This is a genomic window from Algoriphagus sp. UBA3586 (genome assembly GCF_002376385.1).
Taxonomy (GTDB): Bacteria; Bacteroidota; Bacteroidia; order Cytophagales; family Cyclobacteriaceae; genus Algoriphagus; species Algoriphagus ornithinivorans.
The window spans coordinates 51,235-108,905 of record NZ_DFMT01000031.1 but is presented as its reverse complement, the minus strand read 5'-3'; the positions used below and the strand labels follow the sequence as shown (position 1 = coordinate 108,905).

Genomic DNA, 57,671 nt, shown 5'->3' with positions numbered 1-57,671 from the left:
GTTAACTTAAAGAGTCAATTTTTAAACCCATAAGCCATGTCTCATTCATCCAATCAATCCAGAAGAGATTTCATTGCCATGTCCGGAAGCTTCCTGGCCGGTAGTTTTTTTATTCATCCTGTTGCCCAAGCTTTAGACTTAGTTGGGCCAAAGGATGGTAAAATGAAACTTGCTCTAGTTGGTACTGGAATCAGGGGCACGACCATGTTTGGCAGGGATGTGCTAAGATCTTATGGGGAATTGGTTGAATTTGTAGGGCTCAGCGATATCAATCCAGGAAGATTGGCTTATGCAAAGAAGTTTATTGGAGCTAACTGCCCTGTATTCACAGATTTTGACCAGATGCTGAAAGAAGCCAAGCCTGATGTCTTGATCGTCACTACCATGGACAGCACACATCATGAGTTTATTATCAAAGGGCTGGATGCTGGTATTCATGTGATTTCGGAAAAACCGATGACCACGGATGAATTTAAATGTCAGGATATTCTGGATGCAGAGCGGAAGTCCGGCAAAAAGTTAATTGTGACTTTCAATTACCGTTATTCTCCTCATCGCCAAAAACTCTATGAGCTATTACGTATAGGTGAAATCGGAGAACTGACTTCGGTAGATTTCCACTGGTATCTGGATGTGTACCATGGAGCTGATTACTTTAGAAGATGGCATAGAAGAAAGGAGTTTGGAGGCACTTTGCTCGTGCATAAGTCCACGCACCATTTCGACCTATTAAACTGGTGGATTAATTCGGATCCAGAGGAGGTTTTTGCTTATGGTTCATTGGAGTTTTATGGAAAAAAAGGCCCTTTCCGCCATACTACCTGCCGGGGATGTCCTCATTCCAATCAATGTGATTTTTATTGGGATATCACCAAAAATGAACATCTGGTGAATCTCTATCCCGAGAATGAGCAATATGACGGATATCACAGGGATGGCTGTGTGTTTCGGGAAGATGTGGATATCTATGATAAGATGGCCGTTCAGATCAAATATAAAAATCAGGTTCAAGTCAGTTATTCCCTGACCACATATTCACCCTATGAAGGTTACCGAATTGCCTTCAATGGCACGAAGGGTCGTTTGGAAGCTTGGATCAAGGAGCGACAGCCATGGGAGGAGGCCGATGCAGATGAAATTCATCTGACCACAAACTTTGGGGAGCGGCAGATTATTACTATTCCGCATGGAGGTGGAGGACATGGTGGGGGAGATACCCGATTGAAGGATAAACTCTTCAAGGATCCAGCCATGGCTGATCCTTGGAGACAATCAGCTGGAAGTAGAGATGGTGCGATGTCCATCTTGGTAGGAATAGCTGCCAGAAACAGTATCGAGAGTGGAAAGCCAGTGAAAATAGCAGACCTGACGGATATAGAATTAAAGGAAAGTGGGAGAGGGGGTTAATATAAAGCTCTTCATAAGCTTGACTTGACACTTCTTTCAAGTAGTCAAAATACTGTACAAAGGAACAACTCCGTCTTGATTGGTGGTTTGCTAAAAAAGACTCGAAAAATTCGGAATAACTTTTTCTGCCATTTACCAACCTTGCAGGATACTGTCTTCTGATATTAGTCTTTTATCCTCCAGGGTGGGTTTAGTCGGTTTTTTCCGGCGCAAAATAAAACCAGTTGATTTCCATCTAGATCTTTTAATCTCGCTTCCCTCCATAATCACATCTGGTCGGATGGATCTTGCTCGAATTCAATTCCTTTACTTTGTATTTTTTCAACATGTTCGTCAAGATTCTCACATTCAAAGTAAACATGTATTCCATCTCCATTGGTAATTTGTCTGTAAGATGAATTGAAAAAGTAGAGTTACCATTCGGACATTCAAATCGCGCATAATGTGGTAGCGATTTTACAATTAATTTCAGTCCTAGTTTTTCGTAAAAAGGGATTGCTTTTGTTAAATCTAATGAAGGAACTGTAATTTGGTTTAGATTCATATTGTCTCAGTCGGTTTACTTTTCGCAAACGTAGGTAGAGACGCTGTGGCGATATTTAGGAGCCATTGTTGTTCTCCACGGTGTCGGCGGTAGTTTCTATTTCTTAATTCTAAATTTGTCAACTACTCTCTTTATAAATTTTGAAATTATATTAAGATCATTCTTAATGGAATTTTTTTCAAACTCACTAATTGAAGACTTAATGAATTTTATATCATTTTTTATAGAATCTTTTTCCAATTGACTAACCTTGCTTTTTAATTCAAGAATTAGATTAGATAACTGAATATTTATTTTTTCCGATTCTGGCTGATTGTTCCAAACTCCTTTTAAATCTTGCCAAACTTCATTTTGTTCTTTACTCCACATATTATTATAATTTATTGGTTAGACAATTCAACAATACTTTTTTTATTCTTTTCATTTTTACGGCTATATGATTCTCCGTTAAGCCAGTAATAACAGCAATATCTTTATATGGTAATTCTTCTAAATAAAGAATAATGATGGCCCTACTCTTTTCCTCTAATGAAGATATGCAGGAAGTAAGAGCGTTATACTTTTCTTGCTGATTTTTATCCTGATGAACATCCACAGGAGTAAATTCAATTGATTCTAATCGAACTAATTTGATATTTTCATTTACTGATTTCCGTTTTGAACGTAGACAGACATTTAGTGTTATTTTATAAATCCAGGTGTTGATGCTTGATTTTTCTTTAAAAGTTGAGAACGATTTCCATATTTCGAAAACAACATCTTGAAAAAGGTCTTGTGGTTCTAACGGATGTACTGAATATATTTTACAAATTCGGTAAATTTTATCTTTATTGATCTCGAGTATTTGTTCAAATGTGTTGGTGGATTGGTTTTGCATCTAATTTATTTTAAGCTCTCTATTCATATTAGTTACAAGAGTTCTTAAAATATGACAGAAAATCTGATTTAATTTCGAGATTTCTAATTACTACCAATATTTGTTTTATGCATATTTCAACCGGCAATGGTGTCGATATTCGATATGTTGGCAATTTTCCTCGCTTTGGTTCACCCAAATTAAGAATTCCGGAAGCTCCATCTATTGAAATCGGTACGATTTTCTTTGCAGTAGCCAAAGTATGGCTGAAACCTCTGGAATATTCAAAATGCTGTTACCTAGAGAGTTTTGGATTGATAAAAATTGAGTTTTTATAATCTGCTGAAATTCACTTGGCGAGTTTGAGGATGCGGGATGCTCCCTGTAGAACCAGCGCAAATACTACGCTTCCAATGATCAGATCTGGCAGCTTGGAGTTAAACCAATAAACTAATAATCCTGCCAGGATTACCCCGGAATTGATGATAACATCATTCGACGTGAATATCATACTTGCCTGCATATGAGCTTCTTTACTTTTAGATTTTTGAAGTAGATACAGGCAGGTAATATTGGCAGCTAATGCCAAAATGGAAACGATTATCATGGTTTTGAAATTGGGCATTTGCTCAACCCCAATAAAGCGACGGACTACTTCCACCAAACCGATAAGTGCCAAAGACATTTGAAAGTAGCCAGCGATTTGGGCTACTTTTTTCTTTTTCGCTAAGCTTCCACCGATTGCCAATAAACTCAATCCATAGACAAATGCATCAGCTAACATATCCAGACTATCAGCAACCAATCCCATGGATTTGGAAATAAGACCAGTGCTCATCTCTATTAAAAAGAAAGAGAAATTGATACCTAAGACGGTCCAGAGTAGCCTTTTTTGTTGATTGTTTTGGGAAGAAAAAGTAGCTTCAATCTGCTCGGTTCGGACTTTTTCAGCACCCAGCTTCAGTTCTTTTAGGGCTTTTTCAATTTGCTCCAAATTCCCACTATGGAATACATGCAAATTCCTTTTTGGTATATCGAATTCAAGATGCTCAATGGATCGAATAGTCTGAAGCTTCATCTGAATCAGATTTTCTTCAGAAGGGCAGTCCATCTGTGGTATTTTAAAAGTTGTTTTTTGCATGCCTTTCCTAACTGCAGGGTTAGAAATACTATCTGTTTTTGATCTTAGGTCGGTTCAAGAAAATGAATTGAAAATGAAAAAAGTCTATTCATTTTGCACTCCTACAATAGATTTAAATTTTAAAATAAGTACTCTTTTCACGCAGCATTCAAAAATATTCCGGTAGCTTAATCGAAAGCTACCGGATTAGTATTAATTAAAGCCAAAAGATTGCTTGAATTAGTATTTCAAAACTTCGTCCTTATCCCAAATTCCCCAGAAAGCTCCTACATCTCCCTCTGCACCTACTTTCCAAGATTCATCGAATGAAGAGAAGTAGAATAATTCAATATTCTCTTCTTTAGACCATTGCTGGGCATTGATGAAATATTTGATAGCATTTTCGGTCGATGGAACAGCCCCTCTCAGGTTGGTGCCTTGATCTGGCCATCCAGTCTCTGTAATAATCACTCGCTTTCCTTTGCCTGCATTCTTGGCTATGCGATACATTTCTTTCATATAAAGCAAGGAATGCTCCAAGGGACATCCTTCCCAAAATGGATAGCAATTCGCCAAAATGAGATCACATGCTTCCGATACCTCCGGATGATCTTCGAATTCATAATAGGCATCCACATATCCGACTGGTACTTTTTTCTGGATTTTACTTTTGACCTCTTGAATATGGCCCAGTAACTCATCCACCGCCAAATCTCCTCGGTATAATACCTCATTGCCCACAGCCGCGATATCCACCAAACCTTCATTCACCAATTCAATCAAATTGGCAACCTCTTTGGCGTTGGTCTCAGGATTATCGCCCAGCCAGGCTCCAACCATCGTTTTGATCCCCATCTCCCGGGCCACTTTTGGGATGAGCTCATTTCCTTCGGTGGTGGAGAAAGATCTGATCCATTTGGTATGAGGCTTCAGGACCTCCAATCTTTTTCTGATTTGCTCTTCTGTAAGTTGATCTCCAGGTTTTTGACCTTCCACATAGGGACTAGCACAAAATCCATGAACTCCGTCTTTCAGTTGATTTCTTAAGGTTTGCTTGAGTTCTTCTAAAGATTTGTCAGATAAATCAGAGGAGGCGAGGGAAAGAAATTTTTCTTGTCTAAATGATGGCATGGAAAGGGTAAATTAATTGTTCGATAATTTGAATCAGTTTAAGTGGTTTTTGTTTGGTCGGGGCCAATAATAATGGTTTGAATGGCAGCCGGACTGATAGAAAAAGTGGATTTGTAGTCAGCTATTTCCAGATTGATGGCAATCTTAAATTGGTTTTGGTTTAATACAACTAAGACCAGAGAACCATCCTCGTTTTTCGCAGCGGTCGCTTGAACTTTATCATCTGAAACTTTCACCTCAATGATTTTGGAACCTGGTCGGATAAATTTACTAAAGTGGGCTAAAATATAATAAAGCGGGGTGTAGTATACCTCATCATTCGATGGATCTACGATTACCGGAGCAACACACCAGTTTTCAAACCAGTTGGGACCGCCTCTTCGATCAAGCACCATATTCCAGTCTATCCATCCATCTACCCAATTATTAAAGCAGCCTATGATGTCGACGGCATACCGATACACAGGCACATATTGGGGGTGTAAGTATTTCTGATTTTCCGGAGCCCAAAGCCAACCCCAGTCTTTTGCTTCCTTGCTCCAATACCAGTCATCATCCTGCCATCTTGGAACTTCAGCATCGATACAGGCTTCAGTTTGAATAAGGAATTTTTCAGGAGCCTTGTGATGGGCATATTGTAAGGCCTCCGGAAAGACCTCATAGGTACTTTCGTACCAATGAACCGCCGTGCCTGAGAAGTACTTAGAAGACTCGGCATTTGCAAACATGACATCTACCCATTCCTTCAGTCCTTCTCGGTTTTGGTCATAACCTAGAATTTTTACCTCTTTCCAACCCTTATTTTCCAGCTTTGGGCCGAGGTGAAGACGAACAAAATCAGTCATTTCTTCAGGGCTAAAATGCATGCTTTCCCAATTATTGCCATTGCCATGAGGTTCATTTTCCACCGTTAGTCCCCAAATAGCTATTCCCTCATCCTGGAAGGCTTGGAGATATTTTTCAAAAAAATCTGCCCAGACCGGATAGTACTCAGGAAGTAGTTTTCCTCCTACCCAACTCTGATTATCCTTCATCCAAGGAGGTGCAGTCCAGGGAGAAGCGATGATTTTGAAACCTTGCTTGGAATAGGTTTTTGCCTCTTTAATCATAGGAATCAAGGCTTTCCTATCTCTTTCAATGGAAAAATTCTGGAGACTTACATCCCCGGCATTGGAATCGTAGGAGTAATGGCTTAGTGAAAAGTCACAGGAATTAATATGTGTTCGAGTCAAGGAATAGCGAGAGCCCTCCTCGCTGAAATATGCCTTGAGGATCTCACGCCTTTTTCCTTCGCTCATCAGAGTAAGAAGATGAGCGGAAGCTTCAGTGAAGGAACCTCCAATTCCTGTGATAGTCTGAAATTTTTTCTCCGGATTGAGTGTGATCTGAATCGTGATCTCTGCCTCCTCGAACTGGTCAACTTTCTCCAGCTTTCTACCTTGAGCGGAAGTTTCAAATACCTGAATTGATTTATTTTGAAGCATGGAGTATTGCAAATTGAGAATCAGAATAGACTTGGGTTACAAGTGCTCGTTTGGGGGAGGGATCATGGCAGCTTTGAGAGCTAATTCAATATTCCCTTTTTTGGTCTGTTTGAGTGGTTTCCCATCACGGGTTAAACTCTGGAAAACTCCAGCTTCAAACTGTTCCCAAAGCGCAGCTTTGACTTTGCCGTCCACGGTAATCAAACCAAAATGATTTTCTGAGCCCTGCGCATTTCCTGAGTCTTTCCAAGGTTCATCAAAGGCTTCAAAATAGAAACAGGAAATTCCTTGGCTATTGGTCCAGTTTCTCATTTCCTGGTAGTAAAGCATTTCCTTGTACTCATCGCAGGCTCTGGATCCTTCCAGACCATAAAATCCATCCGAACTGCTGGCCCAACCGGTTTCTCCTATATGTACGGGTTTGCCTGGGGCAATTTTTTCTACATAAGCCTTCACTTGCTGATATTGTCCTATAGCAAAGTCTCGGGCTCTTTGCATGGCTTTTTCCAGCTTTTCCTTTTTAGGGAGCTTTTTCTCCGAGGGACTGACTCCCCAAAATATCGGATGATAGTGGGTATTGTGCATGGGGTAAGTGTGCATGGAAACAAAATCCACTTCCCGAATCAACTGATTGAGCGCGGGGGTATGGTAAAGGGGATCTCCACCACCCCAAGAAGAAAAATCATCCGAGGAGGTGATCCAAAGTTCCGATGAGATTTGCTGCTCTTTCTTTAGATTTTGTAGGTACTTGACCCATTTCAAGATTACCTCTGGCTGTACATAATAAGATTCGGCCCATTTGACCATGGCTTCATTTCCTACAGCGATGATTTTAACGATTTCAGGATATTGATTTGCCAGCTCCACGCTTTTTGCAATTTCGACCTGATTTCGTTCGCTTTCCTGAAAATGATCAGGTTGCTTATCCGTCCAGGCATTTTTGCAATCGATCCATGCTCCCAGCATGACATACATTTCAAAGCCTTGTTTCTCCTGATTCAGCTCTGAAATGGCTTTGAGCACATTTGAAGCATGAGGTAAGTGTACATTGTAAGTTCTCAGAAGGCGTATGCCCATAGCATGAAGAATGAGTAAATCTTCTTTCAGCTGATTTACGGTAGGCTGAATGCTTCTGGAGTTCTTTCTATATCCTCCATAGGATATTGCGAGGTAATCCGGGTTTCCTAGTATATCTTTTGCAGTCATTCAATGACGATGATTTCGTTTTTGGATAGTGGAAAAAGCAAATAAAATAAATCTGAGAGGTTTATATGCGATATCCGGAAAAATCTAATGCAGGAGTTTTAATATTTGGGGGCAAATTAATTGTCATAAGATTAAATAGATAAACACTTTCCCTTAGCGTAAATCTTTAGTATAAAGAGGAGATGAGTTTAGGAATCTATCTTTTTTGATTGTTTTTTCATCAGCTTAAATTACTGAATATAGAGTTTAATTGAGCCTTTTGAATCCAATCAAAAGATGCCTAAATAGCTTGTCATAGACATTTTTTGATGCAGATTTGGTTTTTCAAAAAAAGTTAAGCCATAGCCCTAACTTGAATTATCAATAATAATATCAAGATTTTTGATCAATTCTGGATGGTATTGAAAAACAGAAAGTGCTTCCTTCTCCAGATTTAGAATTTACCCAAATTTTACCTTTATGTAGATCTATAATTTTCTTGCAATGAGCGAGGCCAATCCCTGTTCCCTCATATTCACTTTTGGAATGTAAGCGTTCAAATACCCCAAATATTTTACTCTGATATTCCTTGGCAATGCCAATTCCATCATCTTGAATAAGAAAGGTCCATCCATCTTGTTTTTTGGCACTTATTTTTATTCGAGGAGGTAAATTGGGCTTGCTAAATTTGATGGCATTGCTTATTAAATTTTGAAAAAGCATTCGAAGCTCTGTCTCGTAGCCAAAGATCTTTGGTAATTCTCCAACTTCAATAATAGAATTGGTTTCTTTTATTTTTGAAGCTAGATCTTGTTGAATAATCTCGACTAACTTTTGGCAATCTATTTCAGTTAATTCTTTTCCCTGCCCAATACCACTATAATCCAATAAACCTGTTATCAGGCTCCTCATCCGGTTAGTTGAGCTAGAAATAAAGCCTAGCATTTGGGCTGTTTCTGTATCAAATTTCCCTGAATTTTGTTTTTCAAATAATTGAACTAATGAGGTAATAGTGTTTAATGGTTCCTTCAAATCATGAGAGACCATATAAGCGAATTGAGATAGTTCTTTATTTTTTAGCAATAACTCATTCTTTGTTTGTTCCAATTCCGTTACGTTTCTCAACATTACGTAGACATAGTTGTCTATAATATGGTGAACAGAGCACTCGTAAGTTCCTGCTACCATATGGTTGGAATATTCAACCAATCCCAAATTAATACTTCCTCCTTCTGCTGCGACTTTTCTGTATGTCTCCATGACAAGGAGCCCTCCATCATGATTAAATGCCTCGGGAGCTACCTCTATAATTTTTTTTCCAATAACCTCATCACGTTCTTTTCTCATTTCATATAAAAGAACCTTATTCATAAAAACATATTGAATGCTTTTTAGGTCATTCAAATCTTGAACTTGAAAAATTCCTATACCAACTGATAAATCCTCAAAAGTTTTACTTAGTATTTCTAAATCAGATATCTTTCTCATATTTAAATGATTTTTGTACAGGATTGACAAATATTTTCATTCAAATTCAACTTAATATGCTTGAAAAGCTGATTTAACGTACAAAAATATAGTTTTTAGATTGTGGTAAGTGAAAAAGTAGTTTTATAAAATCACTATCTAATATAGATAAAAATTGTAAAAAAATGTGTTCGATATGTTTATTCTAAGATATTTATCTTAACAAAACCAACTGCCAAGAAACCCCATATTTATCCTCGCACCAGCCGAATTTTTCTCCAAAGCCATAATCCCCATCTCCTGCATAGTTGTCGAGCGGAACCATCACTTGATCTCCTTCGGCGGATAGTTTCTCGTATAAGATTTCAATTTGATCTTCCGATTCGGAATTAATAAATAAGGATACTCCGGGAGTAAATGACCAATTGTGTTTGTAATTACTTTCGGAGACTTGGTATTCCGTGCCGTTTAAGATGAAAAATCCAAACTTGATCAAGTCTGGTGTTCCGCCAGGCTCACCTTCCGCATAATTTACGATCCTTTTTACTTCCGAATTCGGAAAAATAGAGGTGTAGAAATTGATTGCTTCTGTGGCCTTACCGCAGTTATCTCCAACGAATGTGAGAAAAGTGCTGATTTTCATAGGTGACAAGGGGAAGTTTTTAACCTTTTTTGGAATGCTTTGAAATAGGCTTTGGACATTATTTCACATCCACTTGAAGTAAAATACCCATAAAAAGGCAAAACGGCTCAAGTATCAACCCAAACCGTCTTGGTCATGAAGAGAGGAAGTTGTTAATTGTTTTTCTTTTCAAGCTGTGCTATTCTTTTTTCCTTGGCTTCAGAGATCTTGCCAGTTTCAGCATAAATCTTCAAATCCTCGATCACCTCATCCAGGATTTTGTGAATATTTTTTTTAAACATCCCGCCCATTAGAAATCCCATCAATGGCTTCAAATGCATGGTAACTGTCATTTCTGTTTTACATTGGTTTGGCCCTACTTCAATTACCCTCCAATTATTGGCCATGTAAGTGACAAAGCCGGGTATCCCTGCATCTACTGAATATCCTAAAGTCCTTTGATTTGCATCGTATTCGATAACGGTTTCAGAAATTTTGCTAAACCCAGAGGCGTTCAAATCGCAAGAACGGTTCCTACAGGAGGCCCCTTCAAATTCAGGTTGGCCACTGGTACTCGCATGGTCAACTGCTCTACTCCAAACTGATACATTTTTAAATCCCGGACCAATGATTTTCCAAACAGCATCCGCACTTACATTGAATACTGGACTGATTTTAGTTTCTTGGATTAACTTGACTTTGCTCTTGCTGGCTGTAAGGGCGGTAGCCCCGATTACTACTGTTGACATATTCTTTGTTGGTTAAATGTTGAATGAATTGTAACTGCAACAAAGATGAGGCGCTTGGCAAAGAATGAGTTTCTGTATTAGTCCATTGATTTTAAGATTTGGTTCAAAGCGAAAAAGGAGGCAATCTTTTTATGAAAAATAGGAAAACTGCAGATTGGTTTTTGAATAGTACTATTTCAGTCCATGAGTTTATTTAGGTTGAAATCTGCCAAACTCACTGTTTTTACAAAAATCAAAGCATCATACATTTCTGCATAGTTTGCATCAATTATCGAACTGATTTCGCTCACTACCCGAAATAAGATTTTTATTCCCATAAATCTAACAACCGACATTCATACCAAACAGAAAAAAATTAACAGTATTTCGTTAATTTCTTTTTTAGTTGTGTTGCTGAATTCGGCTAGTTGATTAATGCCATTACCGCTCGAATACCCTATCAAACCACTGGTGCTTATATTCCTTTTTAATAGCGTATTTTGTTTATACGTTTGGACTATTCCAAGAACATACTCTCACCCAAAGTTTGTATGCCTTTCACATCCTTTTACTAGTTTGATTGCATGAAAAAGGATGAAAAATATCCGATTAAAGAAAAGGATATTATCAACTCCTTCGGGAAAAAAGATTACTCCTTTTCAAGCATAATTAGAAAAACAGGGAGCGATGATGATTGGAATTAATTAATGACCGAAACCACACGGTCAACATGAACTAAACCAGATTAAATGAACAAAGTACTACTGTTATTGACCCTGAGCTTCTTCTCTTTGACTTCGGCTTCAATTAGTCAAACGCTCGTTGATAATAATAAAATCCCCAATAGACTTAGAGTATTTATCGATGGCTGTGAACGCTGGGATGGTGGTTGTGATATGGATTTTATCAGAACGGAAATTACAGCGGTTGACTTTTATAGGGATAATCAAACTGCTGATGTCTTTCTCCTGATTAACAATAACAGATCCGGAGGCGGTGGAAGGCAATATCAACTTTTGTTTATAGGCCAACAAAACATCCATGCGGGAAGAAGAGATACCCTCTATGTCAATACCAAACAGACGGATACAGATTTTGAAGTCAGGGAAAAACTCACCCGCTTTATCAAATTAGGTTTAGCTCCCTATGTTGCGAAAACCAAAGCCGGGGAAGGAATCGAAATAAATATGAAGACTGACCCTGCTAATTTTTCAGAAGAAGAGGAGGAAACTGTAGATCCTTGGAATTATTGGGTTTTTAATGTGGGTAGTAATGCAAATATTGAGCTGGAGGAATTGAGCAGGCAAATCAACATTGGTGGAGATGTCAATATTAATCGGATTACAGATAAATGGAAAATTTCCCTATCCGGTCGTATAGATGAAAGGCTGAGAAGAACGATTCAAAAAGTACCTAGGGTTGATGCCAATGGCAATCCGGTTCTCGACGAAAGTGGTAACCAGATTATCGATCAAGTTCAGAATAATTTTGATGTATCAGAATTTGGTTTTAGTCATCAGCTTGTAAAAGCTATTTCACCCCAATGGTCCTATGGCTATGATATTGCGGGACGTCAGAATACTCGCTTCAATTATCAGTTCCAGACCAGCTTTAGACCAGCCGTGGAGTACAATTTTTTCCCGGAAGCAGTACAGAATTCCAGATTTCTAAGAGTGAACTATGGGGTCGAAGTCAGGAGAAATAGCTATGTCGAAGAAACGATTTCCGGTGTTCTTGAGGAAACCAGGGTTCTCCATAGCTTGAGAGCCAGTCTGGGGCTCAATCAACGTTGGGGTAACCTGGAAATAGGATATCGACTGAGAAATTATCTGGATGATTTCAGCTCTTGGTCTACCGGAATGAATATCAGCGCAGAAGTCCGTGTTACAGGGAATTTTTCTTTCTTTATGAGGGTAGAAGGCAACTACGTAAAGGATCAGATTTACCTGGCATCGGGAGATTTTACTGAGCAGGATATATTGAGTGGGAGGGTAACCCTGCCTTCAGCATACACCGTGGATTCCAGATTTGGCTTTAATTACCGCTTTGGTTCTAATCTCAACAACTTCGTGAATCGAAGATTCTTTGGTAGAGCCAATTTCGTTGGGAATGATTAATGAGTTAATCTAGGGGTATACACTGTGGTTTTTATAACTACGTCTTTCAATTGGCTACAACGGTCCGCAGCTAAGAAACGTGGGGCATTTCGAAGCGATTACCCTGCTGTTAGAACAAAGGTTTACTCGAAGAACAAACCCATGCACTGCCACCAGCCGCCCCACGTTTTCTTAGGTGCTGTTGCCAGTAGTGCTTTTGTTTCACGCTACTTTAAATTCCGATTCATTCATTTCCACACTGAACTTAACCTTAGCTTTTAATGCTTGAAAAACTTTCAAAATTGTTTCGATGGTAACATTTTTTGTGCTCCGTTCCAATTTTGAGATTTGGGATTTTTGAACACCGATAAGTTCTCCAAGTTGTTCTTGTGTCAAGTTTCGTTCTTTCCGAACGGATTTTATCATTTCTCCGAGCAGTTCCATTCGTAGGTCAAATTCGTATTTGTCCCTTTCTGGAGTTCCTATTTTTCCAATGTCCCTGTCCTTAAGCTGCTCAAGGGTCATCATTTTCATTTTTTTATTTTTTGCTTCCATTGTTCTATTGTTCAAAATATTCTTTTCTAATCCTTTCAGCTTTTTCGATTTCTGCTTTCGGAACTTTATCAACTTTTTTCACGATTCCGTGTGTTGAAATGACAAGTGTTGCAGTTTTGTCAGTTTTGTCCCAAAAAGCGAAAAGTCGATATTGCAGTCCGCTATATTTTGTCCTGAACTCCCAAATTTCATCAGTCAGTTTTTTGAACAGTTTCGGGTCGAGTCCGAGTTTGGCCTTGTCAATGTTGTAGTAAATTTTTTGTCTTGTTTTTAAGTCCAACTTTTCTAAAAACTCGAGAGCATGTTCAAGAAAGATTACATCAAAATTTTTGTCCATTCAGATTTTCAATTCATTATACTGCACAAAGATAATAAAAGTTGAATTATATGGAAACTTTTGCGGTTTACTCACATTACTGGTAACGGTTTGGCGCTTGGCGAAGGTGGCGATTTTCACCACAAATATTGATGCGGAGAACCAAACTTTGATTAACCACAAATGTGTCTGCGGAGCACTGAACCGCCACTTTTGCCAAACCCATGTTATGGCTCGTTTTTCTTTCCATCGTCAGCTTTTAAATTTGTCTTTTAGTTTTTTCAACCAACTTTTTGGTTGCTGTTCTCCTGTCAAATTGTTTATTGCAGTCTTTAACTTTTGTTCATTTTCTGTTGTCGCTGGGATAATCCCAAAATTGCCCATTTTGTCATTGTTTGAGTAAACTGCGTCCCAACCACGTTTACCATTTTCTAAGAACTCTTCCAAGTCGACTGGTTCATACTTTGGTGTCAAAATTTCAAAATCGTCAAACCAAATTCTTAGGTCAATATGTCTGTTGCCACCTTCCTGGAAAAGGTCAATCGTGTTCGTTAGTCCAATATTGTCGCCTGCTGAGTAGTCAAAACTTAAGCGGTCTTTCCAAGTGTCAAAATCTTTGTCACCACAATTAATAAAGTCCCAACCATAAATCGAAAGTCCTTTAAAGCTTTGGATAATATCTAAAATATTTTCCGGTTCAAATTTTTCAACTTCAGCGTTTTTGTCGTCCCAATGCCCATTGCGTAAAGAAGCAACAAATCGTCCAACTGGTTTGAAAATGAATAAAAGTCGATTGTCTTCGGGAACATTTCCGTTCTTGTCCATAGCAACCAACGCAAAGGAGCAAGCAACCAAATTTTTCTCCTTGTCAAACTCAACTCCAAGTAAGGTCGCTTCATTAAGAGCAAGTCCAATTCTATGTCTTAATTCTTCGTCAATTTGCATTGGTCGTGTCGTCTTTTAAAATGAGCCCTAACATTTGTATTGACGAATATTTCCTCCGGCAATGGCGTCTATATCCGTTATGTGGATGACTCCCCCCGCTTCGGCTCACCTAAATTAAGAATTTCGGATATCCCGTCAAGAGGACTGACTACATTTTTATTGGACACAGCCAAAATATGGCTGTACACCTCTGTCGTCGTCGAACTACTGTGGCCAAGAAGCACTTGGATCATCCGTAAATTAGTCCCCTGCTGCAATAAATGGGTGGCGAAACTGTGCCTAAGGGTGTGCACCGTTGCCTAAGGATTTATCCCACTTTTTTCTACAGATTTCCTAAATACATTTTGGATGCTTTTTGTAGAATACTGTCCGCCATCCTGTCCTTCAAATAGCCAGTATGAGGGTCTATATGAAGAAGGATAGGAGAAAGATTTTTTTTATAGAAATCAGCTTTCTTGTTTGTATCAACAAAAATACGGCTTATAGGCTGCTAAAAGGATCAAAATCAGGAAGCTTCGGTCCTCTGTCTTCGGTCTTCCAGCTCTAAAATCCAAAGTAATTTGCAAGTTGGTTTAATAAGAAATAATCGACCTTGATCTATTCCATCCCCTTCACCGAATGCTGCCGCTCCCCATTAACTTTTAGCTTCAAGACATCCGGCCGGGAATAATGTCCCGTCGGATCAAAGTTTTGTCTTTCTTCATAGACCCTGTTCAAGTCTAAACTTGCATATAAAAGTCCCTCATAATCAGCTCTGGGTTCTAGAATCCATTTTCCATCCGGTCCTGCAATGCAGCTACCTCCATTTGCCAAGACCTCTGGACAATTTTTAAGAATTTCCTCCAAATGGGGAATGTCTTCGGGGAAATCAGATTTGCGCATCAGACTGGAAACGGATATCACAAAAGATCGTCCCTCCTGAGCTATCATCCTAGTGATCAGCTCGGTGTTTCTAACTGCTCCCGGCCAAACTGCGATATGCAGATTTTCACCCAATCCGTACAATGCTGTTCTCGCTAAAGGCATCCAATTTTCCCAGCAATTGAGTCCGCCTACTGTGAAGCCTTTTAGTGAATGTACCTGAAGTCCGTTTCCATCACCCGGTGCCCAAGCCAGTCGCTCATCGTAGGTGGGTTGAAGCTTCCTATGCACGGATTGGATCTGTCCATTTGCATCAATGTAAACCAGCGAACAATACAAACTATGTCCGCCTCTATCCTGTGGTCTTTCTATGATTCCTAAATAGACAGCGAGTTGAAGCTGCTTTGCCAATGTCTGAATCTCCTGTAAGTCCCCACTTTCTATTTGAACTGCCTGTCTGGCATAATGGGCGAAGATCTCTTTTTGCATGCGATCATCCCAAGCCGAAGCATGGGTGATGGAAAGCCACCAGGGATAACCGGGAACCAAACCTTCTCCGAAGACTATTAATTCGCTTCCCTCACGAGCGGCTTCATGCATGCAGGATTTGACCAATTCCAGCGTTTGTGACTTGTTGAGCCAAATCGGAGCAATTTGGGCTAGAGCGACTTGAAGGTGATTAGCTGACATATGGAGTAAATTATTATGCTTTGGTTGTTAAGACGTAGGAATAATTGGATGAACGGAAAGTGAATTTTCAAGTAGACTTGCTAATTTAAAACATGCTAGCAACCTATTCTCAAAAATTTATACTTCCAACCTATTTGGTAATTCTGATACTGCTCAATTTCTCCTGTCAGCAGCCTAAGCGTGAAAGTTTAAAGGATGAATTTTCCTCGGATTTTAGAATTGGTGTAGCCGTCAATGGCAGACAGATCACAGATGAGGTAGATGGAGCAGATTCCTTATTGCATTTACACTTCAATTCTCTTACCCCTGAGAATGGCCTTAAGTGGAGTAGAGTGCATCCCGAAGAGGATAGGTACTCCTTTGAGTTTGGGGATGCTTTTGTGACTAAAGGAAAGGAGCTGGATGCTTTTTTGGTTGGGCATACACTGGTCTGGCATCAGCAGATTCCTGATTGGGTATTTCAGGATCAAGAGGGGCAATTGATAGATGCTGAATTACTTCAAAAGCGACTGGAGAATCATATAGAAACCGTAGTGGGAAGATACAAAGGGGATATCCATGCATGGGATGTGGTCAATGAGGCTTTTGAGGATGATGGTACTTGGAGAAAGACCTCCTGGTATTTATTGATGGGGGAGGACTATATCGCTCAGGCTTTTCGAAAGGCAAATCGGATAGATCCCAATTCAGAACTTTATTACAATGATTACAATGTCTGGAAACCGGAAAAGCGCAAAGCCATATTAGAAATGGCTCAAGCTCTGCGAAAACAGGGAGTGCGAATTGATGGAATAGGGATGCAGGGACATTATCGATTGGACTTTCCAAGCTTGGACATGATAGAGCAGGCAATTCTGGATATTCATGAGGCTGGTTTTGATGTGATGGTAACAGAACTGGATGTGGATATCCTGCCAAGACCCAGTGATTTTGACGGAGCTGATCTGGAGATTTCATTTGCTGAATCCGAGCGCTGGAATCCTTTTAAAGATGGAATTACACTAGAAAAAGAAGCAGAGTTGGTCAGGCGCTACCAATCTCTTTTCCAGCTCTTTCGAAAGCATTCAGATAAAATCAGTCGCGTCACTTTTTGGGGATTGCAAGATGGCAGTAGCTGGCTGAATAATTGGCCGGTAAGAGGGAGAACCAATTTTCCTTTGCTTTTTGATAGAAATAAGAGGCTTAAGCCAGGTTTTCTAGAGGCCATGAAACCAGAATAAAAAAAGCGATTCCTATCAGAAACCGCCCTTTTTCACTTACTAAACCAACTTTATCTCTTAAGAATTCACAATTTCAGGTTCAACGTCCACCAGTGCTACTGCACCGTGGATGGCTGTTTCGTCCAATTCGGACAATAAGATTTTGAGATGTTCCAAAACGGTAGGATATCCAAAGCTCTCCAAAGAGCGGTAAAGGGATTTTTGAAATAAAGGAAAAGTCTTCCGAATGGATCCTCCTAACACAATGGCTTCCGGAGCCAAAGCATATAATATATGCTTGATCAACTCTCCCAAATGATGCCCAAATTCCTCAAAAGCCTGAATAGCTTCAGGGTCTCCGGCCATGGCTTTTTTGGCCATAGCTTTGGGCTTGGTCTGATAATTATTATGGAAGAATTTGCCACTGCAATAGTGTTCGAAATTATGATCTAAATAAGGAGCGCTGCACCATTCGCCGGCAGCTGAATTCACCCCGGAATATAAGTGCCCATTGATTACAATTCCTCCTCCTACGCCAGTTCCCAAAGTGATTCCTACCAGGTTTTTATATTTCTTCCCTACGCCAAACTTATGGACGCCCAAAGCAAAACAGTTTGCGTCATTATTGATGAATATGGGCTTGCCAATTCGTTCTGTGAGAAATTTACCGAGCTCCACATGCTGAAAAGCCGGGATATTTGCCAATCCCAGCACAATGCCTTTTTCTACATCCACTAAGCCTGGAATTCCTATGCCTACCCCCTCCAAATCATGATGCAAATAGGATTCTATAAAAATGGCTATGGTTTCAAGGATGAATTCCTGACTTTCCTTGGCCGGTGTGGGAATGGTACGGATATCTTCCAAATGCCCGTTAATCAGCACCCCACCTTTGATGGTGGTGCCTCCAATATCCAATCCCAATATGGCCTTTTGCATTCCTTGAGTTAAAATAGTGACTAAATAGGTTAATAGGTTGAAAGCAAATTGTCTTGCTTGATTTACTCGGGTGCGAAGAAATACTATTTACAGCATTCCTTCAATAGATTTTTCTAGTTCTCTCGCGGTAGCCAGGAATTCTTCCACATTCATATCTCTGAAGAAAATTAGACCATGGCTGGCTCGAACTTTTGCTCGCTCGTGCAGGTAGAAGTAATTTTTACCCAACAAAAGCTGAATGTCATTCAATTGTCCAACCCAGGTACGCTTGGCAACGGTGCTGAATTTTCCATTATGGGAATAGCTGGGGAAAGAAGCATTTACCTGTGAAAGATAGCAATTGGTGAAGGAGTCCTCCATCACGGACATATCTCCCAAAGAAACCGGAACGATGACATTGGCTTCGTGGGGTTCAAACTTAAACCAAACATTCCTGTAGCCTATGATTCTCAAATCGCTTAGGTCTTTTTCCTCACCCCATTTTTTGACTGCGGCCGCCGTAGCCTGCAAAACTTTGTAGTGGGTGTCTGGACCTGAGCCTTCCGGATCTAGCGTTAAACTAATCTTCGTAGGGTTAACTTTTCGGAATAATTCCACGATCGGTTCTACGTCGCGCGTTTTATCAGGCTGTTCGGTGAAAATATCTCCGGTATAAAAGCCCAGTCTGAGGTGATGAACGTTCTTAACCTGTACACCAAAGTGAGCCCAAACCAATTCTTCTTCAAATTCCCGAATCATGCCTTTCAGCTTTTGGATTTTGGATGGATTTTTTTCTCCATCATAACTCTTTCTCAAAATACTGATGACATCATTGATAGTTTCCCGGAGCTGAGTCTTGTTTTTTACTTCGTAAATGATCACCAAAGCTCTGACAACACGGTGGCAAAGTCCTCTTTTCCTAGCCTCAGCATTTTCGGAAGCTACATTTGTCAGGAAGTGGTAAACATCTTTGTCTGTTTTCAAACTGTATCCCACCTCGAAAAAGTCTTCATAATTCACCATTTGGATTTTGTTGTCATCCAATAGTTTTTTGGTGTGTTGAAGTGTATCAATGACAAATGTGTTGGTCACAGCTGTGAAGCCCGAAGTTAGCACAGAGAAATGGGCCTCATTGCTGGGTTCATGCAATTGATTGGTAATGTGAGGAAGAATACCCAGTGAAATGTCATCATGGTGTGGTCCGGTATGTAGCAGTCTTTGGTCTTTTTCCTGCTCCAAACCTTTTGCCAGCTTATCCTCTACACTTTTCATCACCAGGCTGACTGTTTCCTCGGAGAGATCAGGGATTAATTTGCAGTATTTATCCGCTTTCAGATCACTCAGTTTCAGCCTGTGTCCATATTTATTCAGCTTTTTGCAAAGCTCAATCACTGCTCTTTCAGTTTTTTCAAAAGTCCATTCTCCCTTTTGATAATAGCTGTCAAGAGAGTCTGTTAATTTGACTGCCGCTCCTTTGGTCAGGTAAAAACGGCCATTTTTCAACTTTTGAAGGACAGTAGCAGGGAATACATTATTCATCGGGGTTTCGAGAGAGTCCCGTACTATTCCTGCTTTAGCTTCTCCTGCTGCGATAATTATCGCCACCGCTTCAGGATTGTAAACGATAGTATCCAAGCCGATAGTTATCACCAATCTGTTGGCGGATACTTCAATGCCACCTAAGTCTCCGGCTGCTACGGCTTGTGTTTCAAAATTAGTTTCAGTCAATCGGGTAACTGAGTAAATATGAGAACCTCGGGTGTTGAAAGCGATGTGTCCATCCGGTCCGATTCCGCCAAGGAAAAACCCGATTCCTCCTAAGTCTCTGATTCTTTGCTCATATTGTCCGCACCATTGGTCGATTTTGTAAATGGATTCTTGCTGAATTTTTTCCAGTTCGTTTTGAGGATCTCGAAATCTCAGGCTCAAGTCTACTTTCAGGTCAGGGAATACTTCTTTATAGCTCAGACCATTGGCTAAAGGAATTTCATCCGAGTTGATGAGAATGGCTTTTTCCTTAGAAAGGCCAAATCCCTGAATGTAAAACTTGTTTACATAGTCGTAGAAGGAATTGTGCTGGGAAGATGAAATAGGGTAAAATTCATCTATCTGTACAAAAGTCAAGTCCTTTAAGACAGGCTTTTTGGTAGCTCCCATGCCATATTTTTCCCGAATGTCTTTGCCTTTTTTGCTGTCCCAGTTTTCTAATAAATACTGAGTCCATTTGATAAAAAATTCAGGCGTCTTTCCAGTAGGTAAGCTGATGACTCCCTGTGGGTTGGCTGCCGCCCATTCCAAAAACCGGCAAGCGGTAAGCAAACCTAGTTTGGGAAAATTGTCAACCGTCAAGTAGGGAATCAGCGTGGAAATTTTTTCTACTCCTGATTCCTGCAAGAAGCTTTTCTCTACTTCGGATAGTGGGTACTTACTGAGCATGCTGGTTAGACAGTTAAGGGTTTATAAGATTTATTATCGGTTTTTATTTCTTCTATTCCAAATAAATTAAAATAAGCAATCGGTTGTATTCCAAAAAATAATTGGAAAATCAATTAAAAGTAAAATTTACTATTGTTTACCTTTTGCAGAGCTTTAAATTATTTGTCTGAGCAAATTTAAAAAACTTTCACTAATAAAAAACAACTTTAATAAAAAATTTATAAAAGTATCGGAAGGAGTTGAAATTTATAGACTTCGGGTAAATGAAAACTTGATTCTGGCCTGGAAATCCTTGATAACTTTAAATATCTCTATGAGAGTAACTGACTGAACTTTAGTTAAAGAGTCAAGGGTCAGAAAGTTCTTAGGTTTTTCCTTTTTCTCAAGAATCAAACCTGCCTGATTTTCCAAGCGGAGAGACATGAGGTAATTGAAAGCATGGATTAATTCCTGGGTTTCAGGCATGGTGAATACTCCTTTTTGCCTTAGCAAGTCTATCCTTCTAACTGTGTTGGTTTCGTGGATTTTATGTTTGAGCGCAAAAACCCTTGCCAAATCCACAATGGGACGCATGGTTTGTTTTAGGTTCAGTTGCTTTTCACCGTCAATTTTTTCGGTTTTAATATTTCTAAAGAATGTAAGTGGAGGTTCGTACTGAAGTGCATTGTAGCCCAAATTGATAAAAAAACGCTCGGGAGCTTTTTCTAGCAGCTCTCCCATATAGTCCTTCAATTCCACTAATAAACTTTCCTCTCCAAAAATGGCTCTGCAATCAAAAAAGGTGGAATAGTTCATGGCTGTTTCCTGAGAGGCGTCAGAGATCCACCTCTCATAATTTCTTTTCCAATGAGATAGAGAATGAGTCCATTTGGGGTTCATGGCCATGAGTTCACCATCACAAAAGGCGATTCCAATCTGATCTAAAGCTGTTGAAACTCGGGTGGCAAAATCCAAGAAATAGGCTCGAACTGCTTCTCGTTGCTCATTCGCTTTATCCTCATAGATAATGGCATTATCCTGATCCGTTTTCAGAGTCAACTCACCTCTTCCTTCACTTCCCAGTACGAAAAAGACAAATTTGGCAGGAGGGCTTCCAATTTCTTTGATGACCCGCTCAATGACTCGTTGCGTAATAGTGTCTGCGACAGTGGTGATGATTTGATTGACTATTCCTGCTTTCATCCCTCTTGAGAGCAGGAGATGAATAATTTCCGGCATACGCTGCCATTTATCCTTCAGTTCTGTGATCTGCCTGGCTTCTTTCACAGATTGAATAAACATAAAGGGCCCCTGGCTTTGCTCGGTAAGAATTTTGGTTCTGCTTATCCAGCCTATGTATTGCTCATTTTCCTTGACCAACAAATAGCGGGATTTGGTACGGAACATTAATAATAGCGCCTCGACGAGAGTGGCTTCAGGATGGATGGAGACCATGGCATGTTCCATGATTTCACTGATGGGTGTGTCGAAAGCCAAGCCTTTTGCCAAAGCCTGATCCCTAAGGGTAATGTCGGTGACATAGCCTTGAATCTGCTGAGGCGATTCCCCTACAAATAGGCAGGAAACCTGCTCTTTTGCCATTTGGGCAGCACAGTCTTGAATAGATGTGGAGGCTTTGGCCATGCGTAAGTGACGGAAATGTAGGTCACTGACATGTTTGGCGTAAAATTGATCCGAAATAAAAGTTGTCCCGCTTTTCATCTTCCCCAAATTAGCTAATCTTTAGGACTGAAGAATAAAAAATCACAAAGCTTATATGTTAATCATTGTCACCGGTGTGTCAGGTACCGGTAAAACAACCTTAGGTTCTGCACTTGCTGCCCATTTGAGTTTACCATTTTATGATGCGGATGATTTTCATCCAGCTGAAAATATTGCAAAAATGAGTCAGGGTATTCCTCTCAATGACAATGATAGGCAGCCTTGGTTGGAAGCCTTGGCTAGCAAACTTACGGAGTCCAAGGCTTGTGGTGGTTGTGTTTTGGCTTGTTCTGCCTTGAAAGAAAGCTATCGGAAAATTTTGGGAGTGGATTCCTCTGTGAAGTGGATTCATCTGAAAGGAGATAGGGATTTGATCTGGGCTAGAATGCTGGCGAGGAAAAACCATTACATGAAGGCGGAAATGTTGGATTCTCAGTTTGCCACTTGGGAAGAACCAGCCTATGGATTAAAACTGTCCATTGATCAAACTCCTAAAGAGATGTTGCAGGAAGCTTTGAGTTATTTGTACAAATAAGCTTTTACAGGATCGGATTGCATTCCACTTTATAAAACACGAAATTCAAGATAACCTAATATCCATGGCTATGAATTCAATAAAAGTATCGCTGCTGATTTCCTTTTGTTTATTGTCCTTTTTTGCCTTTTCCCAGAAAGCTTTGGTGACTAATGTGCACATCGTGAGTATGGATGGGAAAGAGGTATTGAAAAATCAGGCAGTATACATAGTAGATGGAAAAATTGACCAGATTATTCCTCTCACTGCACAAACTCCCAGGATGTATAGCGAAAATCTGATAGACGGACAGGGCGCTTATATATTTCCGGGATTGGCGGAGTTCCATGCCCATCTTCCTGTTGAAAATGACGGAAATACTCAGCTTCAGGAGGAATCTATGTGGCTTTACCTTGCCAATGGGGTATTGAGAATTCGCAGCATGCTTGGTCATCCTTCCCATATTGATTTAAGAGCAAGAGTAAATTCCGGAGAAACGCCCGGGCCTAGAGTGTATATTTCAGGACCCTCATTCAATGGCAATTCTGTAACTAGTCCTCAGCAGGCGACAAAGATGGTGAGGGAGCAAAAAGAAGCCGGTTATGATCACTTAAAAATTCACCCCGGAGTGGAGCTGGATGAGATGTGGGAAATTTCAAAAACAGCCAAAGAATTAGGAATTCCTTTTGGAGGACACGTTCCTCTCGCTGTGGGGATAAAAAATGCTTTGGGAAGCGGCTTTAAATCCATAGAGCATATGGATGGCTACATGGAAGGCCTTCTGCCAGATAATCTGGAAATTGATCCTGCCACTTCCGGGCCTTTTAATCTGAAGTTAGTTGGAGAAGTCCAGATGGAAAAATTGCCAAACTTGATTCAGATGACTTTGGATCAGGGAACCTATATTGCACCTACTTTAACTCTTTTTGATCGATACTTTGGCTATATCCCGGCAGATGAATTCCGTCAGGCGCCTGAAATGAAATATTTGCCTGGTTTTCTGATACAGCAGTGGGTCAACGCCAAAAAACAAATGGAAAGAGCGGGGTTGTTGGATAAAGAGTTTGTAGCTCCTTACCTCGAGTTTCGGAGAAAATTATTTATGGAGTTACATCAGTCAGGAGTGCCAATGATTATGGCTTCGGATTCTCCACAAGTATTTAATGTCCCGGGCTTTTCCATTCATCATGAAATTAGGCTGATGTCAGAGGCGGGAATGTCCAACTATGAGATTTTAAAATCTGGCTCGGTTGAACCCGCAAAATACATGGGAGAAGAAAATGACTGGGGAATGATCAAAAAGGGAATGGCTGCTGATTTTGTGATGGTTCAAAACAACCCTCTGGAAGACCTAAACACCATGCAAAAACCTCTGGGAGTAATGATCCGAGGGCAATGGATCAGTGGAGAAAAGCTTCAGGCAGAATTGGATAGGATTGAGAAGAATCATGAAAGGAAGCCTTAGGAAGGTGAGAAGTGAGAAATCTGAAGTCTGAAAAAGTAGGCAGTGACAGTAGGCAGATTGATTAAGTCAGAAAGATAAAGTGAGAAGTCTGAAAAAGTAGGCAGAGGCAGTTGGCAGTAGGCAGTGTCGTCACTGCGAACCCTTCACGCTTTATTTATAGGAAGATTTACTTGGAGTTTCTCGTCTATCTTAATAAAAGAGAAAGCTTTGGATAGGGGTGAAGCAGTCTTTCATTAGTTGAAGTATGAAATCTAAAGTCTGAAAAAGTAGGCAGAGGCAGTAGGCAGTGCTAAAATGAGATGGAACAGAGAACGCCTTTCCTGACTAACAAACAGTTATAAAGAAGCTTTTCCGAAGTGGCTGAAAGAGGTCTTACCTTAAATTAACAATAATTCAAAAACCTATATTTACCACCCAGACAATATGAAAAAATCCATCTTCTATTTCTCTCTATTTTTCGGATGGGTATTCGCATCTTGCGATTCTCAACCACAAAAAGAAACAATCACCCAAGAACTTGAATTAATGATCAAAGCTGAAAAAGTAGCTGAATGGCAAGGAAAAGATGTGTTTCGATACACTTTAGATAATGGAACCATGAGTGTAGAGCTCTCCAACTTTGGAGGATTGATTTCAAAAATATTCGTTCCTGATCAAGACGGTAATCTCGAAAATGTTGCATTGACTTTTGACTCAATTCCTGAGTTCCTTACCAAGCCTAATCCCTTCTTTGGTGCTACAGCCGGGAGAGTAGCGAACAGAATCGCGAAAGGAAAATTCACTCTCAATGGGCAAACTTATACTTTGGCAACCAATAATGGAGAAAACCATCTGCATGGTGGTGTAGAAGGATTTAACAAAAAAGTATGGGATGCAGAGCCGTATACCAATGATTCGATTTTGGGAGTTAAAATGACTTATAGAAGTCCTGATGGAGAGGAAGGATATCCAGGAACTTTAACTTCCACCCAATGGATTGAGCTGACACCTGATAATACGATTCGTATCCGTTTTGAGGCTTCTACTGATCAGCCAACCATTGTTAATTTGACCAATCATACTTACTTCAATCTTTCTGGAATTAAGGGAGATGTGTTGGATCATGAATTTCAGTTTTGGGCGGATTATTACACTCCTGTGGATGAAGGATTGATTCCTACAGGTGAAATCAAAGATGTGACAGATACGCCCTTTGATTTTCGGAAACCCAATAAGCTTGGAGATCAGATCGCTGCTAATGGAGGAGGCTTTGACCATAATATGATTTTGAAACAAGAGCCATCAGATGAAATGAAGCATTTTGTCCGCGTTAAGCATCCTGCAAGTGGGCGTGTGATGGATATGTATTCTGATAATATGGGAGTGCAGTTTTACACCGGCAATTTCATTGAAAATTTTGCTGGAGCTGATGGAAAAACCTATCAAAAACACTGGGGATTTTGTTTGGAATCCCAAAACTGGCCCGATGCGATCAATCATGAAAATTTCCCCAGCCCTATTCTAAATCCTGGAGAAAAATATGAGCATAGAATTGAGTATAGGTTTTCGGTGGAGGATTAAATATTAAAAACCTTCAAGCGCGAGGAATTAATCTAATTCTTTAAGCTTAACCTTTGATGATCATTTTGAGAAATTCTTGAACGCGCTCAGATCTTCCTAAAGGCTCCAGTAAGAGAACAAATAAATTAACTCCTACAGCTAGGAAAGTGGCGGGATGCTTCAGTTTTTCATATTTCCAAGAACCTAATAGAAGCATACTAATTATCAGAAATTGCGTAAAGTAAATTGGGAGCATGATATCAATTTCTGGCCAGCTTTCAATATTTAAGCCCACATAGACATTTTGAATTCCCCTGCCCAAAGTAGGCATCATAATCAGGAAAACTGTCGAAATCAACCACCAAGCGTGATTTTCTGTTTCTTTCCGATGAATGATACTTTGGATTACAGCTAATCCAAATGCTGTAATCATCACAATTTCAACTGCTGCCACCCCAAAAAAGAACCAAGGTTGGAAGGGTCCAAATTGCTCTGGGTTTGTCAGGGATCTTTCGGTAGTCACAATGTCCCGATGCATCATACTTAGTGCTGTGAGAGCAACCCCTCCAGCCAAAAACATTCCTATGATCCCATTGGTCCTATGGCGGGGCAATTGACCATGAGTGGCAAAATAAGGCTGAATGATTAAAAATATATACCAGATTGTTCCTGTGATATAATGTATGTGAACGGACCAAGCATTATCTGTGAAATCGCCCCAATAATCCCTGAAAATTCCCAGTTGCATAAATACCATCGGAATAAACATCCATAGATAAAGACTCTTATATCGATTTAGTCCCATGGGCTTTATTGGATTAGGTCTTCCTTTTATTTTCTCAATTCAAATTCTATAAAAATATCTTTAAGTTATTGAAAATTAGAGACTTTATAAAGTTCGCCCCATTGATGAAGTAATAGATGCTCGATTAAATTCCTTTATCAAAGAGCCTTTACTTAGTAAATACTCAGTTTAGGTCTCTCTATCAAAATGGAAGAAACAAATTTGTTGATGGTTTTGGAGGAGCCTCCTATATAATTGTAGACACCTACGGCCCGAGGTGTTATAACTGTATTGGGATCATATAATTTGGCTTTGATGGTGCCCAAGGCTAGAATAGCGTTTTGGATAGTGGTAGGATTGATTTCACTAGGCATGGGTATAATTGATGAAATATTATCCCCGCTGATTCCTAAAGTCTGTACAGTTAAAGTTCCAGCGATATTGTTGGAAGATGCATTGGCTCCAATCGAAAACAAGTTTCCCAAATCTACCCCAGTCTTATTCACCATAATATTGGCAGTTAGCCTCAATCCAACCCCTACATATACGGGAACTACTGCATCTCCATCGTCGGTAGATCGGATGATGGGATCATAAGAGTTTTCTATTTCACTTTTTTCATATCTCGGAAGTACCTTGAACTCACCCTTTTCTTCATTTATAAATTCCACCCGGAAGAAGTCAGTGCTGTATTTGATATAATCTAAAATGACTACATAATTGTGGTTGGCGACTCCCACTGAAGAGGAGCCAAACTTTAATGCTCCATCTGAGGTCACTTCCGCTATTGCAAGGCGGATGGTTTCATCAGGCATAGAGCCTAAAAGTACTCCATTGTCGATTTCTCGTTCTTGGAGGTTTTCAGTCCAAACTGGCAAAGGATCAATAGGATGATATCCGTAAGAGCTAGCGTTTGAAGTATCCCCTAAAGTCTTTGGGATTTTTACAGAATTGCAACTTGAAAAAACAATAGCAGCAATAAAAAAGGATAGATGAATTTTCATTTTGAAGAGATTTAATCTTCAAAATATTTATAAAAAATACAATATCCTAGTGGAAAAATACAAGGGTATGTTTCCCAATAAAAAATAACCCTATGGCTTAAGTTTTTATCTAGCCCTGCAAGATGGACCTGCCCTATAAGGGTTTAAAAATCCCTTGAGGGGTTTTGTGTTCTCCTTTCGACCCTCCAAGGGATTCAAAGCACTTGAATGGTTTTTATCACCGCCTCCTGCACCTCATCAAACCCTTGATATGCGCAAACCACGGCTTCATAGTTCTCCAGATCTCCGAGATGCTTATGGGTAAGTAGAATAAATTTCTTGGAGGAAATTTAATAATACTCACTTTCCGGCAGGAAAAAAGGTAACTAAACCAAAAGCGGTTTGAGTGATTACTCAAACCGCTTTGTCAGGACTCTGTAGTTTGCAAAACTTTTTACAGTTCCCAAATGATCAAGCTCTATTTTCCTTAGCTCTTTGCCAATATTGGAGCTTTTTTGCTTCTTCCCCATGCAACCCATAGCGCAATTCCCATCAAAAAAACATTCATCCCTATTGCCGAGAATTCACCTCGTACAAGATGAAAGCCTCCTGCAAAAACCATTACCAAAGCTAGGCAAAGGGCAGCCCAAACAGCTAAAAAAGGTTTGAACCGGAGAATAGAGGGAATTATTAATCCTAAGCCTCCTAAAATTTCACTAAAACCAATTAATCTTATTAATCCTAAAGGTACGGTTGATGTCCACGGAAGAGATTCTGTTAATGTCTCTAGTGGTTGGGTGGCTTTCATAATTCCTGCCATCCCAAACATGATAGCCAGTAAAACCTGTGCAATCCATAAAACTATATTCATGGCCTTGTTGCTTTTTTGATTTGTCATTTTTCCTTCTTTTTGATTGAAGCACAAAACTCTTAAGCTCGGAGAGCCTATGCCTTGATGTATATCAAGAAATGACACTGGATTATTTTTTTTTGGATAGCTCGTTTCTAACTCGGCTCAAAGCCTCAGGAGTGATTCCTAAATAGGAAGCCACCATTTTCAGTGGGACTCTTGGAATAATATTAGGGTAGGTTTCGACAAAGTGCTCATACCTTTCTTTGGCACTCGAGCTCATTAACATTACAATCCTGTTTTGCATAGAGTTTAAACGTCTAAATAATGCATTAAAGTCTGGGGTTTCTTTAAGCATTTCCTCTTTGGAGGCGACGTTTAATACAGAATCTTCAATTGCATCTATAAATAATTGGCAAGGGGTTTCGGGTTTACAATTGTCCGTAACCAGCCAGTTCTCAGGGCCAAACATATAAATATGTTCTTTCCCCTTTTCATCTATCGTATAGCTCCGAAGCAAACCACTTTCCACAAAATAAACCTTGGAGTTTGTATCTCCTTTTCGCTGTAAAATGGTCCCTTTTTTTACCGTTATTTTTTTCAATTGTGAAATCCTATAAGTTGTACAACTTGAAAGAAGCTTATTTATCCGAGAATATTTAAGGTTTCCATTCTTTCCAATCTGATGGATTGATTGTTGATATTCTTAATTATTGCCAATCTTCGAAATTTAAAAAAAAACCGACTCTCAAGCTTAGCTGATTTTAAAGGAAAAGCTTTACCACTACCTCCTGCACCTCCTCAAATCCCTGAAACGCACATACCACTGCCTCAAAATTCTCCAGATTTCCAAGGTGCTTTAAGGCCAAAGGATTTCCAAAATGAACCAATATACAAGGCTTGCTTTTCGCTAATTTTTGGATTTCAACCAATACAGCCTGATCCATTCCAAACTGATTCAAGGGCTTGTGGCTTGGGACAAAAACAGTCAGAATCACCTTTTCTGCTTTATCAGCTGTTTCAAAATCCAGTTTCAAATTCAGAGAAAAGTGACTTGCTGTCTGAGTGAAAAATTCATTATATCCCAACTTTCCAGCCTTTGCTAAAGCTTGTATTTCAGAAGGATTAAGCTCCCCCCAAATAACCGACACATAGTTTTTCGCCAGATCTTTTTGAAGCCTGGAATGTTGGTCCCAATCGAAAGTTGGAACTTCAATAGTCTTGGACTCCATCACACCTAAGCGTTTTTTCAAGTCTATTATTTTTCCAAAAACCGCATTCACTTCCTCATCTGAGGTATTTTGGGAAATTTTCTGAATTCCCTCTTTCACATGATCCGAAAAGCAAAGAATGTCGTTTCCGGCATGGAAAGCTTGCCATTCCAATTCTCCCGGTTCAGGGAATAGATTTGCCACCGCTTTCATATTCAAAGCATCTGAGATGACTAATCCCTGAAAGCCCATTTCTTCCTTTAGCAAGTCGGTAATCAATTCGCGACTAATGCTAGCTGGAAGGTCTTTCCCTACAGTCAATGCCGGAACTGCTAAATGCCCGACCATAATCATTTCAACACCCCGGTCAATTCCATATTGAAAGGGTAAAAGCTCTTCAGTTTTGAGCTCTTCCTTGCTTTTATGCAAAATCGGCAAGCCTAAATGGGAATCCACCGCCGTATCTCCATGTCCCGGAAAATGCTTCAAACAGGCTCCAATCCCTGCTTTTTTCATCCCTGAATAAGCTGCAAAGGAAAGTTTGGCAACTTTCTCAGCATCATCTCCAAAAGAGCGATAGCCGATCACGGGATTGTTTGGGTTGGTATTCACATCTGCACAGGGAGCCAAATTGAGATGAATTCCGGATCGCTTCATGTCCATTCCCATGTGATAGCCTACTTCTTCCACCCATTGTTCAGCATCCTTTTTCAAAGCTCCCAAGGTAATTGCAAAAGGGTATTGAGGTGTTTTTTCGATCCGCATAGCCAAACCATATTCTCCATCAATACTGATCAATAGCGGGATTTTGGAAAGTTTTTGGTAGCGGTTGATAAGAGTGATTAATTTTTCAAAAGTACCCGCAACGTCCAAGGTCTCTGCTCTTTTCTCAAAATTGGCTGCAGCGGAATGTCTACTGTGGAAAAAAGTCAGCCCACCAATTTCCTGCTCCTGAATCAATTTTTCTATAGCCTGATAATTCTCCTCTGAATCATGGATGAAAGCTGCAGGAGAGAAGCATTGGGCGATTTTTTGTGATTTGTTCATGTCATTTATATTCTGGCGGCACTTCGTTATTCAACATTCAGAGTTCGATGTTCATTATTAAAATGTCGAATATCGAACGCTGAACATCGAATGTCGAAGTTTCAGCTTTCTAACTTTTTCCCAAACTCCTTAGGATACTTCGCCACATAGGCCATCACAAAACTTGGAATTGTAGCCAAAACCACCCAAACAAAGAAGCCGGGATAGCCCAACCATTCTTGCATATATCCTGAAAGCATCCCAGGAAACATCATTCCCATTGCCATAAAGCCTGTTGCTAGGGCATAATGGGCAGTTTTGAAAAGACCTTCAGCTAAATAAATCAGAAAGACCATGTAAGCGGCAAACCCAAAACCATAGCCTAACTGCTCAATGATTACTACTATGGCTGGAAATAGAAAGTTATCGGGTTGCTGCCAAGACAGGAGCACATATCCCAAATTCGGTGCGTTGATCGCAAAAGCCATTGGCATCATCCACTTGCCCAATCCATCTCTGGAAATAACAATTCCTCCGATGATTCCTCCAGCCAAAAGTGAAATTACTCCCAATGTACCATACAAATACCCAACATCCGTTACGCTCAATCCCAATCCTCCTGCTGTCCTTTCGTCCAAGAAGAAGGGGGAAGCCATCTTTACTAATTGGGACTCTCCCAATCTATACAAAAGCACGAAAGCGAGAGATATTCCGATATTTTTCTTGGTAAAAAAGGTCCCAAAGACCTTTCCAAAGCTAGGTTGATCTTCTCTTTTAACCCGAACTTCCTGCACATTGGGTGTTGCGAAAAAGTTGATCAGCGTCAAAGTCAACATCAATCCAGCCACAATAATCATGGTCCATGACCAGGCTTTGGTGGGATCACCCAAGCTTTCTTCCAAATTGCCTGCTATAATGACAATCAAACCCTGTCCGGTGATCATCCCTACACGATAAAATGTACTTCTCAATCCCACAAAGAAACTTTGCTGATCGGGTTTCAGGGCGATCAAATACATGCCATCAGAAGCTATATCATTCGTAGCTGAAGCAAAAGCTCCCATCCAGAAAAAGGCCAAGGTTATCGTGAAGAACTGATTGAGTCCCGTTGTCAACCCAACTCCTAAAAAGACCAAAGCCAGCACCAATTGCATGCTGAGAAACCATTTTTTCTTATTTCCCACCAATTCCAAAACTGGGCTCCAAATTGGTTTGATGACCCAAGGCAGGTAAAGAAAGGAGGTATAAAGCCCAATATCCGCATTGGAGATCCCCAAGCTTTTATACATTACCACAGATACAGTAATAATAATGACATAAGGGATCGATTCTGTCAGGTAAAGGGATGGTACCCACAGCCATGGGTAATTGGGTTTGGTTTGACTCATGATTTTCTTAATAATCTTTCATAAACACTGACATCAGAGCCTTCAATTACCTTGGCATTTACTGCTTTCTCATAAAATTCCGCAGGCCCTACTCCTCCAATGATGGCATAAGCATAGCCCATTTCCCGAAGGGATTCGAGCGCTTTGATCAATAATACTTTACCGATTCCTTTTCCTCGCTCAGATTCTAAAGTACCCGTTGGTCCGAAAAAATTTCTTGCTGTACTCTCGTAGCAGGCAAATCCCAAGAGTTGATTTCCCCGCTGAGCAATCCAACAGGAGACCGGCTGTCTGCTAAAGGCTACCTCAACTTCTGATTTCCAATAAGCGCCGAATTCTTGCATTACCCATTCGCTTACCAGATGCTTTTCAGGAGCAATTGCCCTTCTGAAAGTGATTTTCTCCTTGGATTCCAAGTTTTTCTGAAGCTCCAGAATATCCGGTAAGCCAATTAACCTGACAAGCATATCTTTCATGGGCGTGATAATTTGGGTGTTTGAAATACTTGGGTTTGTACTATTCTTCCATAAAGATCAATCCATCGAATCGCCAAATACTCAGTATTTAAGCTGGCCACTTCCAAGAATCTTGCTCTAGAGCCACCCACCCATGCTGTATGAATCACTGCATCATGTAGGCTAGCCAAATCATTTCCTCCCTGTACCATGGCATATCGAATGGCGGGATCCAGTGGTTTCTCTAAGCTGATTTGAGTTTTATTCAGGTTTGATTTGACATCCAAAACAACCGGAATTTCTATAATCGCTTTTTGCTTAGGTTCGAAGGATGGTGGGAGTGTAGGTTTATCATAAACCTCATTCTTCAACAGTTTGGCGATGTCTTGATTCTTCTGATAAATGGATTTTGCAGAGAAAAAGGCGCTTCCATGTACCTGAGGTAAGGTTCTGGCATAATTCACTTGTGTATTGATCTCAGCTGGATTTTTCCATGCCTCATCCGAATCTTCGCGGATTTTATAAGGTCCATGTCCGATATAAATTGGAATGCCAAAACTATTATTGGACCACCAGTCTGCTAAGGTTCGATGGGAAGCCAATCGATGATTCATGCTCCAATAAAGTTGTGGAATCAAGTAGTCAATCCACTTATTTTTCATCCAAAGCAGTACATCTGCAAAGAGATCATCATAGTTCGTTTGGCCGGCTTGAGTAGGAGAGCCCTTTGGGTCTTTACTTTGATTTCTCCATACTCCAAAAGGAGAAATACCGAATTGAACCCAAGGCTTACTGCTTTTGATAGTTTGGTTGAGTGCAAAGATCAGTTCATTGACATTCTGCCTTCTCCAATCATCCCGAGACTGACCTGATTTTTTGTATTTATCATACGAGGCCTTATCTGGAAACTCCAACTTCCCTTCTCTGTAAGGGTAGAAATAGTCATCAAAATGAATGGCATCGATATCGTAATTATCCACGACCTCTTTGATGATTTTAAGCAAATGCTCTTTCACTTCCGGAAGTCCTGGATCATAGTACCACTTGGTACCGTATTTCAGCATCCAGTTTCTATTTTGGTTAAAGTCATGTTCCGGGCTGAGTTCCTCAGTCTTCAGGTCCATGGTCGCTCGGTATGGGTTTAACCATGCATGAAATTCCAAACCTCTATCATGAGCTTCTTTGATCATCCATGTCAAAGGATTTTCGCTGGTAGCGGGAGCCTTACCTTGCTTTCCAGTCAGGTATTTTGACCAAGGTGCATAGTTGCTTGGATAAAAAGAGTCGCCTGCAGTCCTAACCTGAACGATTACAGCATTGAAGTTCAGATCTTTATAATAGTCCAAGAGGCCAATAAAATCCCGCTTTTGTTTTTCCCAGGAATCAACGGAAGAAATGGGCCAGTCAATATTTGCGACAGTGGCAATCCAGACACCCCGAAATTCCCTGGGCATTTCCGGTAAGCGATAACTCAAAGGTTGCAGGGTTACAGGTGCTTTGGGAAGCTCCTTTACTGGAAGGGTTTGTTTTGGAGACTCAGATTGAGGTATTTCAGCCCGTTTTGAACCATTATTCGGGGTGGCCACTTTTTTCTGAGTTTTACAGGCAGAAAAGCAAATCAGCAAAAAACAAATAAAAAACAGGGATGAAGAGGTGCTTCTAAGCATAGAATTAATAGGAAGTAGGGATGGGTTTGAGGTTTAGATCACTAAGGTTTTTTCGAAGTTTTTTAATAAAACTATCCCCGGGGTCTGTTTTGACAGTTCTGTAGTCAGGGTCTGCTTCTTTCCATAATTCTGTTTCCTGGAAAAGTTGATATTCATTATGACCGATGACATATTCCAAAGGATATTTTTTTCTAAGGTACCTGATTAGATTCTCGTTGGCTTTCAATTGAGCTTTAGTAAGGGGTGCTTCAGGCCCTCCCACATTTTCAATGCCTATTGCGCAATAATTAAGCCCTATCGTATGCCTTGCAAAGGTGGTGTCAGGAAGAAGTCTAAAGATGGTGCCATCCCTATCAATCAAAAACTGGCTACTGACATTGAGATTACTGGCACTCGTCAAATCTTCTCTACCTCCCAAAGTTGGTGAATCGAAAACGTCAAAAGTGACCTCTATATTATCAATTGCCGTCCAGTGAACAACCACCATTTGAGGGCTGGTGGTGGCTTGTTCTTTATCCAGGCCATGTCTTTCTCTTAAGTATTGAAGTGAGAGTTGCTCTCTTGTCTCATTCCAGGTGATTGGCTTTTCTATTATTCTAAAAGTAGCCTGAGGGCTGCAAGCTGAAAAAAGCAGAGCAATGAAAGAAAGAAAAATTGTGTTGAAGCTGTATTTTTTCAAGTTCAGGTTCATAGCAGGCTGGGGTCTTTTCAACAGCTAAACTACCTAGAATATTGCAGGTTTGGGAATGATTAGGCGCAATTTTTTGCAAGCACTAACGAGCACCTTTATCCTTTTGCAAGTTTTTGCTGTTTTTAGTAGCTTACGTTTTTATCACCGATTCCATGCTAAAAGAAGAAAGACAAAAGTATATCCTAGACCAGGTTCATTTACATCATAGAGTTTTGCTGACAGACCTTTCTGATTCGCTTAATGTGTCAATTGATACGGTTAGACGAGATGTAAAAGAGCTGGCAAAAGAAAAGAAACTTAAAAAAGTCCATGGAGGAGCGACTTCTTTTGGTTTTATGAACTTCAGCAAGGATGATGGTAATATTTACCTTCTTTCCAAAAAAATCCGGATTGCTGAAAAAACTGTTTCTCTGCTCTCCGAAGGTCAGGTGATTCTGATGAGTGGAGGGACGACCAATATGGAAGTTGCCAAAATGATTCCCCGGAGATTACCCCTCACTGTATTTACTCCAAGCCTACATGTGGCTATGCAATTGTTGGAATTACCGGAAGTTGAGGTGATTTTTCTGGGAGGAAAGCTCTTGCATGAGGCTAAATTCGCTGTGGGAGGAACTGTTGTAAATTCACTAAATCAACTAAAAGTAGATCTTTGTATTTTGGGAACAGGCTATCTGGATGCAGAGCATGGGTTGACAGAGTTTGACTGGGAGGTGATTCAAGTGAAACAGGCCATGATTCGTGCTGCCAAGAAGACAATCATACTTTCTGTCTCCGATAAATTACACACTGTGCAAAAATACAAGACCTGTGATCTGACAGCTGTTCACACCTTAGTCACGGAACTTCATCCCACCGACCCGGTTTTGGATGCATTCAGAAATTATGATTTGAAGCTGGTTTAAGGGTTTTGTCTTTTTCCGGGATTGTAAATCTCCCGAGCATTTTTCAAGACTTCTTCCTTGTCTAGTGTCATAGGCTTTAATTCCCTTGCTAAAAATCGCTCCATTTGATCTGCATAGTGCGGACTTTCAGGACGATTACTGGCTCCAAATACATTGATGGTTTCTATTTTTGGTAAGCCTTCTCCAAACTTGACCATCATGATATAGGATTCTCCTTGCACACCTTTCCGCATTCCATTTTCCCAGTTCTGAGATCGCATGGCGGCAATTACATCATCCAGACCCCAAAGTGGAAGCACTTTATCTCCTCTTACTAGCTTTTGGTATTCGCCCAAACCGACCAATTCTTTTCCAAAATGCTCCTTGAAATGCGCTTTGGCAGCCCGAATACCTTCTGCTGCTTCTTCTTTTGTAAGCGTAGTTTCAAAAGGCCTTTTCATTTTGTCAAATTGATCCCACCAGTAATAATATACAAAAGCAAAAAGTGCAGCTCCCTCACTTTTCACTCCGGCAGATTTATCCCAGTTTTTTAACACTTGGATTTGAGGAGTAATGTCAGAAAACTCAGCGCTATCCAATGAAAACAGAGCCTGCATATTAGTTCTAAATGCAAGTTGACTAGGTAGTTTTTGATCGAATTTTATTTGTTCAAATTGTTCCCAAGAGATTTTTCCGGAATCCGGCATGATTTCCCTAAATCTCAGTGAGCGGTTATTATCTCTTTTGGAAAAATTCATCTCAGAGGGAAAATCATTTTGGTTTAGGTTATCCGAAAAAGAAGACGCCTTGAAAGGAGAATGATTCGTATTATAGAGGTATCCTGATTTGGGATTTACTTGCTGGGGTAAGTCCTTAAAGTCGTGGTATGCGGTCCAGAGAGTTTCTCTTGTATTACCAGGTACTGTTCCGGTATAATCATACCCAGGCTTTCTAATAGGCAACAGTCCATTACTGACATAAAAAATGGTATCAAACTTATCCGCATAGACTGTATTGAAGCTGGTTAAATCCATTCTTTCCATAGCGGATTTCCATTCTGTAAAGTTTTTAGCTTTATTCATTCTCCACCATTGCTCCGGTGCGCCGATTCTATCTAAGGCGCCCAATCGAATGGAAAAAGCTCCTTGATCAGTGACTAAGGTTGGGCCATATATACTATTCCAGATGGTTTTAGGGACAGGAATCGTGAGCCAATCCCATAATTTTACTTTAAGCCAAATGGTCTTTTCTTCCAGTTCCAGCCATTCTCCATCGACATAATATTGATCAGGATCTTCGGGATTGCTTTGCAATTGGTACAAGTCCAGAAGATCCGGAAAGTTGACAGTATGCGCCCATCCCAAATTCTCATTGACTCCATGGAAAATCATAGCTCCCCCTGGAAATAAACCTCCTAGCATATTCCAGCCTTCCTCAGAATGCAAATGTGCCTCATACCACGCGACTGGTCCTTCTAGCGGTTGATGTGAGTTGATAGCCAAAAAGCTTTCTCCTGATTCCGTTCTATCGGAATGAATCGCAATTGCATTCGAACCTTTGGGATTTGGATCAGGAGGAAGTACCGTCACCTCACCGCTAAATGTAGCTTGAACAGCTCTGTCAGCCCCCGACATTTGGGCCAATGACAAAATATATGCTGAAGCGATATCTTCTGTGCTCACCGGAAAGGCACGACTGTAAAGCATTTCTTTTGGATGCTGCAATGCATAATCGTTGATGCCAGCAGCATAGCCTTCCAAGACTTTTTTAAACTCGGCTGAAAAGGAACTTTCGTATTTCTCTTTAGCTATTTTTTGGGTTTCTAAAAGCTGAACAAAAAAATCTACAGCTGCCCCCTCTTCTCCATAAACTCTTCCTACCAAGGCTTTGCCTGCAAGCATGGTTTTTTGAATTGTTTCAAAATCATCTTCCGCATGAGCCCAGGCCAAGCCATAAGCAACATCTGCATCGGTTTTCCCAAAAATATGGGGAACTCCAAAATCGTCTCTTGCTATTTGAATCTGTGAACTGTCCCAGCCGGACTCTTGGTGAACCGAGTTGCATGAACTCAGAAATACTATAAAAAGTAAAAAACTACCAAATGAATGATCAATGCGCATAGAGAAGATTTTAATCGGGAAATTAGATGGTTAAGGTCAGTTGTACAAGCTTGTTCGTAAAACAAAAAAAGCTAACCTCTCGGTTAGCTATTGGGTGAAAAAGCAACTTATTTATTTAAACTGATAGTCTACGCCGTAAACCTGGGTAAGTAGAGTAGGAGGTGCATCGAGTGCCACAGCAGATTTGGGAGGGGTAGGACTTACCGGCGAATTGGCTGCCAGATAATTTTTCATCGCCTGATGCAAAGTATAGGCAGTGTTTTCTGTTTCCATGACACCTTTGAATCGGCAAAGCATATCATCAGGGTCTCCATCTCTTTCACAGGCACAAATGCTATACACTCTATCAGGATCAATTGGTTTTCCATGAATCAATGCCTTCTGAACCCGCTGACCTTCATCCCCAAAAGCCAAAAATTCGATTTCCATTCCTCTGAATTTGATGACCCATCCTCCAAATCGTTTGGAGGCGTCTTTTGCAAACACATTATTCAACTCCTTTTCCAACCATTCCTGAATTTGTTGTCCAGTTACTTTACCGGTACGAATCATGGAATCCACGGGCAGCATATCGAAAATGTATCCGTTTGTGATGGGGATATTCCCAGTTTGGTCAGGAGTCGTTTTGGGAGGGCAAAACCTGAAACCATTCGAAAGGACAATATCTACCTCTGGAACCTGCCAGCTCACGGCATCCAAAATCATAGTATCTATTGGGTTTTCTATGACAAAGTATCGGTAGAGCGGAAGAGTACTATATCCGGCAATTTCAAAAATATCCTCCTGAAAAGGGCCTTCATTATTTTGGATGAGTTGGGAGATTTTTGGGTCAGCTTTATTTTCCGTTGCTGAGACCTCAAGTAGTTCATAGTGATCAGAAACTACCTTCCCATCCTCTATTTTTAATTCCAGCTTGCCAACAAAAGAACCGAAAGCGCCGGGCTCTACCACTTTGGCATATTTTGATTGAATAGGTTTTCTTACTCTTTCATGGGTATCTCCACCTAATATATAATCTACACCCTCACAAGCCGGAATATTAGCTAAGTGAATTTGTTGTGAAAGACCTAAATGGGCAATGATTGCAACAAAAGCACATTTTTCCTGATTCCGGAGCACATCCACATAGTGGGCAAGATTTTCTTCGGGCTTGGTGTAGATAATCCCTTTGCTGTAATTTGGTGATTGTCGAATAGGAACCAAATGATCCGTGTATCCCAAGAAACCTATTTTGACACCATTTACTGTCCAGATATGGTAAGGAGGAAAGATCAGCTCGCCTTTTGTTCCCTCACCCAAGTCATGATACATATTGGCGCAGATTTTTGGAGCATGAAGCGAACCCAATAAGTGCTGCATGGCTTTTTTGTAATAAATCACCTCCCAATTTCCGGGAAGGTATAGGTCATAACCCATTTCGTTGAGGAGAGGGACCATCGCTTCACCCGTTGTTCTTACAGATAGCTCGGAGCCTTGAAACATATCTCCCGTATCGATGACAAAGCTGTGTTCAGCTTTTGCTTTCTCCTTTTCCAGAAATGTTTTGAGATGGGCATATCCTCCCGTTTTTCGATAGACAGCTTGATCATTTTCCCAGAATAACTCATCATGTGGATGGATTTGGCAATGCACATCTGTAGTTTGAAAAATACTGATGGTGAAGGATTTTTTGTCTTTTTCTTTAGCTTCGGCTTCAGCAGGAAGACCACCAAGACTAAGAAGGCCTGTTCCCGTACCGATTGCTCCCAGTTGGGAAAGGAATTTTCTTCTACTTGCTTTCATGGCTAATTCTGGGTTAATGGTATAGAAAATCTCTGAACAAGAGATTTTTGGAAAGGGTCAGTTTTCCCATTTAGATTCCAAAATACATCGAAAAAGTCTTTGGGTTTTGTGATTAGGGTCACATTGCAAAAGAAAACCCTGAATTTCTTCAGGGCTTGAGCTTAGTTGGCGGAGGCTGTAAAGCGAATTACCTGATTCCGTTTGGGTTCGAGTGTTCTCAGATAAGCATAAATCGCTTTCAGGTCTTGTTCTGTCATTCCGGCATACATAGTCCAAGGCATAATGGTGTTAAATTCTCCCTGGGGAACTTGAGGAATCACATAAGCTGAATCAGTGTATTGTTTAAATCTTTGAACAAATGTTGCTTCATCCCAATTTCCGATCCCTGTTTCAGGGTCAGGAGTAATATTGGATGAGGTTACCTTTGACCCATCAGGAAAAGGGAAATCTCTACCCCCTTCAAAGGCCACTTCTTGAATAATCATCCCTTGAGGGTCTGCTTGAGTATGACATTCTATACAGCCTGAAGCATTCACAAGGTATTTTCCATAAGCCACCTGATCAGCCGGGTTTGGTTTTTTCATTGGCTCGGGATCTTTTGGTAAGGTGTTGAGGATTAGACTTACTGGAAAATCTGCTTTGGAATCAGGAACTTCACTTTCTACACTTGGTAAGGAACGTATATAGGCAATGATGTCATAAATATCTTCAGGATCCATTTTTCCATAATACTTATATGGCATGAGCGGGAACATAGCTCTGCCATCATTGGTAACTCCAGTAGTTATGAGTCTATAAAGTTCTCCGTCCGAGTAGTCTGAAATTCCAAATGGAGTGATGTTTTTAGCGTAAAATACACCTGGGAAACCCATCCCGTGATCAAATCTGTCTCCTCCTTTGCCAAGCGTTCCGGGGGCAGGAGGGCCCGAAAACAATGAGAAATCCCGTTGAGAGTGGCAGTCCATACAGACGGCTACATGATTTGCGAGATAAGCTCCTCTTTCGATTCGGTCAGCGGTGTACTCAATTTTCAAATCTTCTGCAGGAGATACCTTGGGAAAAACAATGTTGAGGTAGGCGAAAACACAAATAAGAAGTAAAACAATTGCCCCTAACATCCAGCCTAGGACTTTAAATAATTTATTCATAGTGCGTAAAGGTTTGGTTATCAGAAAAGTACAAATAATAAAAATTAGATGGAAATTTTCGGGTATAAAATCAATGTTTCTGTAAATGAATAACTATAGGAATAATTAAATAGAATTTTTCAAAGAATTGATCAAGCTGCTTAAATGCAGATTCTATTTTTTCCTGTAAAAATCTTTGCCTGAGCTGTATTTCAGCCGTATTTTCGACTAACCTTACCAATTAATCAAAACTAAATTTATGATATCTAAAAGAAAGACATACATTCTATTGTTTGCCTTGCTCTGGGCTAATTTTTCCTTGGCACAGGAAAAAACAATTTTGAATAGCCTGGATCAAAAGGCTGAATTTTATGGTGCGATTTCCAAGCTAATTTGGTCCAATCCTGAATTGGGATATTTGGAAACTGAGAGCTCTGAGCTTTTGCAAAAGACTTTAAAAGATGCTGGATTTAGTGTTAAAACCGGTGTGGCTGACATTCCCACTGCATTTGTGGCGGAATTTGGCTCAGGAGCTCCAGTGGTAGGGATTATGGCTGAGTTTGATGCTTTGCCTGGAGTCTCCCAAAAGGCAGTTCCTTTTAGAGAACCTGTTGTGGAAGGCGGAGCCGGTCATGCCTGCGGCCACCATCTTTTTGGCACTGCCTCAGTTGCTGCAGGAATTGCCGTAAAAGACTGGATGCAACAGAATAAAATCACTGGAACTATTCGTGTATATGGAACACCGGCTGAAGAAGGTGGTGGAGGAAAAGTGTACATGGCAAGAGCAGGGCTAATGGAGGATGTAGACGCGATGTTGCACTGGCATCCAGGTTCCAAAAATGATGCTTCTGCCAGTTCATCTTTGGCCAATATTTCTACCAAATTTAGATTCTACGGTGAAGCGTCCCATGCTGCTGCAGCTCCTGATAGAGGAAAGTCTGCCTTAGACGGAGTGGAAGCGATGAATTTCATGGTTAATCTTTTACGTGAACATGTACCTCAAGAAACAAGGATGCACTATGTAATCACCCGTGGAGGTGAAGCTCCAAATGTGGTTCCAGCCTTTGCTGAATCCTATCACTATGTAAGACACCCGGATGCAAGAGTGGTTAAGGAGATCTTTGCTAAAATGGTAGCAGCCGCAGAAGGTGCAGCACAAGGCACACAGACTAAAATGGAGTATGAGGTGATCAATGGAGTTTACAATCTTCTCCCTAATGAAACCTTGTCCAGAATTATGTATAAAAACCTTCAAATGGTAGGTGGTTTGAAGTACAGCCCGGAAGAGACAAAATTTGCTCAGGACATTATTAAGACCTTTCCTTCCGGAGTAATTACCTCTCCAGAGGATGCCCAAAAAATTGCTCCATTTGAGGTAAATGAGAAAGGTTCTGGAGGTTCTACTGATGTGGGTGATGTGAGTTGGTTGGTACCTACGGCCGGATTGAATGTTGCTACTTGGGTGCCAGGTACCTCTGCCCATACTTGGCAGGCTGTAGCTGCTGGTGGGACAAGCATTGGTCAAAAAGGTATGATGATCGCCGCAAAGACCTTGGCTTTAACAGCTTCAGATATATTCAAAAATCCAAAAGTAACTGCAGAAGCACAGGCTGAGCTGAAAAGAAGACAAGGAGAAGGGTTTAAATACGATGCTTTGGTTGGAGATAGAACAGCTCCGTTGGATTACAGAAAATAAAAAATCAGATAATAATCAACTCCGGCCCAAGGTCGGAGTTTTTTCTTGCCATTGGTGGAATTATCAAGCCTCATTTTTGAATGGATTTGTAAAAAACCTAACTTGAAAATCTATCCTTAATGCTATGAACAGAAGAAAATCTCTAAAAATCCTGGGGGCCTCAGGACTTGGAATCGCAGGATTGGCAATTGCTGATTGGAAATGGGAGTTGGTAGACCAATTAACCCATAAAGGATTCTTTACCTGGAAAGAGGAAAAATTGATTTCAGCCATAGCGGATACCATTATTCCGGAAGGACTTCCAGCTAAAACCCCTTCTCCTGAAGCAAAGCCCATCGGCGCTTTGAGCACAGGTACGGATAAATTCTTACTTCGTCTATTTGAATATTGCTATGAAGAAGACACCCATCAGCTCTTGAGAAATCAGCTAGAGGCTTTGGATAAAACCAACTTTCTGAAAAAGGAGCAGGGAGAACGGGAGGAGATTTTGATGGCCATGGCTAATTTTGAAATCGAGCAGGAGAAAGAATTTTTTAACCTCATGAAATCCCAGACTATTTATGGGTTTACCACGGTTAAAGAAGTAATGGTGGATTATAGAGGCTATAAAGTCGCGGCAGGAGGATTTTCTGGTTGTGTGGATGTAGCCTAGTTTATCTTTCCCAAATTCTATGAATATCACGAAAATATTTTACGCGACTTGGGCAGTATTATTTGCTCTTTTTGCTTATTGGCAATTCAATGACCCTGATCCCGAAGTCTGGGTAAGCACTTATGTAGTAGCTATCATCTTTTGCCTCTTTGGTTTTCGGGGTATTTTCCCAAAAATTCCCCTGACTGTATTAGTGGTTGCCTGCTTGGTAGGAGCCGTATATTTTTGGCCGGAATCGGTGAGTGATTGGATTGTTCAGGAACTAGAGCAAAAGAATCTCAGCATGAAAACTCCCCAAATGGAGGAAGCAAGAGAAACTTTTGGTTTGATGATTATCGCTTTGGTGATGCTTCCCGGTTTGATCAAAGCCTGGAAGAAATAGATTTATAGGTTTTTTACCTCAGCTATCAATTTCTCGAGAGAATCTTTTGCATCTCCGAATAGCATCCTGTTTTTCGGATGGAAAAACAGTTCGTTCTCGATGCCAGCATATCCCTTGCCCATTGACCTTTTTAATACGATCACATTTTTGGCATTCCAAACCTTGATAATTGGCATACCGAAAATAGGGCTATTCGGATCATTTTCTGCAGCTGGATTGACAACATCATTGGCGCCAATGACCAAAACCACATCGACACTATTCATAGAATCATTGGCATCTTCCATTTCCAAAAGTTTGGGATAGGGAACATCAGCTTCTGCCAACAATACATTCATATGTCCAGGCATTCTTCCTGCTACAGGATGAATCGCATAGGTCAGTTCAACTCCCTTTTCTTCTAGAATTTTCTCCAGATTATGAACAGTGTGCTGAGCTTGTGCCACAGCCAAACCGTACCCGGGTACTACGCTTACTTTATTGGCATAAGCAAGCAAAATTGCGGCATCAGTGACGGATATTTCTTTGACAGTTTCCTGACTTCCTTCTTTTCCGGAAGAGCTGTTACTTCCACCTCCAAAAGATCCGATTATCACGTTGGTCAAGGATCGATTCATAGCGGTACACATGAGTACAGTTAGGATAGTCCCTGCAGAACCTACCAAAATCCCTCCTGTCAGCATGGCTTGATTCCCATACAAAAAGCCTCCAAATGCAGCGGCCATTCCAGTGAAGCTGTTTAGCAAGGAAATGACTACCGGCATATCAGCACCTCCAATTGGCATCACAAAAAGAACTCCGTAAAGCAGAGAGGCAAACAACAAGGCATAGATGAAACTCATTTCTGAGCATCCTACCACAACCATCCATGTAGCTAATCCAAATAGTAAAATCAACAGGGCAATATTGATGAATTGGCCTGCAGGAAGCGCTTTATCTCCGATTTTTCCCTCTAATTTCCCATAAGCTACTATAGAGCCAGAGAAGGACACCGAACCAATAATCAAGCCCAAGAGAATTACCAAGAGCATCCCTGATTCTGTTTCCTGGCCATGTCGTAAATGATCGAATTCAACAAGAGAAATGACTGCAGCACATGCCCCTCCCATACCATTGAAAAAAGAAACCATCTGGGGCATGGCAGTCATTTTTACTTTGAGCGCCATGCGGGTGCCAATGACAGTCCCTATAATTAGTCCAGCTAGGATAAGGGTGTAGTTGAGCCATTTATCGGCAGTTAGTTCTTCTTTAAAAAGTATGGTTGCTATTATTGCCAAACCCATTCCATAACCGGCAATTAAATTCCCTTTTCTTGCCTTGTCCGGGCTGGAGAGCATTTTCAAGCCCAAAATAAACGTAATAGAAGCGCCTATATAGCAAAGCTCCAAAATGCTGAGTCCTAGTAAATCTGTCATCATATTACTTGGATTTTTTCTTAAACATTTCGAGCATTCTGTTGGTGACCACAAATCCACCCACCACATTCAGCGTACCTAGAATAACAGCTAAAAAGCCCAGAATTAATGCATAGTAGTTGCTGGGATCTGCTTGGAGCATGATGATAATAGAGCCGATGATTACGACCCCATGAATCGCATTGGCGCCAGACATCAAGGGAGTATGAAGAACCGCGGGAACATTCGATATCACTTCAATTCCCAGAAATACCGAGACGATGATCAGGAATATGAATTCCCTGTTTTCATAAAAAAGGCTTAATAATTCTTCCATAGTCTAGACTGGATTGCTGGGGAAAAGGATTGATTTTACGCGTTCGCTTTGTATACTTCCTTGGTGAGTGACACAGGTGTTGAAAACAATATCATCATCCCAATTCAGGTTTAAAGCGCCAAACTCTCCGATTATCAGTTTGAGGAAATTGACCATATTTTTTCCATACATTTTACTGGCATCCAAAGGCATGGTGCTTGGTAAATTGGAATTTCCAATGATACTGACTCCATTGGAATTGATGGTTTGATTGTCTTGGGTAAGCTCGCAGTTTCCTCCAGAGGATGCAGCTAAGTCTATGATGACTGATCCAGGAACCATTTCGGCAACAGTTTCTTTGGTGATCAATAGCGGAGCTTTTCTTCCGGGTATCTGGGCAGTACAAATGATGATATTCGATTTCTTAGCATGCTCTTGAATCAATGCCTGTTGCTTGGCTTTGTACTCCTCACTTTGTTCTACCGCATATCCTCCCGCCGTGGCTTCATCTTTGGCGCCTTCTACTTTGATGAATTTGGCTCCCAAACTCTTCACTTCCTCTTCAGCAGCTGCACGCACATCGAAAGCTTCCACAACTGCACCCAAGCGTCTCGCCGTAGCAATTGCTTGCAGTCCTGCCACCCCGGCACCTAAAACCAAAACTTTGGAAGGGATGATGCTTCCAGCAGCGGTCATAAACATGGGGAAGAATCGTGGAGAATGAGATGCAGCCATCAGAACAGCCTTGTATCCAGCCACTGTCGCCATGGAAGAAAGAATATCCATCGCCTGTGCCCGGGTAGTTCTAGGAACATTGTCCATGGAGAAGCTCGTGATGCCCAATTTTAAAAATCTTTCCACCAAATCTTTATTTGAAAGAGGCTGAAATACACAAACAAGGACTTGTTCAGCTTTCAGAGTTTCTAATTCTGTAGAGGTAGGTGGATTGATTCCCAGGATCAAATCGGCTTTTAGTACTTCTTCCCTTTGGGAGATTTTTGCACCTGATTTTTCAAAATCAGTGTCAGAAACGAAAGCATGGTTTCCAGCTTGGCTTTCCACCCACACATTTACTTCTAAGGAAATAAGGCTTTTTACACTTTCAGGTAATAAGGCAACCCGATGTTCTCCCTCGGGTTCTTTTAAAAGGCCAATGGTCATGGACGGTGATTTGATGCTAACTCCTTCAATTTAAGGGTTTATTAGGTAAATGAAAATCCTTTGAAAATTAAAGTGCCTAAAGAATCAAAAATTACTTTTTATAATCCCTTCTCAGATCGGTTACAAAAAAATATAGAAGGAATTTATAAAAGTTGATTTGGTTTTAAGGTTTTCAAATCAGAATCAAAATGTCAATTTGAAGCCTTTAAGGATAGGTTTAATTGATTTAATTAGTGAATATGAATAATGCGATATTGTGAGATTCATGCAATTTGTTTAAGTCTTTCAGCAATTTGTATACTTTTTTGGGTTTTGCTTGTTAGACCTTTGTACTCTATCAAAATCGAAAAATCATGACTTCAATAGATTTATCCAAACCAGTTTTAGTTACAGGAGCAACGGGTTTTGTTGCCGGGTGGATTGTTAAAAAGCTTCTTGAAAAAGGAATGACCGTCCATGCGGCTGTAAGGGATCCTGAAAATGCAAAAAAAACCAATCATTTGAGGGATTTGGCAAAGGATACACCAGGGAAAATCCTGTTTTTTAAATCTGATTTATTGGATGAAGGAAGCTATGAGGACGCTATGAAGGATTGCGAATTGGTTTTCCATACCGCTTCTCCCTTTACCTCCAATTATAAAGACCCTCAAAAAGACTTGATCGATCCGGCCGTAAATGGGACAAGAAATGTATTGGAGCAAGCCAATCGAACAGCCTCGGTAAAAAGAGTGGTAGTGACCAGCAGTTGCGCAGCTATTTATACCGATGCCAGCGAAGTAGCTCAGACACCGAAAGGAATGTTGACTGAGGAAATATGGAATACTACTGCCTCTTTGGATTATCAGCCTTATTCCTATTCCAAGACTTTGGCAGAAAAAGAGGCATGGAAAATTGCTAAATCCCAGTCTCAATGGGATTTGGTGGTGGTGAATCCATGTTTGGTACTAGGACCGGCAGTAAATCCGGAAACGGCGACTTCAGAGAGTTATACCATCTTAAAACAGTTGGGTGACGGCACTATGAAAATGGGGGTTCCAAATTTAGGTTTGGGGATCGTAGATGTTCGGGACTTGGCAGAAGCACATTTGAATGCAGGTTTGCTTCCTGAGGCAAATGGTAGAAATATTATCTCTGCACACAATACCAATATGCTGGAAGCCGCAAAAATTCTCCACAAGCATTTTGGGGATAAATATCCCGTTCCAAAAAAAGCGCTACCCAAATGGTTATTGATGCTGGTCGGACCTTTTGTCAATAAAATGATTACCAGAGATTTTGTAAAAAAGAACGTAAACGTAGCCTGGAAAGCAGATAATTCTAAAAGTATCCGAGAACTTCAAGTGAGCTATAGATCGCTGGAGGAAACAATGGTGGATTCATTTCAGGTGATGATTGATCATAATTTAGTAAAAGGGTGAAAGAGGTTTTTATCATAGATTCCATATCAAAAGCCCATCAGGTTCTTGGCTTACCCAAACCGCTTCATCCCTTGGTTTCTGTGGTCAGGCAAAAAGATATTCAGCTAGACCAGATTCAAGAAGGAATGAAAATCAGGATAGATTTATTCCAAATCTGGCAAAAGGAAGGAATGGATTGCGAATTGGGATATGGAAGAAGTTCTTATGACTTCAGGGAAGGCACTTTAGCTTTCATCAAAGCTGGCCAAGTACTCACTGCTGGAAATAAGGAGATGAACCCAAGCTCCGAAGGTTGGCTGCTCTTATTTCATCCAGACTTGATAAGAAAAAGTGATTTGGGGGAAAGTATCCATACATACGGTTTTTTTGATTACGAGACGAATGAAGCTCTGCATGTGTCAGATGGGGAGAAAAAGTCATTATCAGAGCTGATCGAAAAAATTGAACTTGAATTAAAGCAACCTATCGATAGGCACAGTCAAAATTTGATTCTGACGAATATTGAATTGCTATTGGGGTATTGTCTGCGATATTATGACAGGCAATTTTACTCCCGAACCAACCTCAATCAGGATTTGGTTAGTCGATTTGAAAAAATCCTTCGTGAATACTTTGATTCAGAAATGCCCGGAGAGAAGGGGCTTCCTACGGTCAAATACTTAGGTGAAAAAATGAATATGTCATCCAGGTATTTGAGTGATTTGTTAAGAAAAGAAAGTGGAAGAAATGCACAGGAATATATTCATCATATTCTAATTGAAAGGGCGAAGAATTCACTTTTGGGAACCAAAGAAGCGGTATCTCAGATTGCCTATCAACTGGGATTTGAGTATCCTCAGCATTTTACCAAACTTTTTAAGAGTAAGACTGGAATGTCGCCTCTGGAATTTAGAAACTTGAATTAAGCTATGCCTTTTCGTCAATTTGGAGGAAGAGTGACAGATTCACTCAAAAATAGATATCAGCAATCACCTAACTGGAGCGATGGTAAATTTCAGAATTTACAGGATACCAGTATGAGTATTAGCCTGAAAGACTTTCCTAAAATCCTGTACCAGCAATTAAGTGGTCGTTCTGATAGAACACCTAATAAGCCACTGCCTATCAGAAGTTTTGATCATCAGAAACTAATGGATAGCTCTGAGAAAATGAAGTATGCCTGGTATGGGCATTCTGCAATATTCATGAAGCTTAATGGATTCAATATTTTGATCGATCCTATGCTTGGGCCAGATGCATCTCCCATCGGACCAATTACTACCCAACGATTTTCGAAAGATAGCCTGGATCTGATCGATGATTTTCCTGAGATTGATCTCTTGTTGATGACTCATGATCATTATGATCACTTGGATTTTGAAAGTATTAAGAAGCTGAAAAATAAAACCAAGCGTTATTTTGTGGCTTTGGGATTGAAAAGGCATCTGGTCAGTTGGGGAGTGGATTCAGCCTTGATCACCGAGTTTGATTGGTGGGAGGAGCAGGAGCTGGGAGGTGTGAAAGTTACTTTTACCCCAACACGACACTTTTCAGGCCGGGGACTCACGGACAGAGCAAAGTGTCTTTGGGGAGGATGGGCTTTTCAGACTGCAGCAGAATCCATCTGGTTTAGTGGAGATGGAGGCTATGGTCAGCACTTTCAGAAAATCGGAGAGCATTTTGGTGGTTTTGACTTCGCATTTATGGAATGTGGGCAATACAATGAACATTGGAGACAAATTCACTTATTTCCGGATGAATCAGTTTTTGCTGCCCAAGATGCTTTTGCAAAAAAGATTATGCCTGTGCACTGGGCGGGATTTACTTTAGCTCCTCATCATTGGAAAGAGCCAGTGGAAATTTTCACTGCAACTGCAAAAAGCCGGCAAATGGATTTTGTGATCCCTCAAATAGGGGAGTTGAGAAGCGTGGAGGAAACTCACTGGGAAGAGTGGTGGAGGGAATATTGAAAAATTTCAAAGAATTTTTCCTGAGATAAGCACTGAAAAGGTAAATTGGAAAAAAAATCTGATTATCCGCAATCATTCCAGTTGCCTTATTTTCCTTGCTTGACAGGCTGGAAGACTGATGACCGAAGACGGAAGCTTCCGGATTCTGATCCTTTCAGCAGACAATAAGCCATATTTTTGTCAATATTGGTAAGAAAGCGGATATCCATAAAAAAAAATCATTGACTTTAGCCTATTTCAGAGAATATTGCCTTGCCAAACCGGGTGTATCAGAAGATACTCCCTTCGATGCCAACACGCTTTGCTTTCGAGTGGGAGGGAAGATTTTTGCGATAACGGATATCGAGCAGTTTGATTTTATCAACTTAAAATGTGATCCTGAACAAGCTATTGAGCTAAGAGAACGCTTTTCTGGAATTACTCCGGGATACCATATGAATAAAAAGCTGTGGAATTCTGTGTCTGTTTTAGGTGACGTTCCCGATCAATTGATTTTAGATTTGGCTGACCAATCTTATGAGTTGATATTTGCCTCCTTACCAAAAAAGTTACAAGCCGAAATCCTGCCATGACATTTTTTTCAGTTTCCAATCTCAATAAATCTTACCAATCTATCCCCGCTTTGAAGGATTTTTCATTGCAGATGGAAAAGGGAGATTTCATTTCGATAGTAGGTGAAAGTGGTTCTGGAAAATCAACACTTCTAAGAATTATGGCTGGTTTGGAGACTGAGGATGAGGGAGAAGTATTATTAAATGGTGAAAAAATTCTCAACCCTAAGAAAAAGCTGGTTGCTGGATATGATGAAGTCAAGTTGATCCATCAGGATTATCACTTATATCCTAATAGTTCGGTTGAGGAAAATATACTCCGGCCTCTTTTGCATTATGATAAAGCTTATGCGAAAAGCAGGCTTGAAACCTTGCTCCGACAGTTCGGGTTGGAAGAATTCAGAGAAAGACTACCCAGACAACTTTCAGGGGGACAGCAACAAAAAGTAGCTATAGCATCTGCTTTGGCCATTGAACCTGAGGTCTTATTGTTAGATGAACCATTTTCCTCTTTAGACACCATTCAAAAGCATCAATTAATAGCAGATTTGGGTAAATCCTTGAAGGAAATGAATTCCTCGGTGATTTTCGTGACCCATGATTTGGATGATGCGCTTAGATTAACTGATAACCTGATCATTCTTCAGAAAGGTAAAATCATACAACAGGGTAATTCTCGAGAACTTTGTGAGCATCCGAAGACGAGATATGTGGCCCGCCTTTTCTCTCCAATCAATTTGATTCCAGACAGGATCAATAATTATTTAAGGCCCAATGAAGTCAAATTGAGGACTAAGGGAGGTTTGTTGGGCCATGTGATAGACTCTCGTTTTCTGGTTCATTACAATTCTCTTCGAATCCAATTAAAAAATGGTGGAGATATCTGGGAGGTGGATGATCCTGCCAGAAAATACCAGGTCGGCGATCGTGTGTATTTGCTTTGGGATGAAGAGAAGGTGATGATTTTGAAAAAATAAAAACCCTCCAAAGGTTAAATATCCCTTGGAGGGTTTTGAGCAAATACTTCCAAATCAAATTTCGGTACTGCCAATTGCCTATTTTTCAGCTTTCAAAATTTAGTCTGAATTTAGCTTTCACCCTTCCTCATGTTCTCCATGCTCTCCATGAACATGTCCATGAGAAAGCTCATCTTCTGTAGCTTCTCTCACCTCGATCACGCTGCCTTCGAAGTGCAGATCAAAACCTACCAATGGATGATTAAAGTCCAATAATAAATTCTCGCCTAAATCCTTGAGAACCTTTGCCTGCATGGAATAACCGTTTTCATCCATCAAGGGTAAAAACTCTCCTTCTTTGATCATTTCCTCAGTAAAGCCTCTTTCTTTAGAAAATTGCTCTTTGGGAAGAGTGATCAACAATTCGTCATCAGGCTCTCCATAAGCTTCTTCTGTTGTTAGGCTGAAGTTAAAATCATCACCTTCTTTTTTACCGGCTAATAATTCTTCAAACTTTTCCGGAAGTCCACTTTGTCCAAAAAGGAAGTAGAATGGATCTTCTTCATCTCTCACTTCCACGCTGAATGGCACGGATTCTATATCATCTTCTACTTTGCTAACTTTTAGTTCGTAGGTTAATCCTACCACTGCGTTTTCTGTGATTTTCATTTCTTACTTGATTATGCCGTATTTCAGGCGAATGCTGATTCTTTCTTTTAATACTTCCCACTTGCTGCGGGGAGTTGATCTTTCCAAAGGTTTGGTAGCCTTGAAAACGAAATATTGATAGTCTTTTTCTTCGTAGAAAACGGAGTATGTTTCCATTTTCTCCAAATAGAAACCATTTGCTGTGAGACTTTTGATCAGATCTCCCGAGTCTAAAGGCTGATCGATAACCTGTAGTTTCTCCGGTTCATTTTCAATCATCCACTGAAGATAACGCGGGGAGGGAATATGTATAAAAACTACAGAGTCTTGGTTAGCGTGTTGTTGTATGGTCTGAAAAAGCCTTTGATGCTGGTCCACTGGGATATGTTCCAATACATCTGGGAATACGATGAAATCAAAGCTTTCTCCGACTTTATGAAAGTCAGACATATCAGATACTTCAAACTTCAGGTTGCTTTGATCTTTCCATAAAGCCTTGGCTTTTTCAATACTTTCCGGGGAAATATCTACAGCCAAAACTTCTCCGTCCTTGACCAAATTGGCCAGTAAATAAGATACTGTTCCGATCCCACAACCAACTTCCAGAACTCGGTGATGTGATTTCAAGCCAGCCATTACCACCTTATCCAAAATGCTTAGATGCCGGGAATTGATTCCGGTTTTCTCCTGCTTTTCGGAAAACTGGTCGTAAAAACTGACTACTTTATCTTTAGGATCTTCCATTTTTCTCTTTGAATGTCATCACTACTCCACCGATCAAAGCTACCAAAATCAGGTACTGGAAAATGATCATTGGAGTTTTTGTGGAAAGATAGCTACTCGGTGCAAAGGTAAAGACTATTTCATGACTGCCCTGAGGAACATCCAACCCCCTCAGTAAATAATTGGTTCGCAGGATAGGAGTTTCCTTTCCATCTATGGTAGCGATCCAGCCTTCTGGATAATAGATTTCGGAGAATACAATCAATCCTCCTTGATCCATTTCCGCTTGATACCGGAGTTCGTTGGGGCTTTGAGAGGTCAAAGTTATTTGTCCTACTCCTGCACCAACAGATCCAAACTCACTAGTATTCAGAGTAGCTTGGGTTTTGGTGTCAATCTCCCCAATTTCCTTTATTTCTTCTTCATTACTTGAAACAGATGAAACTTGAAGTGGTACCCAGGCAGGACCGTTTGCTTCAGGGTTTTGGAAAACAGCATTAGCCTCCTGGCCAGCTATCAGGTATTTGGTATTGAGCATGTTGATAACTCCAATGCTTTCCCAATCAAAATTACCCTCCTGAGCTTTTCCAACAAAGGCCTGAATTTCATCCTGCAATTGATAATCAATCAAATCCTGATAACGTCTCAATTTAGCACCGTGGTACCCGCCTAAGCTATATAACCTATAGCTTGTTCTTGCTCCTTGGGTCAAAGACTCTGTTAGACTCAAAACTCTGAAGTATCCAGGATCCGAAGTGATTTCCTTTTCTGCAGGAGTTTCAGCGAAAAACTGTCTGGATGGATTTCCCTGAAAGGATTCTTCATTTAAATACCTTCTATTGATACTCCACAAATCTATGCTGACTAATAGAATCAAAGCTGCTCCCAGAATCATGTCCGATATTTTTCCTTTAATTCTGAAATAAACCAAGGCAAAAGCAGCTGCAATCAAGCCAAAGCTTTTCCAGGCAGATGCAGAGAGCATGGCCTTTCGGTCTTTTTGCAAAGCTGAAGCTAACCAATCCGGTAAGCTTGAATCTACCGCTCCTTCAAAACGGAAAAATGCACCTGAGGCTATTGCCAAAAGCAATACCAGGCCTCCTACAATGGCACCCGATAGGTACAAGGGTTTCAAGTCACCTTTTTGAACCAACCTTTCCAAAGAAATCATTCCCAAAACAGGAATGGCAAAAAGCGTCATTCCCAATGCCATGGACACAGCTCTAAACTTATTGTATCCCGGAAGTACATCAAATAGGAGGTAATTAAACCAAGCTAGATTCTTGCCCCAGCTAAGCATCAGTGAAAAAATGATGATGACTCCGAAAGCGATCAAGCTTTCCTTTGGAGCAGCCCAAAAACCTAGAATTGCCAAAAATACCAATATCACTCCTCCATAGATAGGACCTCCCGTAAATGGCTGATCGCCCCAATAGGTTGGAGCAGATTTAATAAACCCATTGATTTGCGTAGGGTCAACTCCATTACTTCGTAAGGCCTTTTCAGCCTCTGAATTTTTGGGAAGGGGAGTTTGACTTCCGCCACCGTAAAAATCAGGAACCAAAAGAGTGAGTGTTTCCAGTTTACCATTAGACCAGTTGAATGCATAATCCTTATCCAATCCGGCAGACTCCGTTTCCAAAGTCGCTTTTCCGCGGGTTGAGTAAGGACTGTATTCCAAGGCCGTTGCCAGTCTTCCCAAATTCCCACCAACTGCTAAAATGGCTCCAATAGCTAAATATCCAATCGCTTTTGCAATAGGAGCGATTCCTTCTTTTTTCCAATCAAAAACAAGCCTCACTAAAACATAAATCACAGAGACGATTAAGGTGTAATAAGTGATTTGAAGGTGATTGAATTTAAGTTGTAGCAAAAGGCCAACAGCCAATAAAGCTGCGCCCAAAACATGCTTCTTTTCAAAAGCCAAATGAATACCTGCAAGAATCAGCGGAATTAGGCATACAGCCCATATTTTAGCATTATGTCCTGCTTCGAGTGAAAGTAGATTGTAGGTATTAAATGAAAAAGCGATAGCTCCCGCAATGGCGAATATGGGTCGGACACGAAAACTCAACAATAAGATATACATGCCCAGCATCCCGAAAAATAGCCCGTTTATAGGGTGAGGAAGTCCTAAAGTCAAAACAGATACCAGTGCGTTGGTGATGTCGCCGGGAAATTCCAAACTGATAAAATAAGCCGGCATACCTCCAAACATGGAATTGGTCCAAAGTGCCTGCTCGCCAGTCTCCGCTCTATAATCCAATACTTCCTTGGCAGAACCTTCCCATTGAAGTATGTCGCTTTGAAAGATGACTTTTCCATCGAAAACCAATGGAGAAAAGTAAAAAACGATCAGTAAGTAGAACACCCCAACACCTATTAGATGCGGGAGGATTTGTTTTTGAAAATTCAGCTGCATGAATTGATTTTCGTATATGAAACAGAAAGCATGCAAATTAGGAATTAAAAGGCAAAGAAGAACTGAAAAGTGGATGGATTAGCGTCTTTTAGGCTTTCGTTCGGGCGTGAAAATTAGTACTTTTGCAGCAAATAGCGGAATAACCACATGTTTGATAATTTAAGTTTGAAACTAGACCGGGCTTTCAAAACCCTGAAAGGAACCGGAAAAATCACCGAAATCAACGTTGCAACCACGGTTAAGGAAATCAGAAGAGCCCTAATCGATGCTGACGTTAACTATAAAGTAGCGAAGGAAGTCACCGATACCATCAAGACTGAAGCCTTGGGGCGGGATGTGTTGATCTCTGTATCTCCGGGGCAATTATTGGTGAAGATCACCCAAGAGGAGCTGACCAAATTGATGGGCGGTACCAAGACAGATATCAAACTCAGCGGTGAGCCTGCGGTTGTTTTGATTTCCGGTTTGCAGGGTTCTGGTAAAACAACCTTTACCGGAAAACTGGGAAGCTATTTGAAAAAGCAGGGCCGTCAGGTCTTGTTAGTTGCCTGCGATATTTATCGTCCTGCTGCGATCGATCAGTTGAAAGTATTAGGTGAGCAAATCGGTGTGGAAGTTTATGCCGAGCCTGAGAATAAAAATGCACTGGAAATCGCCAATAATGCGATTGCCTATGCGAAGAAGAGCGGGAAAAAGACGGTGATCGTTGATACCGCAGGTCGCTTGGCAGTGGATGAGCAGATGATGAATGAAATCGAGGCTTTGAAAAATGCCTTGAAACCATCTGAGACCTTGTTTGTGGTAGATTCCATGACAGGTCAGGATGCTGTGAATACTGCCAAGACATTTGATGAGCGTCTCGATTTTGACGGGGTGGTATTAACCAAATTAGACGGTGATACCCGCGGTGGTGCTGCTATTTCCATCCGTCATGTAGTTAATAAGCCCATCAAGTTTATTTCCACTGGTGAAAAAATGGAGAATCTGGATGTGTTCCATCCGGATCGTATGGCCCAGCGAATTCTGGGTATGGGTGATGTGATCTCCTTGGTGGAGCGTGCTCAGCAGTCTTTTGATGAGGATGAAGCCAAGCGGATCAATGCTAAAATCCGTCAGAACAACTTCAATTTTGATGACTTCCTATCTCAGTTGGAGCAGGTGAAGAAAATGGGAAATATCAAGGACTTGATGGGGATGATTCCTGGAATGGGTAAGGCGATGAAGGGATTGGATATAGATGATGATTCATTTAAGCCGATCGAAGCGATCATTCGCAGTATGACGCCTTTAGAAAGAGAAAACCCGGATGTAATTGATGGAAGCAGAAGAAAGCGAATCGCTGACGGTTCTGGTAGATCGATTACAGAAGTGAATAATTTGATGAAGCAATTTGCAGATATGCGGAAGTTGATGAAGCAAATGAATAAAATGGGTGGAGCCAAAGCTGCTATGAGTAGAATGATGCCTGGAATGGGAAGAAGATAAAGGCAGAAGTATAAAGTAAGAAATCTGAAAAACCCGGTCTGAAAGGATCGGGTTTTTGCTTGCTTCTAGTCTCTTGCTTCTAAATTCTATCCTCTATCTCTCGTCTCAAATCTCTAATACACCTCCTTGTCCTCTTTCTTCTTCCAAAGCTCGAAGACTTTTTGGGATTCTTTCCGCATTCCGTTGAGCATGGGGATTTTGCGTTGCGTAGGATCTATCTTGATTTCCTCATAGATAAAATCATCATCAAAACCGGCATCTGCTGCGTCTTCTTTGGTGCAGGCATAAAAAACTTTACTCGGCCTGGCCCAGAATATAGCTCCCAAGCACATGGGACAAGGTTCGCAGGAAGTATAGACTTCACAGCCTTCGAGTTGAAAATGTTGGAGGTTTTTGCAGGCATCCCGAATAGCGACTACTTCTGCGTGGGCTGTTGGGTCATTGTTTTTAAGAACGCTGTTTGAGCCTTTTCCTATGATTTTTCCGTCTTTGACGATCACACAACCAAAGGGGCCGCCATGTCCAGCTTCCATCCCGTTTTGAGCTAGTTCTATAGCTAATTGCAAAAAGTGTTTTTGAGATTCGGTCATGAAGTAAAGTTAAAAAATTAAGAACAGTGTAGTTGGTTATAGAATAAATAAATCAAGAAAAAGGCTTGATTTCTGCGATTCTGCGTCGCTGCGAGATAATCTTTTACCGCAGAGGTGCAGAGTACGCAAAGGCATTTTTTCTCCTACTTACTTTTGATTCTAATAGAGTCAAGCTTAGAACTAGGAAAACGATTCTGCCTTTGGAATAGGGGGCGGCATTAATAACCAATAACTTTTCCTGCCTCCCTGAGTAATTTAAAAAATCACAGAGGGAACATAGGAACATAGCTTCATATATTCTTTGCTTCTTTTATCCTTTGCGGGAGATTAAAAACTCTGCTTCGCTGCGTCCCTGTGAGCTTTTTTTAGCAATGGAGTCCAATTTCATTTCAAATCGCTTCTCCGAAGCTCTTGTTTATTCTCACTTCAATTTTCTACAATCAAAATGCCTCTCCGAGGCTTTGAGCAATTAAACCTGTTTGGAGCACCAGAGGTGCAAGTTGATCATTTGATCTATTTTTTTACCGCAAAGACGCAAAATCCGCAGAGGTTTTCGCGGATATAATTTTTAAAATTAGACTTGA

Annotated in this window: 55 protein-coding genes; 17 read left to right on the top strand and 38 right to left on the bottom strand. The window is 40.6% G+C overall.

The genetic code is table 11. The features are described from left to right. Nucleotides 1-36: 36 nt before the first annotated feature. Complete coding sequence (locus B2906_RS10715) at nt 37-1,407, top strand: Gfo/Idh/MocA family protein (RefSeq protein WP_286939552.1); 1,371 nt, start codon at nt 37-39, stop codon at nt 1,405-1,407. A 244-nt stretch (nt 1,408-1,651) separates the two neighbouring features. Here B2906_RS10715 and B2906_RS10710 read toward each other — a convergent pair whose 3' ends face one another. The 3 genes from B2906_RS10710 to B2906_RS10700 all read right to left on the bottom strand — a co-directional run bounded on the left by B2906_RS10710 (nt 1,652) and on the right by B2906_RS10700 (nt 2,828). Further along, complete coding sequence (locus B2906_RS10710) at nt 1,652-1,951, bottom strand: hypothetical protein (protein ID WP_286939550.1); 300 nt, start codon at nt 1,949-1,951, stop codon at nt 1,652-1,654. Between the two features lie 96 nt (nt 1,952-2,047). Next, nucleotides 2,048-2,320 carry a hypothetical protein gene (locus B2906_RS10705; protein ID WP_286939547.1) on the bottom strand — a complete coding sequence of 91 codons (273 nt, stop codon included), beginning with the start codon at nt 2,318-2,320 and terminating at the stop codon, nt 2,048-2,050. 4 nt (nt 2,321-2,324) lie between these two features. Then, on the bottom strand, nt 2,325-2,828 hold the full coding sequence (locus B2906_RS10700; RefSeq protein WP_286939543.1) for an RNA polymerase sigma factor: 504 nt from the start codon (nt 2,826-2,828) through the stop codon (nt 2,325-2,327). A gap of 107 nt (nt 2,829-2,935) precedes the next feature. Here B2906_RS10700 and B2906_RS10695 point away from each other — a divergent pair, with 107 nt between their 5' ends. Continuing rightward, nucleotides 2,936-3,145, top strand: a complete 210-nt coding sequence (locus B2906_RS10695) for a hypothetical protein (RefSeq protein ID WP_286939538.1) — start codon at nt 2,936-2,938, stop codon at nt 3,143-3,145. Nucleotides 3,146-3,156: 11 nt separating this feature from the next. On the opposite strand, the gene B2906_RS10690 is transcribed toward B2906_RS10695, so the two are convergent. From B2906_RS10690 to B2906_RS10655, 8 genes are all read right to left on the bottom strand, one after another. Continuing rightward, nucleotides 3,157-3,948 (bottom strand): cation diffusion facilitator family transporter, encoded by a 792-nt coding sequence (locus tag B2906_RS10690; protein WP_286939534.1) that lies wholly within the window; start codon nt 3,946-3,948, stop codon nt 3,157-3,159. Nucleotides 3,949-4,167: 219 nt separating this feature from the next. Beyond that, on the bottom strand, nt 4,168-5,058 hold the full coding sequence (locus B2906_RS10685) for a glycosyl hydrolase family 17 protein (RefSeq protein ID WP_286939528.1): 891 nt from the start codon (nt 5,056-5,058) through the stop codon (nt 4,168-4,170). Nucleotides 5,059-5,096: 38 nt separating this feature from the next. Continuing rightward, entirely contained in the window at nt 5,097-6,542 is a 1,446-nt protein-coding gene (locus B2906_RS10680) for a glycoside hydrolase family 30 protein (RefSeq protein WP_286939523.1), read from the bottom strand. A gap of 36 nt (nt 6,543-6,578) precedes the next feature. Beyond that, a complete protein-coding gene (locus tag B2906_RS10675; protein ID WP_286939520.1) occupies nt 6,579-7,748 on the bottom strand; it encodes a glycosyl hydrolase family 17 in 1,170 nt (389 codons plus the stop codon). A 372-nt stretch (nt 7,749-8,120) separates the two neighbouring features. Next, nucleotides 8,121-9,215 carry a sensor histidine kinase gene (locus tag B2906_RS10670; RefSeq protein WP_286939517.1) on the bottom strand — a complete coding sequence of 365 codons (1,095 nt, stop codon included), beginning with the start codon at nt 9,213-9,215 and terminating at the stop codon, nt 8,121-8,123. 193 nt (nt 9,216-9,408) lie between these two features. Continuing rightward, on the bottom strand, nt 9,409-9,837 hold the full coding sequence (locus tag B2906_RS10665; protein ID WP_286939513.1) for a VOC family protein: 429 nt from the start codon (nt 9,835-9,837) through the stop codon (nt 9,409-9,411). A gap of 152 nt (nt 9,838-9,989) precedes the next feature. Next, on the bottom strand, nt 9,990-10,565 hold the full coding sequence (locus B2906_RS10660) for an SRPBCC family protein (protein WP_286939511.1): 576 nt from the start codon (nt 10,563-10,565) through the stop codon (nt 9,990-9,992). 176 nt (nt 10,566-10,741) lie between these two features. Continuing rightward, on the bottom strand, nt 10,742-10,882 hold the full coding sequence (locus B2906_RS10655) for a hypothetical protein (RefSeq protein ID WP_286939509.1): 141 nt from the start codon (nt 10,880-10,882) through the stop codon (nt 10,742-10,744). A 411-nt stretch (nt 10,883-11,293) separates the two neighbouring features. Here B2906_RS10655 and B2906_RS10650 point away from each other — a divergent pair, with 411 nt between their 5' ends. Continuing rightward, the gene (locus B2906_RS10650) at nt 11,294-12,661 is read left to right on the top strand and encodes a hypothetical protein (protein WP_286939506.1); all 1,368 of its coding nucleotides are present in this window, start codon (nt 11,294-11,296) and stop codon (nt 12,659-12,661) included. Between the two features lie 201 nt (nt 12,662-12,862). Here B2906_RS10650 and B2906_RS10645 read toward each other — a convergent pair whose 3' ends face one another. The 5 genes from B2906_RS10645 to B2906_RS10625 form a co-directional block, all read right to left on the bottom strand. Then, on the bottom strand, nt 12,863-13,195 hold the full coding sequence (locus B2906_RS10645) for a helix-turn-helix domain-containing protein (protein ID WP_255590399.1): 333 nt from the start codon (nt 13,193-13,195) through the stop codon (nt 12,863-12,865). A 4-nt stretch (nt 13,196-13,199) separates the two neighbouring features. Further along, a complete protein-coding gene (locus tag B2906_RS10640; RefSeq protein ID WP_286939504.1) occupies nt 13,200-13,532 on the bottom strand; it encodes a type II toxin-antitoxin system RelE/ParE family toxin in 333 nt (110 codons plus the stop codon). Nucleotides 13,533-13,763: 231 nt separating this feature from the next. Then, entirely contained in the window at nt 13,764-14,456 is a 693-nt protein-coding gene (locus B2906_RS10635) for a hypothetical protein (RefSeq protein WP_286939503.1), read from the bottom strand. A gap of 77 nt (nt 14,457-14,533) precedes the next feature. Next, a complete protein-coding gene (locus B2906_RS10630; RefSeq protein WP_286939499.1) occupies nt 14,534-14,749 on the bottom strand; it encodes a tyrosine-type recombinase/integrase in 216 nt (71 codons plus the stop codon). Between the two features lie 304 nt (nt 14,750-15,053). After that, nucleotides 15,054-16,007, bottom strand: coding sequence for a carbon-nitrogen hydrolase family protein (locus B2906_RS10625; protein ID WP_286939491.1), 954 nt, complete (start codon nt 16,005-16,007; stop codon nt 15,054-15,056). A gap of 92 nt (nt 16,008-16,099) precedes the next feature. Between B2906_RS10625 and B2906_RS10620 the strand changes: the two genes are divergently transcribed. Next, nucleotides 16,100-17,227: an endo-1,4-beta-xylanase gene (locus tag B2906_RS10620; RefSeq protein WP_286939490.1), complete on the top strand. Its 1,128-nt coding sequence runs from the start codon at nt 16,100-16,102 to the stop codon at nt 17,225-17,227. A 57-nt stretch (nt 17,228-17,284) separates the two neighbouring features. Here the strand turns inward: B2906_RS10620 and B2906_RS10615 are convergent, their stop codons facing one another. From B2906_RS10615 to B2906_RS10605, 3 genes are all read right to left on the bottom strand, one after another. Next, complete coding sequence (locus B2906_RS10615) at nt 17,285-18,145, bottom strand: ROK family protein (protein WP_286939488.1); 861 nt, start codon at nt 18,143-18,145, stop codon at nt 17,285-17,287. Nucleotides 18,146-18,232: 87 nt separating this feature from the next. Further along, on the bottom strand, nt 18,233-20,560 hold the full coding sequence (locus B2906_RS10610; protein WP_286939481.1) for a glucosamine-6-phosphate isomerase: 2,328 nt from the start codon (nt 20,558-20,560) through the stop codon (nt 18,233-18,235). Nucleotides 20,561-20,806: 246 nt separating this feature from the next. Then, the gene (locus tag B2906_RS10605) at nt 20,807-22,261 is read right to left on the bottom strand and encodes a DUF294 nucleotidyltransferase-like domain-containing protein (RefSeq protein ID WP_286939479.1); all 1,455 of its coding nucleotides are present in this window, start codon (nt 22,259-22,261) and stop codon (nt 20,807-20,809) included. 55 nt (nt 22,262-22,316) lie between these two features. Here B2906_RS10605 and B2906_RS10600 point away from each other — a divergent pair, with 55 nt between their 5' ends. The 3 genes from B2906_RS10600 to B2906_RS10590 all read left to right on the top strand — a co-directional run bounded on the left by B2906_RS10600 (nt 22,317) and on the right by B2906_RS10590 (nt 25,800). Further along, nucleotides 22,317-22,796, top strand: a complete 480-nt coding sequence (locus B2906_RS10600) for a gluconokinase (protein WP_286939477.1) — start codon at nt 22,317-22,319, stop codon at nt 22,794-22,796. Between the two features lie 70 nt (nt 22,797-22,866). Then, on the top strand, nt 22,867-24,240 hold the full coding sequence (locus tag B2906_RS10595; protein ID WP_286939472.1) for an amidohydrolase family protein: 1,374 nt from the start codon (nt 22,867-22,869) through the stop codon (nt 24,238-24,240). A 423-nt stretch (nt 24,241-24,663) separates the two neighbouring features. Continuing rightward, nucleotides 24,664-25,800 (top strand): aldose epimerase family protein, encoded by a 1,137-nt coding sequence (locus B2906_RS10590; protein WP_286939469.1) that lies wholly within the window; start codon nt 24,664-24,666, stop codon nt 25,798-25,800. A gap of 46 nt (nt 25,801-25,846) precedes the next feature. Here the strand turns inward: B2906_RS10590 and B2906_RS10585 are convergent, their stop codons facing one another. The 9 genes from B2906_RS10585 to B2906_RS10545 all read right to left on the bottom strand — a co-directional run bounded on the left by B2906_RS10585 (nt 25,847) and on the right by B2906_RS10545 (nt 34,834). Then, nucleotides 25,847-26,584: a hypothetical protein gene (locus tag B2906_RS10585; RefSeq protein ID WP_286939467.1), complete on the bottom strand. Its 738-nt coding sequence runs from the start codon at nt 26,582-26,584 to the stop codon at nt 25,847-25,849. Nucleotides 26,585-26,736: 152 nt separating this feature from the next. Further along, entirely contained in the window at nt 26,737-27,567 is an 831-nt protein-coding gene (locus B2906_RS10580; protein WP_286939463.1) for a hypothetical protein, read from the bottom strand. A gap of 466 nt (nt 27,568-28,033) precedes the next feature. Then, entirely contained in the window at nt 28,034-28,444 is a 411-nt protein-coding gene (locus tag B2906_RS10575; protein ID WP_286939460.1) for a DoxX family protein, read from the bottom strand. Nucleotides 28,445-28,526: 82 nt separating this feature from the next. Next, a complete protein-coding gene (locus B2906_RS10570; RefSeq protein ID WP_286939457.1) occupies nt 28,527-29,000 on the bottom strand; it encodes a Crp/Fnr family transcriptional regulator in 474 nt (157 codons plus the stop codon). A gap of 160 nt (nt 29,001-29,160) precedes the next feature. After that, nucleotides 29,161-30,654: a glycoside hydrolase family 3 protein gene (locus B2906_RS10565; protein ID WP_286939454.1), complete on the bottom strand. Its 1,494-nt coding sequence runs from the start codon at nt 30,652-30,654 to the stop codon at nt 29,161-29,163. A 101-nt stretch (nt 30,655-30,755) separates the two neighbouring features. Next, complete coding sequence (locus tag B2906_RS10560) at nt 30,756-32,021, bottom strand: MFS transporter (protein ID WP_286939449.1); 1,266 nt, start codon at nt 32,019-32,021, stop codon at nt 30,756-30,758. Next, on the bottom strand, nt 32,018-32,497 hold the full coding sequence (locus B2906_RS10555; RefSeq protein ID WP_144607289.1) for a GNAT family N-acetyltransferase: 480 nt from the start codon (nt 32,495-32,497) through the stop codon (nt 32,018-32,020). The genes B2906_RS10560 and B2906_RS10555 overlap by 4 nt, the downstream gene beginning before the upstream one ends. Then, on the bottom strand, nt 32,494-34,062 hold the full coding sequence (locus B2906_RS10550) for a glycoside hydrolase family 10 protein (RefSeq protein WP_286939443.1): 1,569 nt from the start codon (nt 34,060-34,062) through the stop codon (nt 32,494-32,496). The genes B2906_RS10555 and B2906_RS10550 overlap by 4 nt, the downstream gene beginning before the upstream one ends. 85 nt (nt 34,063-34,147) lie before the next feature. Beyond that, nucleotides 34,148-34,834, bottom strand: coding sequence for an N-acetylmuramoyl-L-alanine amidase (locus B2906_RS10545; RefSeq protein WP_286939441.1), 687 nt, complete (start codon nt 34,832-34,834; stop codon nt 34,148-34,150). A gap of 152 nt (nt 34,835-34,986) precedes the next feature. Here B2906_RS10545 and B2906_RS10540 point away from each other — a divergent pair, with 152 nt between their 5' ends. Continuing rightward, a complete protein-coding gene (locus tag B2906_RS10540) occupies nt 34,987-35,736 on the top strand; it encodes a DeoR/GlpR family DNA-binding transcription regulator (RefSeq protein WP_091654778.1) in 750 nt (249 codons plus the stop codon). Here the strand turns inward: B2906_RS10540 and B2906_RS10535 are convergent. The 3 genes from B2906_RS10535 to B2906_RS10525 all read right to left on the bottom strand — a co-directional run bounded on the left by B2906_RS10535 (nt 35,733) and on the right by B2906_RS10525 (nt 40,765). Further along, nucleotides 35,733-37,835 (bottom strand): acylase, encoded by a 2,103-nt coding sequence (locus tag B2906_RS10535; protein ID WP_286939434.1) that lies wholly within the window; start codon nt 37,833-37,835, stop codon nt 35,733-35,735. The genes B2906_RS10540 and B2906_RS10535 overlap by 4 nt on opposite strands. Nucleotides 37,836-37,946: 111 nt before the next feature. Then, nucleotides 37,947-39,617, bottom strand: coding sequence for a bifunctional metallophosphatase/5'-nucleotidase (locus B2906_RS10530; RefSeq protein WP_286939431.1), 1,671 nt, complete (start codon nt 39,615-39,617; stop codon nt 37,947-37,949). Between the two features lie 161 nt (nt 39,618-39,778). Beyond that, the gene (locus tag B2906_RS10525; RefSeq protein ID WP_219958022.1) at nt 39,779-40,765 is read right to left on the bottom strand and encodes a c-type cytochrome; all 987 of its coding nucleotides are present in this window, start codon (nt 40,763-40,765) and stop codon (nt 39,779-39,781) included. A gap of 238 nt (nt 40,766-41,003) precedes the next feature. On the opposite strand from B2906_RS10525, the gene B2906_RS10520 reads away from it, so the two are divergent. From B2906_RS10520 to B2906_RS10510, 3 genes are all read left to right on the top strand, one after another. Continuing rightward, complete coding sequence (locus B2906_RS10520; protein ID WP_286939426.1) at nt 41,004-42,440, top strand: amidohydrolase; 1,437 nt, start codon at nt 41,004-41,006, stop codon at nt 42,438-42,440. A gap of 124 nt (nt 42,441-42,564) precedes the next feature. Next, nucleotides 42,565-43,092 carry a gluconate 2-dehydrogenase subunit 3 family protein gene (locus B2906_RS10515; RefSeq protein WP_286939422.1) on the top strand — a complete coding sequence of 176 codons (528 nt, stop codon included), beginning with the start codon at nt 42,565-42,567 and terminating at the stop codon, nt 43,090-43,092. 19 nt (nt 43,093-43,111) lie between these two features. Beyond that, nucleotides 43,112-43,474, top strand: a complete 363-nt coding sequence (locus B2906_RS10510) for a transmembrane 220 family protein (protein ID WP_219958025.1) — start codon at nt 43,112-43,114, stop codon at nt 43,472-43,474. A 2-nt stretch (nt 43,475-43,476) separates the two neighbouring features. On the opposite strand, the gene B2906_RS10505 is transcribed toward B2906_RS10510, so the two are convergent. Genes B2906_RS10505 through B2906_RS10495 form a run of 3 tightly spaced genes read right to left on the bottom strand, consistent with a single transcriptional unit; the run spans nt 43,477 to nt 46,345 of the window. After that, entirely contained in the window at nt 43,477-44,892 is a 1,416-nt protein-coding gene (locus tag B2906_RS10505) for an NAD(P)(+) transhydrogenase (Re/Si-specific) subunit beta (protein ID WP_255590482.1), read from the bottom strand. 1 nt (nt 44,893) lies between these two features. Next, a complete protein-coding gene (locus B2906_RS10500) occupies nt 44,894-45,205 on the bottom strand; it encodes an NAD(P) transhydrogenase subunit alpha (protein WP_219958026.1) in 312 nt (103 codons plus the stop codon). 3 nt (nt 45,206-45,208) lie between these two features. Continuing rightward, nucleotides 45,209-46,345 (bottom strand): Re/Si-specific NAD(P)(+) transhydrogenase subunit alpha, encoded by a 1,137-nt coding sequence (locus B2906_RS10495; RefSeq protein WP_219958027.1) that lies wholly within the window; start codon nt 46,343-46,345, stop codon nt 45,209-45,211. A gap of 353 nt (nt 46,346-46,698) precedes the next feature. On the opposite strand from B2906_RS10495, the gene B2906_RS10490 reads away from it, so the two are divergent. The 5 genes from B2906_RS10490 to B2906_RS10470 all read left to right on the top strand — a co-directional run bounded on the left by B2906_RS10490 (nt 46,699) and on the right by B2906_RS10470 (nt 51,240). Beyond that, on the top strand, nt 46,699-47,763 hold the full coding sequence (locus B2906_RS10490; RefSeq protein ID WP_286939409.1) for an NAD-dependent epimerase/dehydratase family protein: 1,065 nt from the start codon (nt 46,699-46,701) through the stop codon (nt 47,761-47,763). After that, entirely contained in the window at nt 47,760-48,668 is a 909-nt protein-coding gene (locus B2906_RS10485) for a helix-turn-helix domain-containing protein (protein WP_286939405.1), read from the top strand. The genes B2906_RS10490 and B2906_RS10485 overlap by 4 nt, the downstream gene beginning before the upstream one ends. Before the next feature lie 3 nt (nt 48,669-48,671). After that, complete coding sequence (locus tag B2906_RS10480; RefSeq protein WP_286939398.1) at nt 48,672-49,712, top strand: MBL fold metallo-hydrolase; 1,041 nt, start codon at nt 48,672-48,674, stop codon at nt 49,710-49,712. A gap of 221 nt (nt 49,713-49,933) precedes the next feature. Next, nucleotides 49,934-50,284 carry an MmcQ/YjbR family DNA-binding protein gene (locus B2906_RS10475; protein WP_286939396.1) on the top strand — a complete coding sequence of 117 codons (351 nt, stop codon included), beginning with the start codon at nt 49,934-49,936 and terminating at the stop codon, nt 50,282-50,284. Next, entirely contained in the window at nt 50,281-51,240 is a 960-nt protein-coding gene (locus tag B2906_RS10470; protein ID WP_286939393.1) for an ABC transporter ATP-binding protein, read from the top strand. Before B2906_RS10475 ends, B2906_RS10470 begins: the two co-directional genes overlap by 4 nt. A gap of 117 nt (nt 51,241-51,357) precedes the next feature. Here B2906_RS10470 and B2906_RS10465 read toward each other — a convergent pair whose 3' ends face one another. The 3 genes from B2906_RS10465 to B2906_RS10455 are packed head-to-tail and all read right to left on the bottom strand — an operon-like array spanning nt 51,358 to nt 55,012. Then, nucleotides 51,358-51,888 (bottom strand): FKBP-type peptidyl-prolyl cis-trans isomerase, encoded by a 531-nt coding sequence (locus B2906_RS10465; protein WP_091655603.1) that lies wholly within the window; start codon nt 51,886-51,888, stop codon nt 51,358-51,360. Between the two features lie 3 nt (nt 51,889-51,891). After that, complete coding sequence (locus tag B2906_RS10460; RefSeq protein ID WP_219958032.1) at nt 51,892-52,611, bottom strand: class I SAM-dependent methyltransferase; 720 nt, start codon at nt 52,609-52,611, stop codon at nt 51,892-51,894. Continuing rightward, nucleotides 52,598-55,012, bottom strand: coding sequence for a YfhO family protein (locus tag B2906_RS10455; protein ID WP_286939386.1), 2,415 nt, complete (start codon nt 55,010-55,012; stop codon nt 52,598-52,600). Before B2906_RS10455 ends, B2906_RS10460 begins: the two co-directional genes overlap by 14 nt. Before the next feature lie 147 nt (nt 55,013-55,159). On the opposite strand from B2906_RS10455, the gene ffh reads away from it, so the two are divergent. After that, nucleotides 55,160-56,497 (top strand): signal recognition particle protein, encoded by a 1,338-nt coding sequence (gene ffh / locus B2906_RS10450; RefSeq protein ID WP_286939384.1) that lies wholly within the window; start codon nt 55,160-55,162, stop codon nt 56,495-56,497. Nucleotides 56,498-56,610: 113 nt separating this feature from the next. Here ffh and B2906_RS10445 read toward each other — a convergent pair whose 3' ends face one another. Continuing rightward, nucleotides 56,611-57,087 (bottom strand): nucleoside deaminase, encoded by a 477-nt coding sequence (locus tag B2906_RS10445; RefSeq protein ID WP_286939378.1) that lies wholly within the window; start codon nt 57,085-57,087, stop codon nt 56,611-56,613. Nucleotides 57,088-57,671 lie beyond the last annotated feature (584 nt).

What these genes read in the sequence shown, in the direction of transcription:
- B2906_RS10715 (WP_286939552.1), top strand. Translation starts at nt 37, where the DNA reads ATGTCTCATTCATCCAATCAATCCAGAAGAGATTTCATTGCCATGTCC.
- B2906_RS10710 (WP_286939550.1), bottom strand. Translation starts at nt 1,951, where the DNA reads ATGAATCTAAACCAAATTACAGTTCCTTCATTAGATTTAACAAAAGCA.
- B2906_RS10705 (WP_286939547.1), bottom strand. Translation starts at nt 2,320, where the DNA reads ATGTGGAGTAAAGAACAAAATGAAGTTTGGCAAGATTTAAAAGGAGTT.
- B2906_RS10700 (WP_286939543.1), bottom strand. Translation starts at nt 2,828, where the DNA reads ATGCAAAACCAATCCACCAACACATTTGAACAAATACTCGAGATCAAT.
- B2906_RS10695 (WP_286939538.1), top strand. Translation starts at nt 2,936, where the DNA reads ATGCATATTTCAACCGGCAATGGTGTCGATATTCGATATGTTGGCAAT.
- B2906_RS10690 (WP_286939534.1), bottom strand. Translation starts at nt 3,948, where the DNA reads ATGCAAAAAACAACTTTTAAAATACCACAGATGGACTGCCCTTCTGAA.
- B2906_RS10685 (WP_286939528.1), bottom strand. Translation starts at nt 5,058, where the DNA reads ATGCCATCATTTAGACAAGAAAAATTTCTTTCCCTCGCCTCCTCTGAT.
- B2906_RS10680 (WP_286939523.1), bottom strand. Translation starts at nt 6,542, where the DNA reads ATGCTTCAAAATAAATCAATTCAGGTATTTGAAACTTCCGCTCAAGGT.
- B2906_RS10675 (WP_286939520.1), bottom strand. Translation starts at nt 7,748, where the DNA reads ATGACTGCAAAAGATATACTAGGAAACCCGGATTACCTCGCAATATCC.
- B2906_RS10670 (WP_286939517.1), bottom strand. Translation starts at nt 9,215, where the DNA reads ATGAGAAAGATATCTGATTTAGAAATACTAAGTAAAACTTTTGAGGAT.
- B2906_RS10665 (WP_286939513.1), bottom strand. Translation starts at nt 9,837, where the DNA reads ATGAAAATCAGCACTTTTCTCACATTCGTTGGAGATAACTGCGGTAAG.
- B2906_RS10660 (WP_286939511.1), bottom strand. Translation starts at nt 10,565, where the DNA reads ATGTCAACAGTAGTAATCGGGGCTACCGCCCTTACAGCCAGCAAGAGC.
- B2906_RS10655 (WP_286939509.1), bottom strand. Translation starts at nt 10,882, where the DNA reads ATGGGAATAAAAATCTTATTTCGGGTAGTGAGCGAAATCAGTTCGATA.
- B2906_RS10650 (WP_286939506.1), top strand. Translation starts at nt 11,294, where the DNA reads ATGAACAAAGTACTACTGTTATTGACCCTGAGCTTCTTCTCTTTGACT.
- B2906_RS10645 (WP_255590399.1), bottom strand. Translation starts at nt 13,195, where the DNA reads ATGGAAGCAAAAAATAAAAAAATGAAAATGATGACCCTTGAGCAGCTT.
- B2906_RS10640 (WP_286939504.1), bottom strand. Translation starts at nt 13,532, where the DNA reads ATGGACAAAAATTTTGATGTAATCTTTCTTGAACATGCTCTCGAGTTT.
- B2906_RS10635 (WP_286939503.1), bottom strand. Translation starts at nt 14,456, where the DNA reads ATGCAAATTGACGAAGAATTAAGACATAGAATTGGACTTGCTCTTAAT.
- B2906_RS10625 (WP_286939491.1), bottom strand. Translation starts at nt 16,007, where the DNA reads ATGTCAGCTAATCACCTTCAAGTCGCTCTAGCCCAAATTGCTCCGATT.
- B2906_RS10620 (WP_286939490.1), top strand. Translation starts at nt 16,100, where the DNA reads ATGCTAGCAACCTATTCTCAAAAATTTATACTTCCAACCTATTTGGTA.
- B2906_RS10615 (WP_286939488.1), bottom strand. Translation starts at nt 18,145, where the DNA reads ATGCAAAAGGCCATATTGGGATTGGATATTGGAGGCACCACCATCAAA.
- B2906_RS10610 (WP_286939481.1), bottom strand. Translation starts at nt 20,560, where the DNA reads ATGCTCAGTAAGTACCCACTATCCGAAGTAGAGAAAAGCTTCTTGCAG.
- B2906_RS10605 (WP_286939479.1), bottom strand. Translation starts at nt 22,261, where the DNA reads ATGAAAAGCGGGACAACTTTTATTTCGGATCAATTTTACGCCAAACAT.
- B2906_RS10600 (WP_286939477.1), top strand. Translation starts at nt 22,317, where the DNA reads ATGTTAATCATTGTCACCGGTGTGTCAGGTACCGGTAAAACAACCTTA.
- B2906_RS10595 (WP_286939472.1), top strand. Translation starts at nt 22,867, where the DNA reads ATGAATTCAATAAAAGTATCGCTGCTGATTTCCTTTTGTTTATTGTCC.
- B2906_RS10590 (WP_286939469.1), top strand. Translation starts at nt 24,664, where the DNA reads ATGAAAAAATCCATCTTCTATTTCTCTCTATTTTTCGGATGGGTATTC.
- B2906_RS10585 (WP_286939467.1), bottom strand. Translation starts at nt 26,584, where the DNA reads ATGGGACTAAATCGATATAAGAGTCTTTATCTATGGATGTTTATTCCG.
- B2906_RS10580 (WP_286939463.1), bottom strand. Translation starts at nt 27,567, where the DNA reads ATGAAAATTCATCTATCCTTTTTTATTGCTGCTATTGTTTTTTCAAGT.
- B2906_RS10575 (WP_286939460.1), bottom strand. Translation starts at nt 28,444, where the DNA reads ATGACAAATCAAAAAAGCAACAAGGCCATGAATATAGTTTTATGGATT.
- B2906_RS10565 (WP_286939454.1), bottom strand. Translation starts at nt 30,654, where the DNA reads ATGAACAAATCACAAAAAATCGCCCAATGCTTCTCTCCTGCAGCTTTC.
- B2906_RS10560 (WP_286939449.1), bottom strand. Translation starts at nt 32,021, where the DNA reads ATGAGTCAAACCAAACCCAATTACCCATGGCTGTGGGTACCATCCCTT.
- B2906_RS10555 (WP_144607289.1), bottom strand. Translation starts at nt 32,497, where the DNA reads ATGAAAGATATGCTTGTCAGGTTAATTGGCTTACCGGATATTCTGGAG.
- B2906_RS10545 (WP_286939441.1), bottom strand. Translation starts at nt 34,834, where the DNA reads ATGAACCTGAACTTGAAAAAATACAGCTTCAACACAATTTTTCTTTCT.
- B2906_RS10540 (WP_091654778.1), top strand. Translation starts at nt 34,987, where the DNA reads ATGCTAAAAGAAGAAAGACAAAAGTATATCCTAGACCAGGTTCATTTA.
- B2906_RS10535 (WP_286939434.1), bottom strand. Translation starts at nt 37,835, where the DNA reads ATGCGCATTGATCATTCATTTGGTAGTTTTTTACTTTTTATAGTATTT.
- B2906_RS10530 (WP_286939431.1), bottom strand. Translation starts at nt 39,617, where the DNA reads ATGAAAGCAAGTAGAAGAAAATTCCTTTCCCAACTGGGAGCAATCGGT.
- B2906_RS10525 (WP_219958022.1), bottom strand. Translation starts at nt 40,765, where the DNA reads ATGAATAAATTATTTAAAGTCCTAGGCTGGATGTTAGGGGCAATTGTT.
- B2906_RS10520 (WP_286939426.1), top strand. Translation starts at nt 41,004, where the DNA reads ATGATATCTAAAAGAAAGACATACATTCTATTGTTTGCCTTGCTCTGG.
- B2906_RS10515 (WP_286939422.1), top strand. Translation starts at nt 42,565, where the DNA reads ATGAACAGAAGAAAATCTCTAAAAATCCTGGGGGCCTCAGGACTTGGA.
- B2906_RS10510 (WP_219958025.1), top strand. Translation starts at nt 43,112, where the DNA reads ATGAATATCACGAAAATATTTTACGCGACTTGGGCAGTATTATTTGCT.
- B2906_RS10505 (WP_255590482.1), bottom strand. Translation starts at nt 44,892, where the DNA reads ATGATGACAGATTTACTAGGACTCAGCATTTTGGAGCTTTGCTATATA.
- B2906_RS10500 (WP_219958026.1), bottom strand. Translation starts at nt 45,205, where the DNA reads ATGGAAGAATTATTAAGCCTTTTTTATGAAAACAGGGAATTCATATTC.
- B2906_RS10495 (WP_219958027.1), bottom strand. Translation starts at nt 46,345, where the DNA reads ATGACCATTGGCCTTTTAAAAGAACCCGAGGGAGAACATCGGGTTGCC.
- B2906_RS10490 (WP_286939409.1), top strand. Translation starts at nt 46,699, where the DNA reads ATGACTTCAATAGATTTATCCAAACCAGTTTTAGTTACAGGAGCAACG.
- B2906_RS10480 (WP_286939398.1), top strand. Translation starts at nt 48,672, where the DNA reads ATGCCTTTTCGTCAATTTGGAGGAAGAGTGACAGATTCACTCAAAAAT.
- B2906_RS10470 (WP_286939393.1), top strand. Translation starts at nt 50,281, where the DNA reads ATGACATTTTTTTCAGTTTCCAATCTCAATAAATCTTACCAATCTATC.
- B2906_RS10465 (WP_091655603.1), bottom strand. Translation starts at nt 51,888, where the DNA reads ATGAAAATCACAGAAAACGCAGTGGTAGGATTAACCTACGAACTAAAA.
- B2906_RS10460 (WP_219958032.1), bottom strand. Translation starts at nt 52,611, where the DNA reads ATGGAAGATCCTAAAGATAAAGTAGTCAGTTTTTACGACCAGTTTTCC.
- B2906_RS10455 (WP_286939386.1), bottom strand. Translation starts at nt 55,012, where the DNA reads ATGCAGCTGAATTTTCAAAAACAAATCCTCCCGCATCTAATAGGTGTT.
- ffh (WP_286939384.1), top strand. Translation starts at nt 55,160, where the DNA reads ATGTTTGATAATTTAAGTTTGAAACTAGACCGGGCTTTCAAAACCCTG.
- B2906_RS10445 (WP_286939378.1), bottom strand. Translation starts at nt 57,087, where the DNA reads ATGACCGAATCTCAAAAACACTTTTTGCAATTAGCTATAGAACTAGCT.